The following is a 42,679-nucleotide window of genomic DNA, read 5'->3' as shown; positions in this document are numbered from 1 at the left end:
CTCCCAAACAACTCGGTCAGTCCCCTCTCCCTCCGGGAGAGGGTTAGGGTGAGGGGGGATTCTGAGTCCGCACAAAGATGCGTCAAATCACCCCCACCCATCGATTCAGAGGTCGCTCTAAACCTTGGCACTCACCTCACTCCGATTAACCAACCCCTCCAGCGCCGCACTCAAGCTCTGCGCCCGCTCACCCACCAGCAAGTGCCACACGCCATCCTCCAGCGCGCTCACACCCAAACATCCAAGCTCTTTCAATCGGCTTTCCGACAACACCTTGCCATCGGCCAGTTGCAGGCGAATCCGGCTCATGGCGATGCAGTCCAGTTGCAGCACATTGTCGCTGCCGCCCAGGGCGGTCAGCCATTGCTGTGCCAGCGGTGTAGCGACTGCAACCGGTTCGCTGGTTTCGATGATCGCGACAGGTGCAGCCACTTCGGCACGCCCTAACGCCGGCATCGCCAGTCGAATCTCATCAGCAATGCTGTCGGCCATCGGTCCGACAACAACCTGCAAACTACCGCCCTTGCCCGGACGCACAACTGCCATCGCGCCCAGTGCTTTCAGGTCCGCATCGGAAGCCTTGTTGCGATCCACCATTTCCAGTCGCAGCCGCGTGGTGCACGCACCAACAGTGACCAGATTCTCGGCACCACCGAGTGCCTTGATGTAAGCCCCGGCGCGTTCGTTTTCGGTCAGAACCGCTTTGTCGGCGGTGGCAACGTCTTCACGTCCCGGCGTCTTCAGGTTGAAGCGACGGATACAGAAATCGAACACCGCGTAATAGATGACCGCATAGGCCAGGCCCACCGGAATCACCAGCCAGCCATTGGTGGAACGTCCCCAGCCCAGCACCATGTCGATGAAGCCGCCGGAGAAGGTGAAGCCCAGGTGAATGTTCAGCGCATTGGTGATCGCCATCGACAACCCGGTCAGCAGCGCATGCACCAGATACAGCAGCGGTGCGAGGAACATGAAGGCGAATTCGATCGGCTCGGTTACCCCGGTCAAAAACGAGGTCAGTGCCATCGACAGAAAGATCCCGCCCATGACCTTGCGTCGTTCCGGCAGGGCGTTGCGGTACATCGCCAGGCACGCGGCGGGAAGGCCGAAGATCATCATCGGGAACATGCCGGTCATGAACTGGCCGCCCTTCGGATCGCCGGCGAAGTAGCGTGACAGGTCACCGGTGACCAATGCGCCGGTGGTCGGGTCGGTGAAGTTGCCGAACACGAACCACGCCATGTTGTTGAGGATGTGGTGCAGCCCGGTGACGATCAGCAGGCGGTTGAACACGCCGAAGACGAAGGCGCCGAAGCTGCCGCTTTCCATCATCAGGCTGCCGAAGCTGTTGATGCCGTGCTGGATCGGCGGCCAGATGTAGCCGAACACCACGCCCAGGCCCACCGCTGCAAAACCGGTGACGATCGGCACGAAGCGCCGGCCGCCGAAGAACGCCAGGTACTCCGGCAGCTTGATGTCCTTGAAGCGGTTGTACAGCGCGCCGGCCATCAGGCCGCTGACGATCCCGGCGAGCATGCCCATGTTGATGCTCGCATCGAGCACTTTGAGGGTGGAGATCATTACCAGGTAACCGATCACCCCGGCGAGGCCGGCCGTGCCGTTGTTGTCCTTGGCGAAACCGACCGCGATGCCGATGGCGAAGATCATCGCCAGGTTGGCGAAGATCACCTGACCGGCGTCGTGGATGATCGCGATGTTCAGGAGGTCGGTGTCGCCCAGGCGCAGCAGCAGTCCGGCGATCGGCAGGATCGCGATCGGCAGCATCAGTGCCCGGCCGAGGCGTTGCAGGCCTTCGATGAAGAGTTGGTACATGGCGTTTGTCCTTGTTGTTTTTGTTAGCGCAGAGGCCAATGTTGATGACAGGCGTGACGCACCGCGGCGGCGCTGCTCAGCTTGAGCAAGTCCCGGGCGAGACGTTGGCATTCGGCTTCGTGCAACTGGCGCACGCGGTCCTTGATTTCACCGATCTGTACCGGGCTCACCGACAGTTCGGTTATGCCCAGGCCGATCAACACCGGCGTCGCCAGCGGATCGGAAGCCAGGGCGCCGCACACGCCGACCCAACGCTTATGCACCGCCGCGCCTTCGCAAGTCATGGCGATCAGGCGCAGCAGCGCCGGGTGCAAGGCATCGACCCGTGCGGCGAGGCCGGCGTGGTCGCGGTCCATGGCCAGGGTGTATTGCGACAGGTCGTTGGTGCCGATGGACAGGAAGTCGGCGTGTTCGGCCAGTTGTTCGGCCTGCAGCGCGGCGGCCGGGACTTCGATCATCACGCCGATTTCCGGACGTTGATTGATGCCGAGTTCCAGGCACAGGGCATCGACCCGTTGGCGGATGTGCAGCAGTTCGTCGACCTCGGTGACCATCGGCAGCAGAATCCGGCAGCGCTGCAACGGGCTGACTTGCAGCAGGGCGCGCAGTTGCTGATCGAGAATTTCCGGGCGGGCCTGGGCCAGTCGAATACCGCGCAGGCCAAGTACCGGGTTGGCTTCCGCTGGCAGCGGCAGATAGTCGAGTTGCTTGTCGCCGCCGACGTCGATGGTGCGGATGATTACCGACTTGTCGCCCATGGCATCGATCACCGCTTGATAGGCGGCGCGCTGTTCTTCGACGTCCGGCGCGGTGTGTCGATCGACGAACAGAAATTCGGTACGCAACAGGCCGACGCCATCGGCGCCGTTGGCAAACGCAACCGCGGCTTCATGGCTGGAGGCGACATTGGCGACCACTTCGATGGCCACGCCGTTGCGGGTTTCCGCCGGCAGATGGGCTTGGGCTTGCTGGGCTTCGCGACGTTGTTGGCGGTCGATCTGGGCTTGCCGGACTTCGGCCAGTCTTTCGGCATTTGGCGTCAGTTCGAGACGCCCGCCGTCGGCGTCGAGGACCACCGATTGACCTTGCGCCTGATCGAGCAGCGCCGAACCCAGTGCGACTATGCACGGCAGGCCTTTGCCCCGAGCCAGAATCGCCACGTGGGATGTCGCGCCACCTTCGGCCATGCACAACCCGGCGACACCTTGCGCGCTCAGTTGCAGCAAGTCCGAAGGTGTCAGTTCGTGGGCGGCGACGATGGCGCCGGCCGGCACTTCGTAATGCCAGGCCTCGCCGAGCAGGGCGCGGAGCACCCGTTGTTTCAAGTCACGCAGATCGTTGGCACGCTCGGCCAGCAGTGCGCTGCCGGTGTTTTGCAGCACTTCGCATTGCGCGTCGATGGACTGGCTCCAGGCGTGGGTCGCTGCGGTGCCGGTTTCGATCGATTGCTGCGCGGCGTCGAGCAGGGCCGGATCTTCAAGCAGCGCCAAGTGTGCGGCGAAGATTGCTTCTTCATCGGCATTGCGCTGTTTTTTCGCCTGGGCGAGGGTGCCGTTGATTTCGCTGCGAACCTGATTCAGTGCCGCGTCGAGGATTTGCAATTGTTGCTCGGGCTGACGATTGCCAGCGTCCGCCGGCAGGCTGATCGCGTTCAAGCGAAACAGCGGCCCGCCGACCAGACCCGGTGCGGCGCACACTCCGTGCAACACGCCGGCCTCGGCCGGGCGATTGCGTGGGGCTGTGGCAATCGGTGCGGCGGAATGATGATCATCGGGCAGGGCGGTGGCCAGTGCGTTGAGCAAGGCTTGCAGTGCTGCTTGCGCATCGCAACCCTGGCAACTGACTTGCACTTCGTCCTGTTCGCCAATCGCCAGGCCCATCAAGCCGATGAGGCTGTTGCACGGCGCCGACTTGCCGGCGAAATGCAGCTGCGACCGGCTCTTGAAACCTTGCGCAGTCTGGCGGATCAACGCCGCCGGGCGTGCATGCAGCCCGCCGCGATGGGCGACCAGCACGTGGCCGTGAACCTCTGGTCCGCCGGGTTCTTCCGCGTTCGCCGCCGTGCCGTGACGGGCGACGATGTGCAGCAGCGGCTCGCCGACCTTCACCGTTTTCAGGGTGATGGGACGTGCCTGGAAATCCTGGCTGTTGGTCAGGATCAGCAGACTCACCAGGCTTTTGCACTGGCGGCCGACCTTGTCCAGGTCATAGCGCAGCAGCGGCTGGCCACTGCTGACCCGGTTGCCTTCCTTGACCAGCATCGAGAAACCTTCGCCCTGCAACTCGACCGTGTCGAGTCCCAGGTGCAGGAGGATTTCCGCGCCGTTGTCGGCACGCACGGTCAGCGCGTGGCCGGTGCGGGCGACGTGGATCACCACCCCGGCGCAGGGCGAATACAAGGTGTCGTTCAGCGGATCGATGGCAATGCCGTCGCCCATCGCGCCGCTGGCGAACACCGCGTCCGGAACTTTGGCGAGCGTGAGCACCGGGCCGCTGAGCGGGGCGCTTAAAGTCAGCTCTTTATTGTTGTTGTGCATGGCTCGGTCTCATCAGGAAAACGTTCGGTTCGGACTCAGTGCGTACGAGTGACTTTGCTCAGGTGTCGCGGCTGATCCGGGTCCATGCCTCGGGCCACGGCCAGGCCGGCTGCCATCACATAGAAACTCTGGATCGCCAGGATCGGATCGAGCGCCGGATGCTCCGCGCGGCTCAAAGTCAGGTCGCGTTCGCTCACGTCATCCGGGGCGGCCAGCAGCACGCGGGCACCGCGCTGGCGCATCTCGGCCGCCAGACTCAGCAGACCGGCCTGTTCGGCACCGCGTGGGGCGAACACCAGCAGCGGGTAGTGTTCGTCGATCAGTGCCATCGGGCCGTGACGGACTTCGGCGCTGCTGAAGGCTTCGGCCTGGATGGCCGAGGTCTCCTTGAATTTCAGTGCGGCTTCCTGGGCGATGGCGAATCCGGCGCCACGACCGATTACCATCAGGCGTTCGCAATCGCGCAAGGCATCGATGGCCGGGCTCCAGTCCTGTTGCGCCGCTTCGCGCAAACCTTCGGGCAGGGCGTTGTGCGCTTCAAGCAATTCGCTGTCTTCTTTCCAGTGCGCGATCAGACGGGCGCTGGCGCTGAGGGTGGCGATGAAGCTCTTGGTCGCAGCGACACTGCTTTCGGTACCGGCCAGCAGCGGCAGGCTGAATTCGCACGCGGCCTCCAGCGGAGAATCTGCGGCGTTGACCATCGACACGCTCAGGGCGCCGCGTTTGCGCAGCAGGCGCAGGCTGTTGACCAGATCCGGGCTCTGGCCCGACTGGGAAAATGCGAACGCGACCTGACCGCTGACCTTCAAAGGCGCCTGCTGCATGGTCACCACCGACATGGGTAGCGACGCCACCGGAATCCCCAGTTGCTGCATGGTCAGGTAGGCGAAGTAGCTCGCTGCGTGGTCGGAACTGCCGCGGGCGACGGTCATCGCCACTTGCGGCGGCTGACGGCGCAGGCGCCCGGCGATCTCGATCATCGAGCCATCGAGCTGTTGCAGTTGGGCTTGCACGGCCTCGAACGAGGACAGCGCCTCCTCAAGCATTTTTGAAGTCAATGTCTTCTCCTTCGACCATGACGGCGGTCAGTGTGAGTGAGCGATCCAGCCGCACGCAGTCGGCCCAGGCGCCAGGTACAAGGCGCCCGCGTTCGGTGATGCCGAGGTAGTCGGCGGGGAATTGCGAAAGACGTTGCGAGGCCTCGGCAATCGGCAGACCGATCTTCACCAGGTTGCGCAGGGCCTGATCCATGGTCAGGGTGCTGCCGGCGAGGGTGCCGTCTGGCAGGCGCACGCCGCCCAGGCATTTGGTGACGGTGTGGCTGCCCAGCTTGTACTCACCGTCGGGCATGCCGGCGGCGGCGGTCGAATCAGTGACGCAGTAGAGGCACGGGATCGAGCGCAGGGCCACGCGGATGGCGCCGGGATGCACGTGCAGCAAGTCCGGAATCAGCTCGGCGAATTTTGCGTGGGCCAGTGCCGCGCCGACGATGCCCGGCTCGCGGTGATGCAGCGGGCTCATGGCGTTGTACAAGTGTGTGAAGCTGGTGGCGCCGGCCTCAAGGGCGGCGACACCTTCCTCGTAACTGCCGAGGGTGTGGCCGATCTGCATGCGGATGCCACGGCGGCTCAGTTCACGAATCAAACCGTCGTGGCCGGCGATTTCCGGGGCGATAGTGATCACCCGGATCGGCGCCAGTGCCAGATACTCTTCGACTTCGGCCATCAACGCGGTGTGGGCAAAGTTCGGTTGCGCGCCAAGTTTGCCTGGATTGATGTACGGGCCTTCGAGGTGTACGCCGAGTACCCGGGCGGCGCCTTTCGGACGCTGTTCGCAGAACTCTCCGACATCCTTGAGCACGCTGGAAATCTCGGCACTCGGCGCGGTCATGGTGGTGGCCAGCAACGAGGTGGTGCCGAAACGCACGTGGGTTTTGGTGATGGTCTCGAAAGCGCTGGCGCCTTCCATGATGTCCTTGCCTCCACCGCCGTGAACGTGCAGGTCGATGAAACCCGGCAGCAGGTAAGGCAGATCGTTGTCCGCCGGATCGCAAGGCACGCCTTCGATGGACACGACTCTGCCGTGTTCGTGGATCAGCCGGCCGCGAATCCAGCCGTCAGCGGTGAGGATGTTGTCTTCGGACATTTCGCTTCTCTCGTTTGGCTTGGCTGCTGATCAGCGGCGAAGCTCTGCAACAAAGTCGTAGTAGTCGTTGCGGCAATAGGTGTCGGTGACTTCGATCGGCGTGTTGTCTTCCAGGTAGCCGACCCGGGTCATCAGCAGCATCGCGGTGCCGGGGGCGATGCCGACCAGCGCGGCGAACTCGTCCGAGGCGTTGATGGCCTGGATGTGCTGCAAGGCGCGCACGATCGGTTTGCCGATGCTGTCGAGGTGTTCGTAGAGCGAATCGCCCACAACCTGAGGCTTGGGCATGACCGAGGCGGGCAGGGTGCTCATCTCGATGGCCATTACCGTGTCGTCCGCCTTGCGCAGGCGCTTCATGCGCGCGACCTTGTCGTTCGGCGACAGGCCGAGGCGGATCAGTTCTTCGTGGGTTGGCAGGGTGATTTCACGCTCCAGCCATTGCGAGCTGGGCACAAAGCCCTTGAGGCGAAGCATTTCGCTGAAGCCCGACAGGCGCGAAAGCGGTTGTTCAAGGCGTGGGGTGATGAACGTGCCGGAGCCTTGCAGGCGACGGATCAGGCCTTGATCGAGCAAGACCTCCAGCGCTTTGCGGGCGGTGACCCGGGAGATGCCCAGTTGCTCGCTGAGATTGCGCTCGGACGGCATCGCCTGTTCGGCTTTCCACTGGCCGGCATGAATTGCCGATTCCAGATTGCGCGCCAGTTGCAGGTACAGCGGCGTCGGCTGTGAGTCATCTGGACGTAGGGCGTGCAGGTCGTTCATGTTGGTCATTTCCGGCGCGAGTATAGGATTGTTGTGGCTCGCTTGTGGGGCGGAAATTAATACCACTTGAATACCATGTCAACGCGGGGAAATGGCCGCTAGCCCAATGAAGTGGCGGGTTTCTGGAGGGTTGTCTTGAAGTGGTATTAGAGGTGGACTTTGCAAAGCAAAAGATCGCAGCCTGCGTCAACGTCTACGGTTCGCAGTGGTATCACTCCGGTAGGCGCTGACGCAGGCTGCGATCTTTTGATTTATTTTTCGTGAGCGACCAAAGGCAGGTCGTTAAGGGCGGATTTCGACCATCGTGCCGTCCGGCACCATATTCCACACTTCGCGCATGTCGACGTTACGCATGGCGACACAGCCATCGGTCCAGTCCAGCGTGTGGAACAGGTCTTCCGGCGTTTCTTCCGAATCCGGTGTGCCGTGGATCATGATCATCCCGCCAGGTTCGACGCCTTCACGTCGGGCGCGGGCAGAATCGGCGATGTTCGGGTAGGAGATGTGCATCGACAGATTGAATTTGTCGCTGGTTTTGCGCCAGTCGATCCAATAGAAACCTTCCGGTGTGCGTTTATCGCCTTCAATCAGTTTCGGGCCTTTCTTCGCGCCCTTGCCCAGAGAAATACGATAAGTCTTGAGTGGTTTGCCGTCGGCGATCAACTGCAGTTGATGAGCCGATTTGAGCACCAGTACTTTTTCGATCAGAGGCGTGTTGGATGGCGTCACGGTGGTCACGAATGACGCTTGCGTTACCGAAACGAACGACAGGCAGAACAGGGCAAGCAACCAACGCATTGAAACGATTCCCCAGGAATGAAGCCGATACTTTATTTATAGATGTTATGCAGACGCTCTTGCAGCCCGCACCTTGTGTATCGGCCGGGCGGCGACGAGATTAAGTGATGGCTGGCTGCGCGAGCGGTGGAATCGATTCGGAGCGAACCGGGTAGATCTCGGCGCGGCGGTCAGCGAAGAAGCATTCTAAGGTACGGCCCACCGTGCGGAAAGCCAGCTCGTCCCATGGAATCTGCGCTTCGTCGAACAGTTGCACTTCGAGGCTTTCGGGGCCGGCGGAAAAATCCAGATCCGCCAACTCTGCGCGAAAGAACACATGCACCTGACTGATATGCGGCACGTCGATAAGGGTGTAGATGCTCAGGTTGCGTACCCGGGCGCAGGCTTCCTCGGCGGTTTCGCGGATGGCGGCCTGCTCGATGGTCTCGCCGTTTTCCATGAAGCCGGCGGGCAGCGTCCAGTAACCGAGACGCGGCTCGATGGCGCGGCGACAGAGCAGGACTTTACTGCCCCAGGTCGCCACGCAGCCGGCCACGATATTGGGGTTCTGGTAGTGAATGGTCTGACAGCTGTCGCAGACAAATCGCAGCCGCGAGTCGCCTTCGGGAATGCGCTGGGTTACCGGGTTGCCGCACTGGCTGCAAAATTTCATGCTGGGGTTCCTGAATGCTGCGCCTATCTTGGCGTGCAGCGGTGTCAGTCGGCAAGTTGTCGTTTCGCGACATGGTGCCCGTTCGGGGCTTGGGCGGTCGCAATGATTGGTGCATGATGCAGGGTAAGGCACAGATCGAGAACACTTATGCTGGACGAGCTACTGCACCGGGTAAGCAATCACACGCCGCGCACGCTGGAGACCGACACGCGTTTCCCCGAGGCCGCTGTCCTGGTGCCGATTACTCGCAGTGACGAACCCGAGCTTGTCCTTACCTTGCGCGCCAGCGGGCTCTCGACCCACGGTGGCGAAGTCGCCTTTCCCGGCGGACGACGGGATCCGGAAGATCCGGATCTGATCTTCACCGCGCTGCGTGAGGCCGAAGAAGAAATCGGCCTGCCACCCGGCCTGGTCGAAGTGATCGGTCCGCTCAGTCCATTGATTTCCCTGCATGGCATCAAGGTCACACCTTATGTCGGGGTGATTCCCGATTTCGTCGAATACCTGGCCAATGATGCGGAGATTGCTGCGGTGTTCAGCGTGCCGTTGGAGTTCTTCCGCAAGGACCCGCGTGAACACACCCATCGCATCGACTATCAGGGTCGCAGTTGGTACGTGCCGAGTTATCGTTACGGCGAATACAAGATCTGGGGGCTGACGGCGATCATGATCGTCGAGTTGATCAACCTGCTCTATGACGCCAAAATCAGCCTGCACCAGCCGCCGAAAAGCTTCATCAATACCTGAAGCCATTGGTCAAATGGCCAGCCATCGTGAGCCCTGAGGAAAACAAGATGAAATACCGCCTGGGCGACGCCCGCGTCGAAACCCATCCGCAGAGCTGGGTCGCCCCCAGCGCCGTGCTGGTGGGCAAGGTCAAACTGGAAGAGGGCGCCAACGTCTGGTTCAACGCCGTGTTGCGCGGCGACAACGAACTGATCCTGATCGGCAAGAACAGCAACGTGCAGGATGGCACGGTGATGCACACCGATATGGGCTATCCGCTGACCATCGGCACTGGCGTGACCATCGGCCATAACGCCATGCTCCACGGCTGCACGGTCGGCGACTACAGCCTGATCGGTATCAACGCCGTCATCCTCAACGGCGCGAAGATCGGCAAGAACTGCATCATCGGCGCCAATTCGCTGATCGGTGAAGGCAAGGAAATTCCCGACGGTTCGCTGGTGATGGGCTCGCCGGGCAAAGTCGTGCGTGAGTTGACCGAGCAACAGAAAAAAATGCTCGAAGCCAGTGCCGCGCACTATGTGCATAACTCTCAGCGCTATGCGCGCGATCTGGTCGAGCAGGAAGAATGACAACCCCGGAAAGACCTGTCGCCTCGCCGTGCGTGAGCATTTGCGCGCTGGACGAGGATGACATTTGCACCGGTTGCCAGCGCACGGTCGAGGAAATCACCCGCTGGAGCCGGATGACCAACGACGAACGGCGGGTGGTGCTCGGGTTGTGTCATGAGCGGGCGAAGGCCAGTGGGCTGGTCTGGATGTTGCCGCCGAAGTTGTGATCGACTTTGGAGTTGCCCCTCACCCTAACCCTCTCCCGAAGGGAGAGGGGACTGACCGAGGTGTCTTTCGCTATACGCCGACCTGAGCTATCGAGTCGAACTCAAGATTTGAAAAGCCCCCGATCTGCTCCCTTTCCCCCTCGCCCCCTCTGGGGGAGAGGGCTGGGGTGAGGGGGTGGCTCTTGATCTACGGGTCCAGTAATCTGTGCGCCAAATTCAAAGGCCATCTCATGCTCTTCCTCATCGCCTACATCAGCAGTGTCGTGCTGATCAACTTCGCCTTCTCCACCGCACCGCACCTGGACATCATCTGGTCGGCTTGGGGCGGGCTGGTGTTCGTGTTGCGCGACATGGTGCAGATCCGTTTCGGCCACGGCGCGATTGCGGCGATGCTGGCGGCGCTGGTGCTGTCCTATGTCACTTCCGATCCGTCGATTGCGCTGGCCAGCGCCACGGCGTTCGCGGTCTCAGAGTGCATCGACTGGCTGGTGTTTACCGTCACCAAACGCCCGTTGCGTGACCGGTTGTGGATCAGTTCGGCGCTGAGCATTCCCCTCGATACCTTCATCTTCTTCGGCATGATCGACCTGCTGACGCCGCCGGTGATCATCACGGCCCTGGCCTCGAAGTTCGCCGGTGTCACGGCCGTCTGGCTGATCATGACCTGGCGCGAGCGCAAACAGGCTGTCGCCGGCTGAAGCCAAACCCTCAGGTTCATGTAAAATGCCGCGCTTTCTCCCCATGGGAAGTGCGCCTTTGGCCGCGTCCCTCGATGATCCGCTTCTTTGAGGACCTGAGATGACCCGTATCGGAACTCCATTGTCGCCGACCGCGACCCGCGTATTGCTGTGTGGCTGTGGTGAGTTGGGCAAGGAAGTGGTGATCGAGCTGCAGCGCCTGGGCGTTGAAGTGATCGCCGTTGACCGTTATGCCAATGCGCCGGCCATGCAGGTTGCCCATCGCAGCCATGTGATCAACATGCTCGACGGCGCCGCCCTGCGTGCGGTGATCGAAGCCGAAAAGCCGCACTTCATCGTGCCGGAAATCGAAGCCATCGCCACTGCCACCCTGGTGGAGCTGGAAGCCGAAGGCTTCACCGTGATCCCGACCGCTCGCGCCGCTCAACTGACCATGAACCGCGAAGGCATCCGTCGTCTGGCCGCCGAAGAGCTGGATCTGCCGACTTCGCCTTACCACTTCGCCGATACCTTCGAGGACTACAGCAAAGCCGTTGAGGACCTGGGTTTCCCGTGCGTCGTCAAACCAGTGATGAGTTCGTCGGGCAAAGGCCAGAGCCTGCTGCGCAGCACCGATGACGTGCAGAAAGCCTGGGATTACGCGCAAGAAGGCGGTCGTGCCGGCAAAGGTCGGGTGATCATCGAAGGCTTCATCGATTTCGACTACGAAATCACCCTGCTGACCGTGCGTCATATCGGCGGCACCACGTTCTGTGCACCGGTCGGCCATCGTCAGGAAAAGGGCGACTACCAGGAATCCTGGCAGCCTCAGGCCATGAGCCCGATTGCACTGGCTGAATCCGAGCGCGTTGCCAAAGCGGTGACCGAAGCGTTGGGTGGCCGTGGCCTGTTCGGCGTCGAGCTGTTCATCAAGGGTGATCAAGTGTGGTTCAGCGAAGTTTCGCCGCGTCCGCACGACACCGGTCTGGTGACCCTGATTTCCCAGGACCTGTCGCAGTTCGCCCTGCATGCCCGCGCAATCCTTGGCCTGCCGGTGCCGCTGATCCGTCAGTTCGGCCCATCGGCATCAGCGGTGATTCTGGTGGAAGGTCAGTCGACCCAGACCGCATTCGCCAACCTCGGCGCTGCACTGAGCGAGCCGGATACCGCGCTGCGTCTGTTCGGCAAGCCTGAGGTCAATGGTCAGCGTCGCATGGGCGTGGCCCTGGCGCGTGATGAGTCGATCGAGGCCGCTCGTGCCAAAGCGACCCGTGCTTCTCAGGCTGTCGTTGTAGAGCTGTAATCTCGCTATCTGACCGCTCCCGCCCGTGCGGGAGCGGTCATTGCGCCTACGACACCTGATTCAGGTCGTTATGGCGCGTCTCCTTCAGGCACAGCACAGCAATCAAGCTGAGCACCGCGGCCGCCGACACATACCCGCCGACGTAACTCAAACCACCCATCGCCACCAGTTTCTGCGCGAAGAACGGCGCCGCCGAGGCTCCGACAATCCCGCCGAGGTTGTAGGCCGCCGAGGCGCCGGTATAGCGGACGTGCGTCGGAAACAGTTCCGGCAGCAGGGCGCCCATCGGGGCGAATGTCACGCCCATCAGGAACAGCTCGATGCACAGAAACAACGCCACGCCCCAGGTCGAGCCCTGAGTCAGCAACGGCTCCATCAGAAACCCGGAAAGAACTGCCAGCACGCCGCCGACGATCAGTACCGGTTTGCGCCCGTATCGATCGCTGGCCCAGGCCGACAACGGCGTAGCGGCCGCCATGAACAGCACCGCAAAGCACAGCAGCCCGAGGAATGTCTCGCGGCTGTAGCCCAGCGTCGACACGCCGTAGCTCAGGGAAAATACGGTCGAGATGTAGAACAGCGCGTAGCAAACCACCATGGCTGCCGCTCCCAGCAGTGTTGGCGCCCAGTATTGGCTGAACAGCTCGACCAGCGGCACTTTCACTCTCTCCTGACGGGCGATGGCGTTGGCGAATACCGGTGTTTCGTGAAGTTTGAGGCGCACATACAGCCCGACCATCACCAGCACCGCACTGAGCAGGAACGGAATCCGCCAGCCCCAACTGCGGAACTGTTCGTCATTGAGCGTCATGGCCAGGGTCAGGAACAGGCCGTTGGCCGCCAGAAAGCCGATCGAAGGGCCTAGCTGCGGGAACATGCCGAACCATGCCCGTCTGCCTTTCGGGGCGTTTTCGGTGGCCAGCAGCGCTGCGCCGCCCCATTCGCCGCCTAACCCAAGGCCTTGGCCGAAGCGCAGCACACAAAGCAGGATCGGCGCCCACGCACCGATGCTGTCGTAACCCGGCAGCACGCCGATCAGGGTGGTACAGACACCCATCAGCAGCAGTGAAGCCACCAGTGTCGATTTGCGTCCGATACGGTCGCCGAAGTGACCAAACAATGCCGAGCCCAGCGGGCGGGCGAGGAAGGCGATACCGAAGGTGAGGAATGCCGAGAGCATCTGCGCCGTGCCGGACGTCTGCGGAAAGAACACCGGCCCGATCACCAGTGCGGCGGCGGTGGCGTAGACGTAGAAGTCGTAGAACTCGATGGCCGTGCCGATGAAACTCGCCGTGGCCACGCGGGTGGTGGAGTTGGTCGGTTGGGCAGGCGCGGTGTCGCTGTAAGCGGTACTGGTCGTCATGCGGTGATCCCTGACAGTCATGAGCTCCGTTGGAGCGAATTATTATGGTCGAACACCCAGGGATATGGGATTAGGCACGAGCGCTGTTTCGAGTAGGAACAGTCGTCGGTGTGATGCGGAAAGCGGCGATGAACCGGCCGGAACCAGTCGGGTGCGGGGTAAGCACGCGGTTCGGCGGGGCTTGGGTAAGCGCCCCGATTATAGGAAGGTGGCTAACGATTGAACAAGGGGCGAGCTAGCGCACGGGTGTGAGCGCCGGTGCCGAGCTGGTGTGCCAAATGAGCACTTTGCTCACGCGGTTTTCCTCGGTTTCGAGAATTTCCAGGCGATAGCGCCCGATCTTCAGGCAGACCGCGCTTTCCGGAATGGTTTCCAGCGCTTCGGTCACCAGACCGTTGAGAGTCCGGGGGCCATCGCTGGGCAGGTGCCAGCCCAGGCATTTGTTCAGTTCGCGGATCGAGGCGGCGCCGTCGATCACCATGCGACCATCGGCCTGCGGATGAATATGCGGGTTGTCGAGGCTGTGCTCGCTTTCGAATTCGCCGACGATTTCTTCGAGGATGTCCTCCAGAGTCACGATCCCCAGCACTTCGCCGTACTCGTCCACCACCATGCCCAGGCGCCGCTGTTGCTTGTGGAAGTTCAGCAACTGCAGTTGCAGCGGCGTGCTTTCCGGGACGAAATACGGCTCGTAGCTGGCGGCGAGGAGCGCTTCGCGGGTCAGGGCGTGATTGTCCAGCAAGTGGCGGATCTGCCGGGTGTTGAGGACGGCCTCGACCTGGTTGATGTCACTGTGGAAGACCGGCAGGCGGGTGCGCTTGTTGTGGCGCAATTGCTCGATGATCTCTTCGATCGGGTCATCAAGATTGATGCCGTCGACGTCACTGCGAGGCACCAGGATGTCGTTGACCGTGATGTTGTCCAGCGCATGGATGCCGGAAACCGGGTGGGGGCGTGACGGGTGTTCCGCGTCGTCATGGCGATCTGCGGGAGCGTCATCTTCGCTCTGTTGCACGACCTGGGGCTTGCGCACCAGCGGACGCAACAGCAAACCACTGATGCCGCTCAGCAGCCATGCGAACGGGTAGATCACTTTCAGCGGAACAGCCAGCAACGAATTGCCGAATGACAGCACGGCGTCCGGATAACGTTGTGCGAGGGTGCGCGGGAAATAGTCGGCAAACACCAGCAGCAGGGCGCCGGCTCCCAGGCAGGCTGCCCAGGGACCGTTTTCTTCGCAGAGGAAAATCGCCAGCAGCGTGGCAAGCACCACGGCGAGGGCGCGGCACAGGGTGTTGCACAGGATCAGGCTGTCGAGCGGGAAGCTGAGTTTTGCCAGTGGTTTGTCGCTGGCGCGCGAAGCGTTGCGTTGCGCCAGCAGATGCTGCTGCGCCACTTCGATGGCGGTAAACAACCCCGACCAGAGAATCAGCAGGACAAAAACCGCGAGCATCGGCCCTATGGGCAAACCGTCCATTTATGCCGCCCGTCAGATGTGCAGGATGTATTCACGGACCAGTTTGCTGCCGAAATACGCCAACATCAGCAGGCAGAAACCGGCGAGGGTCCAGCGGATCGCTTTGTGACCGCGCCAGCCCAGGCGATTGCGGCCCCACAACAGCACGCTGAACACGACCCAGGCCAGGCAGGCCAGCAGGGTCTTGTGCACCAGGTGCTGGGCAAACAGGTTCTCGACGAACAGCCAGCCGGAAATCAGCGACAGGGACAGCAGCGTCCAGCCGGCCCAGAGGAAACCGAACAGCAGGCTTTCCATGGTTTGCAGTGGTGGGAAGTTCTTGATCAGCCCGGACGGGTGCTTGTTCTTGAGCTGGTGATCCTGCACCAGCAGCAGCAAGGCCTGGAATACCGCGATGGTGAACATGCCGTAGGCGAGGATCGACAGCAGGATATGCGCGAGGATGCCCGGCTCTTCGTCGATGATCTGCACGGTGCCGGTCGGCGCAAACTGCGCCAGCAACACGGTAATCGCACCCAGCGGGAACAACAGGACCAGCAGGTTTTCCACCGGTATCCGCGAGCAGGCCAGCAGGGTCAGGGCGATGACCGCTGCGGCAATCAGGCTCGAAGCGCTGAAGAAGTCCAGGCCCAGACCGATCGGCGTCAGCAGGTGAGTCAGCAGGCTGGCACTGTGGGCCAGCACGGCGAGCACGCCGAGCGAGACCAGCAGGCGCTTGTTGGCCTTGGCGCCAGTGGCCAGGCGGGTGCCCTGATAGAGAGTCGCAGCGGCGTATAGAAGGGCGGCGGCGAGGGTGGTCAGCAAACTCGGTGACAAGGGGAGCATAAATCCTGTTAGGCAAGCCCGAAAGGCGCTGAGTTTGGCATAGAACCGCCATGGCACGAAAGACCGGCAAGCTGACAGCGAGGTGTCCGCCAGACGCAGTCTTCGCTATAATCCGCGACCTGCCCACGCCGCAGGCTCGCCGAGCACATGTTGATTCCGGTCTGGGCCGCCATTATCCCGGTCTACACAGGGCCTGAAAGGATCGCGCAATGTTTGAAAACTTAACCGACCGTCTCTCGCAGACGCTGCGCCATGTCACCGGCAAGGCGAAGCTGACCGAAGACAACATCAAAGACACTCTGCGTGAAGTGCGCATGGCGTTGCTCGAAGCCGACGTCGCCCTGCCGGTGGTCAAGGACTTCGTCAACTCGGTCAAGGAGCGCGCTGTCGGCACCGAGGTGTCGCGCAGCCTGACGCCGGGCCAGGCGTTCGTGAAGATCGTCCAGGCCGAACTCGAAAGCCTGATGGGCGCGGCCAACGAAGATTTGAACCTGAGTGCCGTGCCGCCAGCCGTCGTACTGATGGCCGGCTTGCAGGGTGCCGGTAAAACCACTACCGCCGGCAAGCTGGCGCGCTTCCTTAAAGAGCGCAAGAAGAAGTCGGTCATGGTCGTGTCGGCGGACGTCTATCGTCCCGCTGCTATTAAACAGCTGGAAACCCTGGCCAACGACATTGGTGTGACGTTCTTCCCGTCCGACCTGAGCCAGAAGCCGGTCGACATCGCCAACGCGGCTATTAAAGAAGCAAAACTGAAGTTCATCGACGTGGTCATCGTCGATACCGCCGGTCGTCTGCATATCGACGAAGAGATGATGGGCGAGATCAAGGCGCTGCACGCCGCGATCAACCCGGTTGAAACCCTGTTTGTGGTCGACGCCATGACCGGTCAGGACGCCGCCAACACGGCCAAGGCCTTCGGCGATGCACTGCCGCTGACCGGCGTGATCCTGACCAAGGTCGACGGTGACGCCCGTGGCGGTGCCGCGCTGTCCGTTCGTGCCATCACCGGCAAGCCGATCAAGTTCATCGGTATGGGCGAGAAGACCGAAGCGCTCGAGCCATTCCATCCGGAGCGTATCGCTTCGCGGATCCTCGGCATGGGCGACGTGCTCAGCCTGATCGAACAGGCTGAAGCGACCCTCGACAAGGACAAGGCCGACAAACTGGCCAAGAAGCTGAAGAAGGGCAAGGGCTTCGACCTTGAAGACTTCCGCGATCAGCTGCAACAGATGAAGAACATGGGCGGCCTCGGCGGCCTCATGGACAAGCTGCCGAGCATCGGCGGCGTCAACCTGTCGCAAATGGGCAATGCCCAGAACGCGGCAGAGAAGCAGTTCAAGCAGATGGAAGCCATCATCAACTCCATGACCCCGGCCGAGCGCCGTGACCCTGAGCTGATCAGCGGTTCGCGCAAGCGCCGGATCGCCATGGGTTCCGGCACTCAGGTGCAGGACATCGGTCGCTTGATCAAGCAGCACAAGCAGATGCAGAAGATGATGAAGAAATTCTCCGCCAAGGGCGGAATGGCGAAAATGATGCGCGGCATGGGCGGTATGTTGCCCGGCGGCGGCATGCCAAAAATGTAAGGTGTCCCGTCTCACCCATTCTGCTCACTTATGGCGGCGTCTGATGCCCTCATGCTGCGTTGCCGCTCCTCGCCATAGCGGGCTATGACTCGTCGCGGCGCCTTGCTTGAGGGCATCAGCCACTCGCCAAAAGTGAGCGAAATGGATGAGACGGGACACTAGACTCTCGCCGGTCGTCGCACCGGCGCAGACCCTGCAAGGACGCAGGATCAACAGCAAACCCGCACTCGGCGGGAGCTGACCGGCCGTTTTAAACGACGGCCCTATATGCAAATCTGCACGGCATGCCATAGGCGCCGGAAAAAGTCATTTGCAAAAGTCCGGATATTCCTTAGAATATGCGGCCTTTCGGGCACCCATGCCCGCTGTGCATTTAGATTTGCAGCACCGACTACAGGAACGATGTTCACATGCTAACAATCCGTCTTGCCCTTGGCGGCTCCAAAAAGCGCCCGTTTTACCACCTGACCGTAACCGACTCCCGCAACCCGCGTGACGGTTCCCACAAAGAACAGGTTGGTTTCTTCAACCCTGTTGCACGTGGTCAGGAAGTTCGTCTGTCCGTGAACCAAGAGCGCGTTGCCTACTGGCTGAGCGTTGGTGCACAGCCTTCTGAGCGTGTTGCTCAGTTGCTGAAGGAATCGGCTAAGGCTGCGGCCTGAGCAATATGAACGCGACGCCTGCTGTTGCCGATGATTTGATCGTTATTGGCAAAATTTATTCTGTTCACGGCGTTCGTGGCGAAGTGAAGGTTTATTCCTTTACTGATCCGACTGAAAACCTGTTGCAGTACAAAACCTGGACGCTAAAGCGCGAAGGCAATGTCAAACAGGTCGAGCTGGTCAGTGGACGCGGGAGCGACAAGTTCCTGGTCGCAAAGCTCAAGGGTCTTGATGATCGTGAAGAAGCTCGTCTTCTGGCCGGTTACGAGATCTGCGTGCCGCGCAATCTGTTCGCTGAATTGACCGAAGGCGAGTACTACTGGTACCAGCTGGAAGGTCTGAAGGTCATCGACACCCTTGGGCAATTGCTCGGGAAAATCGATCATCTTCTGGAAACCGGCGCCAATGATGTAATGGTAGTCAAGCCTTGCGCTGGCAGCCTGGATGATCGCGAACGCCTGTTGCCCTATACGGAGCAATGTGTGTTGGCAGTCGACCTCGCAGCAGGCGAGATGAAGGTGGATTGGGACGCGGACTTCTAAGCGTGGCTAACTTGCGCGTAGAAGTGATCAGTTTGTTTCCCGAGATGTTTTCCGCCATCGGCGACTACGGCATCACCAGTCGTGCGGTCAAACAGGGGCTCTTGCAGCTGACCTGTTGGAATCCGCGGGATTACACGACGGATCGGCATCACACTGTGGACGATCGCCCGTTTGGCGGTGGTCCGGGCATGGTGATGAAGATCAAGCCCCTGGAAGATGCTCTGGTTCAGGCCAAGGCAGCAGCCGGGGAGGCGGCGAAGGTGATTTACCTGTCCCCCCAAGGCCGTCAACTGACTCAGTCGGCGGTACGCGAACTGGCTAAATCGGATGCATTGATCCTGATTGCCGGTCGCTATGAAGGCATTGACGAGCGTTTTATTGAAGCTCATGTCGATGAAGAGTGGTCGATTGGGGACTATGTCCTGTCTGGCGGCGAGCTGCCGGCGATGGTCCTGATAGATGCGGTTACACGACTGCTGCCTGGAGCTTTAGGGCATGCGGACTCTGCGGAGGAAGATTCCTTCACGGATGGTTTGCTGGATTGCCCGCACTACACCCGACCGGAGGTGTATGCGGATCAGCGTGTTCCCGACGTATTGCTAAGTGGCAATCACGCACACATCCGGCGTTGGCGTTTACAGCAGTCCCTTGGTCGGACCTATGAACGACGCGCCGATCTTCTGGAAAGCCGCTCGCTTTCTGGAGAAGAGAAGAAGCTGCTCGAGGAATACATCCGCGAGCGGGACGATAGTTAACAACGTATCGATGGTAAGTCCGACGATTTACCTTAGGAGCACAGCATGACCAACAAAATCATCCTTGCACTCGAAGCAGAGCAGATGACCAAAGAAATCCCTACCTTTGCCCCGGGCGACACCATTGTCGTTCAGGTGAAAGTGAAGGAAGGCGATCGTTCCCGTCTGCAAGCGTTCGAAGGCGTTGTAATCGCCAAGCGTAACCGCGGCGTGAACAGTGCGTTCACCGTTCGTAAAATCTCCAACGGTGTTGGCGTAGAACGTACTTTCCAGACCTACTCCCCGCAGATCGACAGCATGGCTGTTAAACGTCGCGGTGACGTACGTAAAGCCAAGCTGTACTACCTGCGCGACCTGTCGGGTAAAGCAGCTCGCATCAAGGAAAAACTGGCTTAAGTCCAGCTTCCGATGCAGAAAAAAGCAGCCTACGGGCTGCTTTTTTGTTGTCCGCAATTTATCCACAGCACTACTGCTTCAGGCCGTATCCATGACATCTCGTGAGCAAGAAATCGAACGCCGCACCGAGCTCTCGGTGACCCGCGTGACCAAAGCGGTCTTCCCGCCGACCACCAACCATCACAACACGCTGTTCGGCGGCACTGCACTGGCCTGGATGGATGAAGTGTCCTTCATCACCGCCACCCGGTTCTGCCGATTGCCTTTGGTGACCGTATCGACCGATCGTATCGACTTCAATCACGCGATACCGGCAGGTTCTATCGTCGAACTGGTCGGGCGAGTGATCAAGGTCGGCAACACCAGTCTCAAGGTCGAGGTGGAAGTGTTCGTTGAGAGCATGAGCTGCGATGGGCGCGAGAAGGCGATCCACGGACAGTTCAGCTTTGTTGCCATTGACGATGACAAGCGGCCAGTGCCAGTGCTGCCGGGCTTCGCCGCCTGACCCGGCACCGAGTCGCGGCATTCGCGGGCAAGCCCGCTCCCACAGGGTTCGTGTCGAACACAACATCAGCGGACAACACAAAATCTGTGGGAGCGGGCTTGCCCGCGATTGGATTTATGCGCCGCCGCTGATCTCAGGCTGAATCAGCGCCAGCAACGTCCACCCCGGCCCCGGTTTCAGTACGGTTTCCGGCGTCACCACATGCACCCAGCCGCTGTCATCGCGCATGAACAGCAGGGTGGCGCGATTACCGTGCAATGCGTTGTAGTCGTCCCAGCCAAAACCGTCGGTCAGCGTGGTGCTGTAGAGGTCCGCGCCCTGGCTCAGTTGGCTCGCCAGTCTGGCGTAAGTCAGCGCCTCGCTTCCCAGTTGATTGCCACGATGTTCAAGGCTCGCGCGATGCTTGTCGCTGCGACGGCTCTCCTGACCGCTGGCCAGCCCGAACAGGCGTTGATGGCCAAAGTCATGACGAAAACGCATGGCTGCCAACGTGTTGAGTTCGCCCGACGGTGAGAGCGCCAGTAAATGCCCCAGTCCGACCAGGTCCAGATGCGCATCGGCATGCTGCGAGGCCGGATTGCCGAAGTAGGTCGGCAAGCCATCCATGCGCGCTGCGCGGATATTTTCCCAGCTTGAATCTGTCAGCAGCACCCGGCTGCCCAGTTGTTGCAATGACTTGCCGAGCAGGCGCGCAGGACTGTTCGCCCCGACGATCAGGAAGCCGCTGGGCGCTGGTTCCGCAACGTTCAACAGGCGCGCCAATGGCCGCGCAGTCGCACTTTGCAGCACGACGGTGCCGATGATCACCGCAAAGGTCAGCGGCACCAGCAACAACGCGCCTTCATGGCCGGCAGCATCCAGGCGAATCGCAAAGATCGCCGAGACCGCCGCCGCGACGATCCCGCGTGGGGCAATCCAGCATAACAGTGCACGCTCACGCCAACTCAGGCTGGAGCCTGCTGTACTCAGTACGACATTCAAGGGGCGGGCAATCAACTGAATCACCAGCAACAGAATCAGCACCAGCGGCCCGAGGCCGATCAGCGCGTTCAGATCCAGTCGCGCCGCCAGCAGAATGAACAGTCCGGAAATCAGCAGCACGCTGAGATTTTCCTTGAAGTGCAGGATGTGCCGCACATCCACACCTTTCATGTTCGCCAGCCACATGCCCATCAGCGTCACCGCCAATAGACCGGACTCGTGCATGGTCTGGTTGGCCGCAATGAATATTCCCAGCACCGCGGCGAGCGATGCCAGGTTGTGCAAATACTCCGGCAACCACTGGCGCCGAATAATCGTACCGAGCAGCCAGCCACCGGCGATGCCGAACGCACTGCCGCAGACAATCACCCCGCCGAACGTCAGCAGGCTCTGCTCCAGGCCGTGACCTTCGGCCCGGGCAATGATGAAGCTGTAGACCACCACCGCGAGCAGCGCGCCGATCGGATCGATCACAATCCCTTCCCAGCGCAGGATGTTGGCGATTGAAGCCTTCGGCCGCACCACGCGCAGCATTGGCACGATCACGGTCGGCCCGGTGACCAGGGTCAGGCTGCCGAACAGGATGGCCAGCAGCCAGTCGAAACCCAACAGCCAGTGGGTCGCGACCGCAATCACTATCCAGGTCGAGAGCGCGCCGAGGGTCACCAGGCGATGCACGACGCTGCCAATCTCGGGCCATTCCGACAGGTGCAGGGTCAGGCTGCCTTCAAACAGAATCAGCGCCACCGCCAGTGACACCAAAGGCATCAGCAGGGGACCGAACATTTCCTGAGGGTCGAGCCAGCCCAGCACGGGGCCGGCCAGAATGCCGGTCAGCAGCAGAAACAGAATCGCCGGCAGTTTCAGGCGCCATGCCAGCCATTGACAGCCCAGCGCGGCAGCGCCGATACCGCCGAAGGCCAACAGAATTTGCTGCTCGTTCATTGAAGCTCCCTGTTCCTTGAAATAGCGGGCTATGAAAGACTAGCGGCCATTTCAACCGTTCACTCTTTATTTGCGCGCAGTGCCAAGCCTGCGTGTCTTGGGCGCCCATGTCTGCCATCGACCACCCGCTGATTGACCAGTTTCTCGACGCCCTATGGCTGGAAAAAGGTCTTTCCGACAACACCCGCGACGCCTATCGCAGTGATCTCGCACTGTTCAACGGCTGGCTGCAGGAGAAAAATCTCGAGCTGATCAACGCGGGTCGTGAATTGATCCTCGATCATCTGGCCTGGCGCCTGGAACAGAATTACAAACCGCGCTCCACAGCGAGATTCCTCTCGGGTGTGCGTGGCTTTTATCGCTATTTGCTGCGGGAAAAACTGATTTCGGTCGATCCGACCTTGCGCGTGGATATGCCGCAACTCGGTCGGCCATTGCCCAAATCCCTGTCGGAAGCCGACGTCGAAGCGCTGCTGAAGGCACCAGACCTGAGCGATGCCATCGGCCAGCGTGATCGCGCCATGCTGGAGGTGTTGTATGCCTGCGGCTTGCGCGTGACCGAGCTGATCAGTCTGACCCTGGAGCAGGTCAATCTGCGTCAGGGCGTGTTGCGGGTGATGGGCAAGGGCAGCAAGGAGCGACTGGTGCCGATGGGTGAGGAAGCAATTGTCTGGGTCGAGCGCTACCTGCGCGATGGTCGCGGCGAGCTGTTGGGCGGGCGCCCCAGCGATGTGCTGTTTCCCAGCCAGCGCGGCGAGCAGATGACTCGGCAGACTTTCTGGCACCGTATCAAGCATCAGGCCAAGGTCGCCGGCATCGGCAAATCGCTGTCGCCGCACACGCTGCGTCACGCCTTTGCCACGCACCTGCTCAACCATGGCGCCGACTTGCGGGTGGTGCAGATGCTGCTGGGGCACAGCGACCTGTCGACCACGCAGATCTACACTCACGTCGCCCGGGCGCGGTTGCAGGATCTGCATGCCAAACATCACCCGCGCGGCTGAGCGCCGTTTGTCTTGCGACAGGCGCATTCGGTCACGCGAACCTTATGTGGTAGGCTTTGCCGGTTTGCACGATGGACGGTTATGACCCGGTGTTCCGGCACGGGCGTTCTGATCGTTCCATTTGCCCGCCTTCAGGAGTTCTCATGCGTCTGACCCAGATTTTCGCCGCCGCAGCCATTGCGTTGGTCAGCACCTTTGCCGTCGCCGATGACGCGGCCGACAAAGCCATTCGTCAAAGCCTGGAAAAACTGGAACTCGAGGTTCCGGTAGAAAGCATCAGCGCCAGCCCGTTGCCGGGCATGTATGAAGTCAAGCTCAAGGGCAGCCGTGTGCTGTACGCCAGCGCCGACGGCCAGTACATCGTTCAGGGTTACCTGTTCCAGCTCAAGGACGGCAAACCGGTCAACCTGACCGAGAAGACCGAACGCCTGGGCATTTCCAAACTGATCAATGCAATCCCAGTCGCCGAGACTGTGGTTTACCCGGCCGTGGGTGAAACCAAGTCGCACATCACCGTTTTCACCGACACTACCTGCCCGTACTGCCACAAGCTGCACGCCGAGGTGCCTGAGCTGAACAAGCGCGGCATCGAAGTGCGCTACGTCGCGTTCCCGCGTCAGGGCCTGGGCTCGCCGGGTGATGAACAGCTGCAAGCAGTGTGGTGCTCCAAAGACAAGAAAGCCGCCATGGACAAAATGGTCGATGGCAAGGAAATCAAGGCCGCCAAGTGCGAAAACCCGGTTTCCAAACAGTTCGCTCTCGGTCAGTCGATCGGCGTGAACGGCACGCCGGCCATCGTTTTGGCTGACGGACAAGTCATTCCGGGCTATCAGCCTGCGCCACAAGTCGCCAAACTGGCGCTGGGCGCGAAGTAATTCGCATCGTCACGCTCAGGCGTTGACGAGCGTGGTCCGGCGGCAACATGGCCGGGCCATCAATAGAGAGCCGCGATTGCGCGGTTGTTTTCACGGCCGGCCTCGGGTCGGCCGTTTTATGGGGAGTTCACAGTGAAACCGGTCAAAGTAGGCATCTGTGGGTTAGGGACCGTCGGTGGCGGAACCTTCAACGTACTTCAGCGCAACGCCGAGGAAATTGCTCGTCGTGCCGGGCGTGGGATCGAAGTGGCACAAATTGCCATGCGCACGCCAAAGCCTCAGTTCCAGACGACCGGTATTGCGATTACCAACGATGTCTTCGAAGTGGCCACGAACCCTGAGATCGACATCGTGATAGAGCTGATGGGCGGCTACACCGTTGCCCGCGAGCTGGTACTCAAGGCCATCGAGAATGGCAAGCATGTGGTCACCGCGAACAAGGCTCTGATTGCCGTTCACGGTAATGAAATTTTCGCCAAGGCACGCGAGAAAGGCGTGATCGTGGCATTCGAAGCGGCGGTAGCCGGCGGCATTCCGGTGATCAAGGCGATCCGTGAAGGCCTGTCCGCCAACCGTATCAACTGGGTCGCCGGGATCATCAATGGCACCGGTAACTTCATCCTCACCGAAATGCGCGAGAAGGGTCGCACCTTCGAAGACGTGCTGGCCGAGGCACAAGCGCTGGGTTACGCCGAAGCCGATCCGACGTTCGACGTCGAAGGCATCGACGCGGCGCACAAGCTGACGATTCTGGCCTCGATCGCGTTCGGCATTCCGTTGCAGTTCGACAAGGCTTACACCGAAGGCATCACCAAGCTGACCACTGCCGACGTGAACTACGCCGAAGCGCTGGGCTACCGTATCAAGCACCTGGGCGTTGCACGCAGCACCGCCACCGGTATCGAGCTGCGCGTACACCCGACGCTGATCCCGGCCGATCGCCTGATCGCCAACGTCAACGGTGTGATGAACGCGGTGATGGTCAACGGTGACGCTGCCGGTTCGACCCTGTTCTACGGCGCCGGTGCCGGTATGGAGCCGACCGCATCGTCGGTGATCGCCGATCTGGTGGACGTGGTTCGCGCCATGACCTCCGACCCGGAAAACCGCGTACCGCACCTGGCCTTCCAGCCGGACTCGCTGTCGGCCCACCCGATCCTGCCGATCGAAGCCTGTGAAAGCGCCTACTACCTGCGCATCCAGGCCAAGGACCATCCGGGCGTACTCGCTCAGGTGGCGAGCATCCTCTCGGAGCGCGGTATCAATATCGAGTCGATCATGCAGAAGGAAGTCGAGGAACACGACGGCCTGGTGCCAATGATCCTGCTGACCCATCGCGTGCTGGAGCAGCACATCAACGATGCGATCGCCGCCCTTGAAGCCCTGGCGGGCGTGGTGGGTCCGGTCGTGCGGATCCGTGTCGAGCACTTGAACTAAACAGAAACAGCTGCAAGCTTCGAGCTGCAAGCGACAAGAGAAAAGCAGTCCGGCTTTTACTTGAGGCTTGTAACTCGTAGCTTGGAGCTCAAACCGAAGGTTTGCCCCTATGCGTTACATCAGTACCCGCGGCCAGGCACCGGCCCTGAATTTCGAAGACGTCCTGCTGGCCGGTCTCGCCACCGACGGCGGTCTGTACGTCCCGGAAAACCTGCCACGTTTCACTCAGGAAGAAATCGCTTCCTGGGCCGGCCTGCCTTATCACGAGCTGGCCTTCCGCGTCATGCGCCCGTTCGTGACCGGCAGCATTCCGGACGCCGATTTCAAAAAGATTCTCGAAGAAACCTACGGTGTGTTCTCGCACAACGCCGTTGCGCCGCTGCGTCAGCTGAATGGTAACGAGTGGGTGCTGGAGCTGTTCCACGGCCCGACCCTGGCGTTCAAGGACTTCGCCCTTCAACTGCTAGGCCGTCTGCTCGACTACGTGCTGGAAAAGCGCGGCGAGCGTGTGGTGATCGTCGGCGCCACCTCCGGTGACACCGGTTCGGCCGCCATCGAAGGCTGCAAGCACTGCGAAAACGTCGACATCTTCATCCTGCACCCGCACAACCGTGTGTCCGAAGTGCAGCGTCGGCAGATGACCACCATCCTCGGTGAGAACATCCACAACATCGCCATCGAAGGCAACTTCGACGATTGCCAGGAGATGGTCAAGGCCAGCTTCGCCGACCAGAGCTTCCTGAAGGGCACGCGTCTGGTCGCAGTGAACTCGATCAACTGGGCGCGGATCATGGCCCAGATCGTTTACTACTTCCACGCAGCCCTGCAGTTGGGCGGCCCGGCGCGCTCGGTGTCGTTCTCGGTGCCAACCGGCAACTTCGGCGATATCTTCGCCGGCTACCTGGCGCGCAACATGGGGCTGCCGATCAACCAGTTGATCGTCGCCACCAACCGCAACGACATCCTGCACCGCTTCATGAGTGGCAACCAGTACGTCAAGGAAACCCTGCACGCCACCCTGTCGCCATCGATGGACATCATGGTCTCGTCGAACTTCGAACGCCTGCTGTTCGACCTGCACGGTCGCAACGGCGCTGCGATTGCCGGTCTGATGGATTCGTTCAAGCAGGGTGGCGGTTTCAGCGTCGAGCAGGAGCGCTGGACCGAAGCGCGCAAACTGTTCGACTCTCTGGCCGTGGATGATGCGCAAACCTGCGAAACCATCGCCGAAGTCTACGAACAGACTGGCGAAGTGCTCGATCCGCACACGGCCATCGGTGTGAAAGCCGCACGCGAATGCCGTCGCAGCCTGGATATCCCGATGGTGATCCTGGGCACGGCGCATCCGGTCAAATTCCCGGATGCCGTGGAAAAAGCCGGTGTAGGAAAAGCTCTCGAACTACCTGCACATCTTTCTGATTTGTTTGAGAGAGAAGAGCGCTGCACAGTTCTGGCAAACGAGCTGAAAGCCGTGCAGGCCTTTGTCAGTCAGCATGGCAATCGCGGCAAGCCGCTTTAAGCCCTGAAAGCTGTCACATTTTGAAGCCCGTCTCCTGACGGGCTTTCTTGTTTTTGCATGCCACACTGCTCGGGTTTCGCCCACGAAGGACGGGCGAGTCGATGACGAAGGATGTGGCAATGCGGTTTTATTCAGGATTGAGGCCAGCGCTGAGCTGGTTGTTTTTGTTGGGGCTGTCGGGGTTTCTGCAATTGACCGAGGCGGCCCATCTGACGATGCATTCAGACGGGGTGGAGTTGAACATCCAGCCCATCGAGCTGGACGCGCAAGAGCGACAGTGGATTCGTGAAAACCCCAGGGTGACGGTCGCCTCGGTGCAGTATCCCCGGTATCTGTTTCAGGACGAACACGGTCAGTGGAGTGGCTTGAACAACGATGTGCTCAAGCACATCAGCGCCATGACCGGTTTGCAGTTCGTGCATCAGGAATCGTTCTCCACCAACCACATGCTGGAACGCCTGGAAAGCGGCGTCGCTGACATCAGTACGACGCTGGCAATGAACGAGGAGCGCAGGCAGTTCCTCGATTTCAGCCATGCGTTCGGCGGGGCGGGCTGGGTGTTCGTCGGACGTGCAGGTGCGCCGGCGGTGCAGTCGCTTGAGGAGCTGGACAAACGGGTGCTGGTGTTGCCGGCCAGGCATGCGCTGGAGGACAGTATCCGACGGGAACACCCTTTGATCGAGATACGCTCGGTCAAGACCTACGCCGAGGCCCGGGCGCTGGTGGAGAGTGGCGAGGCTTACGCCACGATTGAAAACGAGATCGGGGCGCAGTTGTTTCCCTCAGGCTTGCTCAAGGTTGGTGGCCTGGTGGAGGGCAAGTGGGAGGCGGATCATCTGGCGGTACGCAAAGGCTTGCCTGAGTTGCTGAGCATCCTCAACAAAGCCTTGGGCGCTTTCTCGGCCGCCGAGTTGCGGGCCATGCGCGTGAAATGGCTGAACGGAGTTTCACCTGTGCCGGCCCGTTCATTAGGGGCGCGGATGATCGAATGGGGATGCTGGGGGATGGGGGTGCTTGGAGTGTTCGGCCTCCTCTCGCTGCTATGGAATCGCCGGCTCGCCACCGAAATAAAGCATCGCCGGGAGGCCGAAAAGGGCCTGGGCGATCAACTGGCTTTTCAGCATGCCTTGGTCGATGCGATGCCAGACCCCGTATTCGTACGTGATCTGCAGGGACGGCTGGTCATGTGCAACCGCAGTTATGAAGAGGCGCTTGGCGTGCGTCTCGAACAGGTACATGGGCGGACGCTGCATGAGTTCGATGCACTGCCGCAGGCGACTGCCATGATGCTGCATGACGAGTTCATGGTGCAGTTGCGTACACGCAAGACGCGCTTCAGCAAGCGGCAGCTGTTGTTCAAGAGTGGCTCCCGGCACATCTATCAATGGACAGTGCCCTTTTACGGTGCCGATGGGAAGTTGCGCGGCTTGTTGGGTGGATGGACTGATATCACCCAGCGGCGGACCGAGAGCGGGTGTCGATGTCCGCAGTGAGGTTGGGAAATTTCCTATAAAACCTGGCTACTTTTCTGATGGGAGGCTTAGGACGACTGCCCTAGAGTGACAAACCACTGCGGCGAGAAACCGCGATTGTCGTTCAAGAGGTCGTCCAATGCGCTCGCTCAAAATCCTGCTTCTCGAACCCGACCCGTTTCAGTTGATGGCGTTGCACCAGATGCTCAACGCCATCGGTATCTATGACGTGTTGACCGCGCCGTCGCTGAGTGCGGCAAAGCGTTCGCTGGTACGCCGTGGGGCTGTCGACATCGCCATCTGCAATCCGCAGCTTAAGGGCGGCGACGGGTTGGCGCTCATCAGGCATCTGGTAGCCCGGCAAGAGGCACGAGCGCTGATTCTGTTGGGGGGGGTGGCGCCCAGCTTACTGACCGATCTGAAACCGTTGCTCGGCGAAGGCGGGATGAAACTCCTGGGACGACTGCACACACCGGTCTCGGCGGTGTTGATGCGCAATCTGCTCGACAGTTATCTGTCGTTGCCCCGACGTCCGGTCACTGCCTGAAGCCTTTGGTTATTTTTCTGTCATCTTCACCCTGCATTCTCCTTCAGGTAGGTGACGCTCCGGGAGAGGCCGCCGACATGCAGAACTTTCTTCTCGGGCCGGTGGTCATTTACTGTGGACACGCCCCAGACACTGTGTTTTCGGACTATTGAGTGGAGATCGAGATGGAAAGTATCAGTCTATTGCTCGGTGAGGCTCTGAGCCCGTATCAGGTAACGCTGACCCCTAGCGGTCTTCAGGGTGAATGCCTGGTGACACTGAAGAACGGCAGTGGCGCCATCATGGTGGAGCGCGAATTCAATCAGGCACAATTGAACGACAAGCGCCAACTGACGGATGTGGTCGACGGTTTGCATCGCGATATCCTGATCGCCGAAGGTCGGCTGGAGCCTTGTGTGATCGCTGCGTTACGCAATGCGGCCCGTGACAAGCATCCAGGCCTCTGAAACTGATTTGTCTTTTGTGGGAACCTTCCTGCATCCAGGTCAGTCAGACCCCATAGCAGCAGGAGCAAGCATTGTGCTCCGGTGCTTGTCGCTTGCTGCTACGGGTCTTTGATACAGACCACGTTTAACCCCGAGTCGTCTCCCCACTTCTCGGGGTTTCTTTTTGCCCGGGATTCACTCCGAGGCCTGCTGTTGAAAGAAAATCCGCGCCTGCTCCAGATAGTCAGGACGCATTTCAGGGTCGAGCCAGTCGGCGTACAACTGGTTCAAATGGTCATGGGGCAACGTGCGCAGCAACTGGTTGATCTCGGTGATCGCCTGTCTGCCCTGATTCGTGTCGGAGCAGCCTACGTAACCTGACAGATATTTGCCGGTACCGCGGATCGGGAAGAAGACCAGTTCATCCTCGGCAATCTGCGCCTGGTGAGCCTGATAGCGGATTTCCGGCCAGTAGCCCAACACGACCTGGAGACGGCCGAGGCGCTGCATCTGCAACAGACTGCTCAACGCGTCATTGCCGTAATGCGAGGTCAGCGCTTCGGTCGGTGCATCGCGCAGCAAATGGTCGAGAAACTCGCCGTAGCTTCGCTCCGCCACGACTCCCACCTTGCTCTCGCCACTGGCCAGCAGTGCAGCCAGATCAACTTCACCGTCGGCCAGAAACGGCATCAGTATCTCGCGATCCTTTTGACGCACCACGAGGCCATTGCTTACCGCTCGAAATGCTGGAATGGAAAACGCGATCCACTGCGCTCGCTCTTTGCTCCAGATCAGCGAGGGATCACAGGTAAAAGACGCTTCGTGCAGCATCTGGATGCCGCGGGCGCGGTTGACCCGCATCAAGGTGTGTTCGTATTGCGGCATGCCGGCAATCAGCATCGGCATCAATTGATCGATAACGCCCTGGCCCTTTTTCGGGCCTTCGAAAATGGTCAGCGGCGGCAGGTCGCGCAGCAGCCAGATCAGTGTCGGCTTCGCCTGCGCCCACGCCGGGAGCACCAGCAGAAAAAGCAGGCCGAACAGCCGCCACGTCCACCAATGGTGGGCGCGGTTGGAGGCTGAGGCCGGTCGGCGCTTCAGCTCAGATGGCTCCGTCTTCGCGCAGCCGGGCGATCTGCTTCTCGTCGTAGCCAAGATCGTGGAGTACCTGCGCATTGTGTTCACCGAGCTGCGGTCCGACCCATTCGGACGTGCCGGGTGTATCAGAGAGTTTCGGCACGATGCCCGGCATCTTGAAGGGTTTGCCGTCCGGCAGTTTGGCCTGCAGGAACATTTCCCGGGCCAGGTACTGCGGATCGTTGAACATGTCTTCGGCGCTGAAGATCCGGCTGGCCGGGACTTCGGCCTGGTTCAGCAGGTCCAGCACGGTTTGCAGCGGCAGCGAATTGACCCAGCGATCGATCACGCCATACAGCTCGTCACGGCGAGTGTCGCGCCCGTCATTGCTGGCCAGTGTCGGGTCATTGGCCAGATCCTCTCGGCCGATGATCAGCATGAAGCGCTTGAAGATCGCATCGCCGTTGGCACCGATCTGTACGTGCTTGCCGTCGGCAGTGGTGTGGATCGACGACGGCGTGATGCCCGGCATGATGTTGCCCGTGCGCTCACGAATGAACCCGAACACATCGAACTCCGGCACCATGCTTTCCATCATCGCGAAGATCGCTTCGTACAGCGCCACATCGACTACCTGGCCGAGGCCGCCGTTGACCTCGCGATGACGCAAAGCCATCAGCGCGCCGATCACGCCCCACAGCGCTGCAATCGAATCGCCGATGGAAATCCCGGTACGCACGGGCGGGCGGTCTTCGAAACCGGTGATGTAGCGCAGGCCGCCCATGGATTCGCCGACCGCACCGAAACCTGGTTGATCCTTCATCGGCCCGGTCTGGCCGAAACCGGACAGGCGCACCATCACCAGTTTCGGGTTCAGCGCGTGCAGGGTTTCCCAGCTCAGGCCGAGTTTTTCGAGTACGCCGGGGCGAAAGTTTTCGATCAGGATATCGGCTTCACCCAGCAGCTTTTTCAGGATCGCCAGGCCATCAGGATGTTTCAGGTTGAGCGTCAGCGACTTCTTGTTGCGCGCCTGGACAAACCACCAAAGCGAGGTGCCTTCGTACAGCTTGCGCCACTTGCGCAGCGGATCACCGCCGTCCGGCGATTCGATCTTGATCACTTCAGCACCGAACTCGCCGCAAATGCGCGAAGCAAACGGCCCGGCAATCAATGTACCCAATTCGATGACTTTCAGACCGCTGAGCGGTTTGTTGGCGAACGGCATGCGAGATCCTGTAGGACAAGGCTGAACGGATACAGCGTTTTAACATAGCCGGCTGTCAGTCGCGCAAGGTTGATCGCCATCAATTCGTGGATTGCCTACAGCATCGGTTAGACTTGCCGACTTTCCTCGTATCAAGAAGCCCGTTCATGGCCCAGCCGTCCACCACCTACAAATTCGAACTGAACCTCACCGATCTCGACCGCAGCGTCTACGAGAACGTGAAGCAGACCATCGCCCGCCACCCTTCGGAAACCGAAGAACGCATGACCGTGCGCTTGTTGGCCTACGCGCTCTGGTACAACGAGCAACTGTCGTTTGGTCGTGGTCTGTCGGACGTGGATGAACCAGCGTTGTGGGAAAAGAGCCTGGATGACCGCGTCCTGCACTGGATCGAAGTCGGCCAGCCGGACGCGGATCGCCTGACCTGGTGCTCCCGTCGCACCGAACGCACCAGCCTGCTGGCCTACGGCAGCCTGCGCGTCTGGGAAGGCAAGGTGATCCCGGCGATCAAAAACCTGAAGAACGTCAACATTGCGGCTGTCCCTCAGGAAGTGCTGGAGACCCTGGCCAAGGACATGCCACGCGTCATCAAGTGGGACGTGATGATCAGCGAAGGCACGATCTTCGTCACCGACGATCGCGGTCAGCACGAAGTCCAGCTCACCTGGCTGCAAGGCGAGCGCGGTTAATCCCGCACCGCATCTGATTTATCCCACGTAACCAAGAGAAGTTCCTGTCACCCCATGCGTATCGATCCTCGCCCGTTGCCCGCCACGCTGCCGTTTCTCGGTGATCTGCCACCGCTGCTCACCCGCCTGTACGCGGCGCGGGGCATGCAGTCCGAGGCGGAGCTGGACAAGAGCCTGGCGCGGCTGATCCCGTTCCAGCAGCTCAAAGGGATCGATGCGGCGGTGGACCTGCTGGTGACGGCGCTGGAGCAGCGTCAGCGGATCCTGATCGTTGGCGACTTCGACGCCGACGGTGCGACGGCCAGCACCGTGGGTGTGCTCGGTTTGCGCCTGCTGGGCGCGGCGCACGTCGATTATCTGGTGCCCAACCGCTTCGAATACGGCTACGGCCTGACCCCGGAAATCGTCGAGGTCGCGATGACCCGCGAGCCGCAGCTGTTGATTACCGTCGACAACGGTATTTCCAGCGTTGAAGGCGTTGCAGCAGCGAAACGGCATGGTTTGAAGGTTTTGATCACCGACCACCACTTGCCCGGCGATGAACTGCCGCAAGCCGATGCACTGGTCAATCCGAATCAGCCAGGCTGCGAGTTCCCGAGCAAGGCTCTGGCCGGAGTCGGGGTGATTTTCTACGTATTGATGGCTTTGCGCGCACGCCTGCGCAGCCTCGGCTGGTACGAGAGCAAGCCACAACCGAACATCGGCGAACTGCTGGATCTGGTGGCGCTGGGCAGCGTTGCCGACGTGGTGCCGCTGGATGCCAACAACCGGATTCTGGTGCACCAGGGGCTGGAGCGGATTCGCGCCGGGCGTGCGCGGCCGGGGATCAAGGCGATCCTGGAAGTGGCCAAGCGTGAGGCTTCGCGCATTACCTCTACCGACCTCGGTTTTATCGTCGGCCCGCGTCTGAACGCGGCGGGGCGTCTGGACGACATGAGCCTCGGGATCGAGTGCCTGCTGACCCAGAATGCAGAGCTGGCCCGGGAAATGGCTGCGCAACTGGACGGCATGAACCAGGATCGAAAATCCATCGAGCAAGGCATGCAGCGTGAAGCGCTGGCCCAGCTCAAGGACTTGCCGGTCGAGTCGATGCCGTTCGGTCTTTGCCTGTTCGATCCGGAATGGCACCAGGGTGTCATCGGTATTCTGGCTTCGCGGATGAAGGAGCGGTATTTCCGCCCGACCATCGCCTTTGCCGATGCCGGTGATGGCCTGCTCAAGGGCTCCGGGCGCTCGGTCCAGGGCTTCCATATTCGCGATGCGTTGAGCGTGGTGGCAGCGCAGCATCCGGACCTGATCAGCAAGTACGGCGGCCACGCGATGGCGGCTGGCCTGACCTTGCCGCAGGAGAATTTTCCGTTGTTCGCCGAGGCATTCGACGCCGAAGTGCGTAGGCAACTTCGCGAAGAGGATCTGACCGGACGCCTGCTGTCGGACGGCACGCTGGCGGTCGAAGAGTTTCATCTGGAACTTGCTCGCGCCCTGCGTCACGCCGGGCCGTGGGGCCAGCATTTCCCGGAGCCGCTGTTCCACGGCGTGTTCCAGTTGGTCGAGCAGCGCGTGGTCGGCGAGCGGCACCTGAAAGTGGTGCTGAAAACCGAATGCGGTTCGGTGAAGCTCGATGGCATCGCCTTCGGCATTGATCGCGATATCTGGCCGAACCCGACGATCAAATGGGTTGAACTGGCCTACAAGCTCGATCTCAACGAGTTTCGCGGTAATGAAACCGTGCAACTGATGATTGCCCACATCGAACCGCGCTAAGGGCTTCGCGCCCCTTTATAGAAGGGGCGCGGGAGTCTTCAATTGTGCTGTTTCATTTCTGAACCCTCCCTCATCCCCGGATGTCGACTAGGCTCTAAGCACTGCTTGATTGGCCTTGTGACGTCTTGTCGAATTTTTTGCCCGCGGGGGCGGGTGCTGTACCTTTTTCCTGTCACTCGTCGACTTTTCAAACAGAACCCTGGAGCCTGCCCACTGATTTGAGAGGTGCCCCATGAGTCTGCTGCTTGAACCCTTTACCCTTCGCCAACTGACCCTGCCCAACCGCATTGCCGTGTCGCCAATGTGCCAGTACTCGAGTGTCGATGGCTTGGCCAACGACTGGCATCTGGTGCACCTCGGCAGCCGTGCAGTGGGGGGTGCGGGCCTGGTATTCACTGAAGCCACGGCGATCACGGCTGACGGGCGGATCACCGCCGAAGACCTGGGCCTGTGGAGCGACGAACAGATCGCACCGCTGCAACGCATCACCCGTTTCATCAACGCGCAGGGCGCAGTGGCCGGCATTCAACTGGCCCATGCCGGGCGCAAGGCCAGCACCCATCGGCCGTGGATCGGCAAGCACGGCAGCGTCAAACCGGACGATGGCGGCTGGACGCCGGTCGGGCCTTCGCCGATTGCCTTCGACCCGCAACACACCCAACCCAAACAACTCGATGAGAGCCAGATCGCCCAAGTCATTCAGGACTTCGTGGCAGCGGCCAAACGTGCGTTGGCAGCCGGTTTCAGTGTGGTAGAGGTGCATGCGGCGCACGGTTATCTGTTGCACCAGTTTCTTTCGCCGCTCAGCAACCAGCGCCGCGATCAGTACGGCGGTTCGTTCGAAAACCGCATTCGACTGGTGCTGCAAGTGACCGAGGCGGTACGCGCCGTATGGCCGGAAGAGTTGCCCGTGTTTGTGCGCCTGTCGGCTACCGATTGGGTGGAAGACGGCTGGAACCCCGATGAAACCGTAGAGCTGGCACGACGCCTGAAATCGCTGGGGGCTGACTTGATCGATGTGTCATCGGGCGGCACGGCGGTCAACGCTGAAATCCCCGTGGGGCCGGGTTATCAGACGCGCTTCGCCGAACGGGTGCGCAAGGAGTCAGGCATCGCCACCGGCACCGTGGGAATGATTACCGAGCCGGCCCAGGCCGAGCACATTCTGCGGACCTGTCAGGCTGACATCATCTTCCTTGCCCGTGAACTGCTGCGTGATCCGTACTGGCCGCTGCATGCCGACGATGATCTGGGTGGGCGCAAAGCGGTGTGGCCGGCGCAGTATCAACGTGCGACCCATCGGGATCAGCCGATTCACGAGTCTGACCTGCGGGATTGATTCCAACCTCTCGCAAAGCCTATAAAACCCGCCATTGATCCGGCGGGTTTTTTCTTGTCTGCCGTTTGGAATTGCAAAGGAATGGACCGCAATGTTGATCGAACGTGAGCTGACTGAATCGGACTTGCCGCTGCTGGCGCTGATCGACCGCAGTGAATTGGTCGAGGAGTGTTATTGCGTGGAAAACGGCGAGCTGATTCTGTATCCGGCGCGTTTCGACATGCGCGGATGGCCCGAGGGGGAGGCAGAGGAGAATGCGCGGGTATTGGATAAGTGCTGGCGAAACGGCGGGTGGCTACACGGGTTTTTTGATGGCGAGACACTGGTGGCGGCAGTGGTTGTGGATAACCGGGTTATTCACAATCAGGGCCTGAAGATGCGGCAGTTGAAGTTTCTGCACATCAGCCGTGCCTGGCGCGGGCAGGGATTGGGCGGGCGGTTGTTTGCGCAGGCCTGCGAGCATGGCCGGGAGGTCGGTGCCGAGGCGTTGTATGTCTCGGCGACCGAGTCGCGCAATACCGTGGAGTTCTATCAGCGTCAGGGTTGCCGGTTGCTGGCGCAACCGGATCCCGAGCTGTTTGCACTCGAACCTCACGATATCCACTTTTACTGTCGCCTGGAGTGAAGCCATCGCGAGCAAGCTCGCTCCCACAGGTTTTCGGTTGTACACAAGCTCTGTGATCAATCGATATCCATGTGGGAGCTGGCTTGCCAGCGATGAGGCCCTATCCGACGCCAGAGAATCATCAAGGATACTTGCGCTTGTCCGGCGCCGGCGGGAAGTACTGGTACAACCAGGTCTCGCTCAGCGTGCGGTCGTTGGTGCGGATGAACAGACGCAGCTCAACTGGCTCAACGCTGTCATTGGTCGGGTACCAATCGAACAGGATCCGATAACCCTTGATGTCATCCAGCACCAGCACGCTGAAATCCTGCACCTTGCCGTTGGAGCAAGTGACCACCGGTTCGATCCCGGTGCCCTGCGGCAGGCGATCCAGACCGCCACCGGTGAAGTCCACGGCGAAACGGCGGGCCCAGACCGGCGGGTAATGCTCGCCCGGTGCCCAGCCTTCGACGAATCCACCCATGCCCGAACGGGTCGCATGCACCCGAGCCAGCGGGGTGCCGACTGGGGGCAGGGCGCTCCAGTAGAGCTTGTAGCCGTAATTCAGCGAGTCGCCGGCGGCTACCGGTTTCTTTGGCGTCCAGAACGCAACGATGTTGTCGAGGGTTTCACCGGTTGTAGGAATTTCCAGCAGATCGATGGAGCCTTCGCCCCACGCGGTTGTAGGTTCCACCCACAGGCTCGGACGTTTGCTGTACCAGTCGACGGTGTCCTGATAGTTGGCGAATTCGTGGTCGGTCTGCACCAGACCGAAACCTTTCGGATCGGTGTCGGCGAAGGCGTTGAATTGCAGGGTCGCCGGGTTGTTCAGCGGGCGGCAGATCCACTCGCCATTGCCGCGCCACATGGCCAGACGATCCGAGTCGTGGATTTGCGGGTGGATGGTGTCGCACATCCGGCGCTCGTGGGTGCCGCAACTGAACATGCTGGTCATCGGCGCGATGCCCAGTTGTTCGATGGCGGTGCGGGCATTGATGTGGGCGTCGACTTCCATTACCACGCGCTCGGCCTGGCAATCGATGTCGAAGCGATAGGCACCGGTCGCGCTCGGCGAGTCGAGCAGGGCGTAGACCACGAAGCGGGTCGCATTTTGATCCGGGGTCTCGAACCAGAACTTGGTGAAGTCGGGGAATTCTTCGCGTTTCTTGGCGTAGGTGTCGACGGCCAGACCACGGGCGGAGAGGCCATATTGGCCAGTGGCATCCACCGCGCGGAAGTAGCTGGCGCCGAGGAATGACACCACGTCATGCCGATCCAGCTCCGGTGCCTTGAACAGCTTGAAGCCGGCAAACCCCAGGTCGCCCTTGAGCTGCTGGGTGTCGACCGAGGTGTTTTCGTAGTTGAACAGTTGAGGGCGGAAATGCACCTCGCGGGCCGTGCGGGTCTTGGGATCGACGCTGTACATGCGCACCGGTTGACGGAACCCCATGCCGACATGGAAAAACTGCACATCGAGCTGACCCTTGTTCTCCTTCCACAGCGAATGATCACCGTCGTAACGGATCGCGTTGAAGTTCTGCGGAGTCATGGTCGCCAGGGTCGGCGGCAGCACCTGTTTGGTGTCCTGATAAGCACTGCCGGCCAGTTGCTTGGCCTGGCGCTTCAGCGTATCGAAGTCGAAGGCCTGGGCTTCACCGTCGGCGGCACCGCCAGAGGCGGCCCAGGCGCGTGCGGCGAGCAGGCCCGAGGCGGAAAGGCCGGTGTAGGCCGCAATGGCCATGGACGCTTTGAGCAAATTCCTGCGGTGCATAGATACAACCTGTCGTGGACAATCCCGCGCCGTTCCTGGCACGTACTGGATCAGAAATTACGGTTCGGACAAGCCTTCGGCCAAACGCTACGGACTAGTAACAGATGCCGGCTAGCTTAATCGGTTCGCCGATTTTGCAAAATTCATTGATAGCACGGCGACAGCGTCTCAATGAAACAAGACGTTACGGTTACTTATCCCACAGCCTTTTCTGATTTATAGGGCATATCTGCTTTTTTCGACTAATTACTCTAAAAACCGCTTTTCAGCGCCGATTTAATTTCTATTCTATGGGCATGGCCGGTCTCGACCTATCAGACCGGCAGGGCTCAAATCGCTGCTTAAAGGAGCAGGGCGATGCGGTTTTCGAGAAATTTCTGACGTACTGGAAAAGGACATCGTCCATGGCAAAAGGACAAGGCATCACCGAAATGTTGGGCATCTTTCCCTGCCTCACCAACGTCCGGCGAAGACGCCGGCTCAGTCCCGATGAACTGAAACTGGTGGAGCGTTATCGGGAGTTATCGGAGAGCGACCGGATTGCGATGCGGTATCTGGTGGATGCGATGAGGAGTGTTTCGCGCTTTTGAAGTGAAAAACCAACGGGGCGGACTGGGAAGTTCGCCCCTTTTTCGTTGTTGAGACTTATCGGGGATGCTGCGGTTGCATCAACCTCTTGGACAAGTTGGGTGGCGAACCGAGTGGCGTTCGAAGTCGGGATACTTCCCGTCAACACGGCAAAACCGGAAGGCCCGCGCCACGCGGCCCGCCATAACGCAGAACTGAGGTTCGGAAAAACCACGGTTCAATGAAGGGCAAACACCGTGTTGACAGATTTCCGGCTTCGACCTCAGTTACTAATTGGGCTGCTACGGGACAAAGCCTATCGGTCAGGCGCTAGCGGTGCCAGGTCTACTCTGACGACGCTGGTTGTAGGAATTGAAGATCCTTCTCGTAAGCAGCGTCTGTAGGAATTTCCTGTTTTTGCCTGTCCTGCAGAGAGGCAGCCCCTAAGCCGCAGTTTTTCCTTTATTTATTCGAATTCCAGGAATGAACTGCAGGTTTTCTACATGCTGATCGAATTTTCGGTTTCCAATTACCGCTCGTTTCGGGACAGGCAAACACTGTCCATGGCGGCCACTCCTCGTCTGAGCAAATCGCGTAATACCTTCAAGCCTCCCATCACTGCTGAAAGACTCCCTGATTTATTGAAGGTCGCGGCAATCTATGGCCCGAACGCTTCGGGCAAATCTTCATTGATTCGCGCAATGGGGATAGTGGGACGCTTGATGGCGGTGCCTTCGGGATCAAATGACGATGCACTGCCGGTTTCACCTTTCCGGTTTGATCGGGCTTTGAATGATGTGCCCAGCCTTTTTGAGTACGACTTTATACAAGCCGGGCTGCGCTATCGGTTCGCGCTCGGACTCACTGCCCAGAGAGTTGTTCAGGAGCAATTGCTCGTCTACCCCAAAGGAAAGGAAACCCTGCTCTATCGCCGCCAGTTTGATGCGGAGGGCGAGCACTATGTGTTTGGTAAAAACCTTGAGGGTGGCAAGGAAGTACACAATGCCTGGCGTCGTTTAACCAGTCCGAAGATGATGTTTATCGCGCAAGCCGTTGCCAATAGCAGCGAAGAGTTGAGCCAGTTGCGCTTACCGTTCAGTTGGTTTCAAACCGGGTTGTTGGTGGTAGAGCAGAACAACATGCTCGGCTTGTCCACAGCGTCGATTCGATTCCTGAAAATGGTCAAGAACCATACGAGTGACCTTCGCGACTTTCTCAAGGCTCTGGATATTCCCGTATCGGCCATTCAACTCAACGCGGACGAAGACATAGCGACCTCGGGCAATGGAAAACTCAATTTGAAAGAATTCTTCGCGGCGGCGCAAAAGGACAAGCTGACCCTCACGCATTCCAGTATTTCAGGTGATGCCGACTTCGACTTTTCCGAAGAATCGTGTGGCACAAAGAATCTGATCGGCTTCTGGCTACCCTGGTTCATGATCAATCAGGCCGGGGGTAGCGGGGTCTTGTGTGTCGATGAACTGAACAGCAGCCTTCATCCTGAAATCGTGGCTGACTTGATTGGCAAGCACTTGAGCAGTGGTCTGAACACTCAGCTCATCTTTACCACTCACGACACGCACCTGATGAATGAAAAGGTTCTTAGGCGGGATCAGTTCTGGATCACCGAACGCGATTCCCACGGCGCTACCAGCCTGTTTTCCGTGCACGATTTTGAGGGACGGGAAAGTGAGGATGTCGAGAAACGCTATTTCGAAGGCCGCTATCGCGGATTGCCGCTGTTAAGGCGGGATTGAGAATGGTGGGTTCGAACAGGTCGTTTGATCGAAAGGGTTCACGTTTCAAGGCGCAGCCGAAAGTGTTGGTCTTGTGTGAGGACAGTAAGTCAGGGAAGCGTTATCTGGAGGAGGCCGCATTTTATTTTCGGGCCAAGGCACAAGTTGAAATCGTCCATTGCGGAATTACGCATCCGAGCGGGATAGTCGAGCGCGCGGTTGTGCGACAAAAGCAGTTCGACAAAGTGTTCTGTGTGTTGGATCGTGATACTCACTTGTGCTTCGAGCGGGCACTGAATGTTGCGAGGTCTCATCCCAGGATCACAGTCATCGCCTCGTATCCATGTTTTGAGTTTTGGCTTCTGCTGCACTTTGGTTTCAATCGAAAGCCTTTCAGGGCGGTCGGGAAAAACTCTCCGGGTGATCTGGTTACCAAAAGCCTGAGAGCGAAGCCCGGCATGTTTAGATATGAAAAGGGAAAGGACATCAGCTATTTCACTCAACTGCTTGGAGAACCATTCAATGTGGCAAGAACGCTGGCACCGAAAATTCTTGAGGATGTTTCTGTCAGTGGTGAGCCCAACCCAAGTACAGAAATCCATTTACTGATGGATGAGTTTGAAACCCTCTCCAAACCCCAATTGATCTAGTCATGCGAACCATGCCCGCATCCCTGCGGGCAGGTTGTGTTCTGTTAGCGACCCACCTTCCAGGCATCCCCAGCCGGCGCCTTCCCATGGTCATACGGCTTGCCAATCCACATATAAACCAGCCCCAGACCAATCACGATCGCCGTGCTCAGCACCATCGCGTAGTTGATGTACCACGCCGCATCCGGCGTGCGGGGCCAGGCCATGTTGATGATTGCGCCGACGCCGTACACCAGCGCGCCGATGTTCACTGGCCAGCCCCAGGCGCCGAGGGTAAATTTGCCGCTGGGTTTCCAGCCTTTGCTGCGGGCGTACAGGGCGGCGAGGACGATCATCTGGAACGCGAGGTAGATGCCGATGGCGGCGAAGCTGACGATGGTGGCCACGGCGTCTTGCAGGAAGAAGCCGAGGGCGATTATCAGGCCGGGCAGGACGCCGGACACGAACAGCGCGGCAACTGGCACCTGGGTCGTAGGAGAAATCTTTTTCAGCAGTCGGCTGCCGATGACCATTTCATCGCGAGCATAGGAGTACAGCAGACGACTTGCCGCCGCTTGCAGGCTGATGACGCAGGAGATGAAGGAAATCATCACCACGCCCATCACCACTTTCGAACCGACGGGGCCGAAGGCGTTGTTGAGGATGGTGGTGACCGGGTCCTTGTCGGTGCCGTTGATCACCGCTTGCATGTCCGGCACAGCGAGGATCAGCGCGAGGCAAGCGAACATCGCCGCGATGCCGCCGATGTAGATGGTCATGCGCATGGCCACCGGGATTTTTGCGCTCGGGTTCGGGGTTTCTTCGGCCACGTCGCCGCAGGCTTCGAAGCCGTAGTAGAGGAACATCCCCGCCAGCGACGCGGTGAGGAAGGCCGGCAGGTAGGAGCCGTCGACGCTGATGTCGAAGGTGTTGAACAGCACGCTGATCGGCTGGTGACGCTCGAAAATCAGCAGGTACACGCCGACGATCACCGCGCCCACCAGTTCGCAGAGGAAGCCGAACATGGCGATCCGTGCCAGCACTTTGGTGCCGCTGAGGTTGACCAAGGTGGCGAACAGCGTCAGCACCAGGGCGATGACGATGTTGGTGTTGTTGCTCGGCTCAAAACCCAGCATGGCCGCGAGGTACGGGCCGGCGCCAACTGCAACGGCGGCAATGGTTACGCACAGGGCGATGGAGTAGATCCAACCGACCATCCACGCCCATTTCTTGCCCACCAGCCGTCGCGCCCACGGGTAGACACCGCCGGAAATCGGGAACTGCGACACCACTTCACCGAAGATCAGGCACACCAGCAATTGCCCGCAGCCGACCAGCAAATAGGCCCAGAACATCGGTGGCCCGCCGGCCGCCAGGCACAGGCCGAACAGGGTATAAACCCCTACGACCGGTGACAGATAAGTGAAGCCCAGCGCGAAGTTTTCCCACAGGCTCATGCTGCGGTTGAAGTTGGAGGTGTAGCCCAGTTGGCGCAGTTGTTCGGCATCGCTGTCGGCAACGGCGGCTGAGAGATCGGGTGATGCACTCATGTGTGTTTGCTCCGTGAAATCGGCAGATTTCGGATGGCCGAAGCCGTGGCGGGGCTTGGTGAGCGCCGCCCGGATCGGTAGTTATTGTTTTGAATGCCTGGTGATGCGTAATGCCGGTTTCCTTCCTGAAACCGGGGTGACGCCTTCGCGAGCAAGCCCGCTCCCACATTTGGAATGCAT

The 42,679-nt window shown here is 60.1% G+C and carries 40 protein-coding genes; 25 read left to right on the top strand and 15 right to left on the bottom strand.

Going from position 1 to position 42,679, the window contains the following annotated elements; genetic code table 11:
• Nucleotides 1–117: 117 nt before the first annotated feature.
• The 7 genes from nagE to ACW9HX_RS23605 form a co-directional block, all read right to left on the bottom strand.
• A complete protein-coding gene (nagE, locus tag ACW9HX_RS23635; protein WP_457382453.1) occupies nt 118–1,833 on the bottom strand; it encodes an N-acetylglucosamine-specific PTS transporter subunit IIBC in 1,716 nt (571 codons plus the stop codon).
• A gap of 23 nt (nt 1,834–1,856) precedes the next feature.
• On the bottom strand, nt 1,857–4,370 hold the full coding sequence (gene ptsP / locus ACW9HX_RS23630; protein ID WP_457382452.1) for a phosphoenolpyruvate--protein phosphotransferase: 2,514 nt from the start codon (nt 4,368–4,370) through the stop codon (nt 1,857–1,859).
• Between the two features lie 35 nt (nt 4,371–4,405).
• Nucleotides 4,406–5,428, bottom strand: a complete 1,023-nt coding sequence (locus tag ACW9HX_RS23625; RefSeq protein WP_457382451.1) for an SIS domain-containing protein — start codon at nt 5,426–5,428, stop codon at nt 4,406–4,408.
• Nucleotides 5,409–6,515: an N-acetylglucosamine-6-phosphate deacetylase gene (gene nagA / locus ACW9HX_RS23620; RefSeq protein ID WP_457382450.1), complete on the bottom strand. Its 1,107-nt coding sequence runs from the start codon at nt 6,513–6,515 to the stop codon at nt 5,409–5,411. The genes ACW9HX_RS23625 and nagA overlap by 20 nt, the downstream gene beginning before the upstream one ends.
• A 30-nt stretch (nt 6,516–6,545) precedes the next feature.
• Complete coding sequence (locus ACW9HX_RS23615) at nt 6,546–7,277, bottom strand: GntR family transcriptional regulator (protein WP_457382449.1); 732 nt, start codon at nt 7,275–7,277, stop codon at nt 6,546–6,548.
• Between the two features lie 282 nt (nt 7,278–7,559).
• Nucleotides 7,560–8,075 carry a L,D-transpeptidase family protein gene (locus ACW9HX_RS23610; protein WP_457382448.1) on the bottom strand — a complete coding sequence of 172 codons (516 nt, stop codon included), beginning with the start codon at nt 8,073–8,075 and terminating at the stop codon, nt 7,560–7,562.
• A 100-nt stretch (nt 8,076–8,175) separates the two neighbouring features.
• The gene (locus ACW9HX_RS23605; RefSeq protein WP_457382447.1) at nt 8,176–8,727 is read right to left on the bottom strand and encodes an NUDIX hydrolase; all 552 of its coding nucleotides are present in this window, start codon (nt 8,725–8,727) and stop codon (nt 8,176–8,178) included.
• 147 nt (nt 8,728–8,874) lie between these two features.
• Between ACW9HX_RS23605 and ACW9HX_RS23600 the strand changes: the two genes are divergently transcribed.
• The 5 genes from ACW9HX_RS23600 (at nt 8,875) to purT (ending at nt 12,232) form a co-directional block, all read left to right on the top strand.
• Nucleotides 8,875–9,474 carry a CoA pyrophosphatase gene (locus tag ACW9HX_RS23600; protein WP_457382446.1) on the top strand — a complete coding sequence of 200 codons (600 nt, stop codon included), beginning with the start codon at nt 8,875–8,877 and terminating at the stop codon, nt 9,472–9,474.
• Between the two features lie 47 nt (nt 9,475–9,521).
• Nucleotides 9,522–10,046: a gamma carbonic anhydrase family protein gene (locus ACW9HX_RS23595; protein WP_457382445.1), complete on the top strand. Its 525-nt coding sequence runs from the start codon at nt 9,522–9,524 to the stop codon at nt 10,044–10,046.
• On the top strand, nt 10,043–10,252 hold the full coding sequence (locus ACW9HX_RS23590) for a DUF1289 domain-containing protein (protein ID WP_457382444.1): 210 nt from the start codon (nt 10,043–10,045) through the stop codon (nt 10,250–10,252). Before ACW9HX_RS23595 ends, ACW9HX_RS23590 begins: the two co-directional genes overlap by 4 nt.
• A gap of 230 nt (nt 10,253–10,482) precedes the next feature.
• Entirely contained in the window at nt 10,483–10,950 is a 468-nt protein-coding gene (locus ACW9HX_RS23585; protein ID WP_457382443.1) for a preQ0 transporter, read from the top strand.
• A gap of 100 nt (nt 10,951–11,050) precedes the next feature.
• Nucleotides 11,051–12,232 (top strand): formate-dependent phosphoribosylglycinamide formyltransferase, encoded by a 1,182-nt coding sequence (gene purT, locus ACW9HX_RS23580; protein WP_457382442.1) that lies wholly within the window; start codon nt 11,051–11,053, stop codon nt 12,230–12,232.
• Between the two features lie 46 nt (nt 12,233–12,278).
• Here purT and ACW9HX_RS23575 read toward each other — a convergent pair whose 3' ends face one another.
• The 3 genes from ACW9HX_RS23575 to ACW9HX_RS23565 all read right to left on the bottom strand — a co-directional run bounded on the left by ACW9HX_RS23575 (nt 12,279) and on the right by ACW9HX_RS23565 (nt 15,897).
• Nucleotides 12,279–13,595 (bottom strand): MFS transporter, encoded by a 1,317-nt coding sequence (locus ACW9HX_RS23575; RefSeq protein ID WP_457382441.1) that lies wholly within the window; start codon nt 13,593–13,595, stop codon nt 12,279–12,281.
• Nucleotides 13,596–13,830: 235 nt separating this feature from the next.
• Nucleotides 13,831–15,072, bottom strand: coding sequence for a transporter associated domain-containing protein (locus ACW9HX_RS23570; RefSeq protein WP_457382440.1), 1,242 nt, complete (start codon nt 15,070–15,072; stop codon nt 13,831–13,833).
• Between the two features lie 12 nt (nt 15,073–15,084).
• Nucleotides 15,085–15,897: a cytochrome C assembly family protein gene (locus ACW9HX_RS23565; RefSeq protein WP_457382439.1), complete on the bottom strand. Its 813-nt coding sequence runs from the start codon at nt 15,895–15,897 to the stop codon at nt 15,085–15,087.
• A gap of 209 nt (nt 15,898–16,106) precedes the next feature.
• Between ACW9HX_RS23565 and ffh the strand changes: the two genes are divergently transcribed.
• From ffh to ACW9HX_RS23535, 6 genes are all read left to right on the top strand, one after another.
• On the top strand, nt 16,107–17,483 hold the full coding sequence (gene ffh / locus ACW9HX_RS23560; protein WP_096819246.1) for a signal recognition particle protein: 1,377 nt from the start codon (nt 16,107–16,109) through the stop codon (nt 17,481–17,483).
• Nucleotides 17,484–17,893: 410 nt separating this feature from the next.
• Nucleotides 17,894–18,145: a 30S ribosomal protein S16 gene (gene rpsP / locus ACW9HX_RS23555; RefSeq protein ID WP_003198088.1), complete on the top strand. Its 252-nt coding sequence runs from the start codon at nt 17,894–17,896 to the stop codon at nt 18,143–18,145.
• A gap of 5 nt (nt 18,146–18,150) precedes the next feature.
• Complete coding sequence (gene rimM / locus ACW9HX_RS23550) at nt 18,151–18,687, top strand: ribosome maturation factor RimM (RefSeq protein ID WP_085688896.1); 537 nt, start codon at nt 18,151–18,153, stop codon at nt 18,685–18,687.
• A gap of 2 nt (nt 18,688–18,689) precedes the next feature.
• Nucleotides 18,690–19,442 carry a tRNA (guanosine(37)-N1)-methyltransferase TrmD gene (trmD, locus tag ACW9HX_RS23545; protein WP_096819250.1) on the top strand — a complete coding sequence of 251 codons (753 nt, stop codon included), beginning with the start codon at nt 18,690–18,692 and terminating at the stop codon, nt 19,440–19,442.
• Nucleotides 19,443–19,487: 45 nt separating this feature from the next.
• Entirely contained in the window at nt 19,488–19,838 is a 351-nt protein-coding gene (gene rplS, locus ACW9HX_RS23540; RefSeq protein ID WP_003175895.1) for a 50S ribosomal protein L19, read from the top strand.
• A gap of 91 nt (nt 19,839–19,929) precedes the next feature.
• On the top strand, nt 19,930–20,343 hold the full coding sequence (locus ACW9HX_RS23535) for an acyl-CoA thioesterase (protein WP_114881518.1): 414 nt from the start codon (nt 19,930–19,932) through the stop codon (nt 20,341–20,343).
• Nucleotides 20,344–20,457: 114 nt separating this feature from the next.
• Here the strand turns inward: ACW9HX_RS23535 and ACW9HX_RS23530 are convergent, their stop codons facing one another.
• Nucleotides 20,458–22,269 (bottom strand): cation:proton antiporter, encoded by a 1,812-nt coding sequence (locus ACW9HX_RS23530; RefSeq protein WP_457382438.1) that lies wholly within the window; start codon nt 22,267–22,269, stop codon nt 20,458–20,460.
• Between the two features lie 107 nt (nt 22,270–22,376).
• Here ACW9HX_RS23530 and xerD point away from each other — a divergent pair, with 107 nt between their 5' ends.
• The 7 genes from xerD to ACW9HX_RS23495 all read left to right on the top strand — a co-directional run bounded on the left by xerD (nt 22,377) and on the right by ACW9HX_RS23495 (nt 29,569).
• On the top strand, nt 22,377–23,273 hold the full coding sequence (gene xerD, locus ACW9HX_RS23525; protein ID WP_457382437.1) for a site-specific tyrosine recombinase XerD: 897 nt from the start codon (nt 22,377–22,379) through the stop codon (nt 23,271–23,273).
• A 143-nt stretch (nt 23,274–23,416) separates the two neighbouring features.
• Nucleotides 23,417–24,148, top strand: coding sequence for a bifunctional protein-disulfide isomerase/oxidoreductase DsbC (dsbC, locus tag ACW9HX_RS23520; RefSeq protein ID WP_166221095.1), 732 nt, complete (start codon nt 23,417–23,419; stop codon nt 24,146–24,148).
• Between the two features lie 132 nt (nt 24,149–24,280).
• A complete protein-coding gene (locus tag ACW9HX_RS23515; RefSeq protein ID WP_249485295.1) occupies nt 24,281–25,585 on the top strand; it encodes a homoserine dehydrogenase in 1,305 nt (434 codons plus the stop codon).
• Nucleotides 25,586–25,694: 109 nt separating this feature from the next.
• Nucleotides 25,695–27,104, top strand: a complete 1,410-nt coding sequence (gene thrC / locus ACW9HX_RS23510) for a threonine synthase (protein WP_457382436.1) — start codon at nt 25,695–25,697, stop codon at nt 27,102–27,104.
• 119 nt (nt 27,105–27,223) lie between these two features.
• The gene (locus ACW9HX_RS23505; RefSeq protein WP_457382454.1) at nt 27,224–28,597 is read left to right on the top strand and encodes a transporter substrate-binding domain-containing protein; all 1,374 of its coding nucleotides are present in this window, start codon (nt 27,224–27,226) and stop codon (nt 28,595–28,597) included.
• A 118-nt stretch (nt 28,598–28,715) separates the two neighbouring features.
• Complete coding sequence (locus ACW9HX_RS23500) at nt 28,716–29,123, top strand: response regulator (protein WP_457382435.1); 408 nt, start codon at nt 28,716–28,718, stop codon at nt 29,121–29,123.
• A gap of 164 nt (nt 29,124–29,287) precedes the next feature.
• Nucleotides 29,288–29,569, top strand: a complete 282-nt coding sequence (locus tag ACW9HX_RS23495; protein ID WP_457382434.1) for a DUF3509 domain-containing protein — start codon at nt 29,288–29,290, stop codon at nt 29,567–29,569.
• A gap of 174 nt (nt 29,570–29,743) precedes the next feature.
• Here the strand turns inward: ACW9HX_RS23495 and ACW9HX_RS23490 are convergent, their stop codons facing one another.
• Nucleotides 29,744–30,724 carry a TIGR02285 family protein gene (locus tag ACW9HX_RS23490; RefSeq protein WP_457382433.1) on the bottom strand — a complete coding sequence of 327 codons (981 nt, stop codon included), beginning with the start codon at nt 30,722–30,724 and terminating at the stop codon, nt 29,744–29,746.
• Nucleotides 30,651–31,850 carry a CaiB/BaiF CoA transferase family protein gene (locus ACW9HX_RS23485; RefSeq protein ID WP_457382432.1) on the bottom strand — a complete coding sequence of 400 codons (1,200 nt, stop codon included), beginning with the start codon at nt 31,848–31,850 and terminating at the stop codon, nt 30,651–30,653. Before ACW9HX_RS23485 ends, ACW9HX_RS23490 begins: the two co-directional genes overlap by 74 nt.
• A gap of 146 nt (nt 31,851–31,996) precedes the next feature.
• On the opposite strand from ACW9HX_RS23485, the gene ACW9HX_RS23480 reads away from it, so the two are divergent.
• The 4 genes from ACW9HX_RS23480 (at nt 31,997) to ACW9HX_RS23465 (ending at nt 36,267) form a co-directional block, all read left to right on the top strand.
• Nucleotides 31,997–32,539: a YaeQ family protein gene (locus tag ACW9HX_RS23480; RefSeq protein WP_011332624.1), complete on the top strand. Its 543-nt coding sequence runs from the start codon at nt 31,997–31,999 to the stop codon at nt 32,537–32,539.
• Between the two features lie 54 nt (nt 32,540–32,593).
• Complete coding sequence (gene recJ / locus ACW9HX_RS23475) at nt 32,594–34,303, top strand: single-stranded-DNA-specific exonuclease RecJ (RefSeq protein ID WP_457382431.1); 1,710 nt, start codon at nt 32,594–32,596, stop codon at nt 34,301–34,303.
• A gap of 232 nt (nt 34,304–34,535) precedes the next feature.
• Nucleotides 34,536–35,642, top strand: coding sequence for an NADH:flavin oxidoreductase/NADH oxidase (locus ACW9HX_RS23470; RefSeq protein WP_457382430.1), 1,107 nt, complete (start codon nt 34,536–34,538; stop codon nt 35,640–35,642).
• Nucleotides 35,643–35,733: 91 nt separating this feature from the next.
• A complete protein-coding gene (locus ACW9HX_RS23465; RefSeq protein ID WP_457382429.1) occupies nt 35,734–36,267 on the top strand; it encodes a GNAT family N-acetyltransferase in 534 nt (177 codons plus the stop codon).
• A 121-nt stretch (nt 36,268–36,388) separates the two neighbouring features.
• On the opposite strand, the gene ACW9HX_RS23460 is transcribed toward ACW9HX_RS23465, so the two are convergent.
• Entirely contained in the window at nt 36,389–38,017 is a 1,629-nt protein-coding gene (locus tag ACW9HX_RS23460; protein WP_457382428.1) for a glucan biosynthesis protein D, read from the bottom strand.
• A 404-nt stretch (nt 38,018–38,421) separates the two neighbouring features.
• On the opposite strand from ACW9HX_RS23460, the gene ACW9HX_RS23455 reads away from it, so the two are divergent.
• The 3 genes from ACW9HX_RS23455 to ACW9HX_RS23445 all read left to right on the top strand — a co-directional run bounded on the left by ACW9HX_RS23455 (nt 38,422) and on the right by ACW9HX_RS23445 (nt 40,970).
• Nucleotides 38,422–38,607: a hypothetical protein gene (locus tag ACW9HX_RS23455; RefSeq protein WP_039769577.1), complete on the top strand. Its 186-nt coding sequence runs from the start codon at nt 38,422–38,424 to the stop codon at nt 38,605–38,607.
• Nucleotides 38,608–39,087: 480 nt separating this feature from the next.
• The gene (locus tag ACW9HX_RS23450; protein ID WP_457382427.1) at nt 39,088–40,341 is read left to right on the top strand and encodes an AAA family ATPase; all 1,254 of its coding nucleotides are present in this window, start codon (nt 39,088–39,090) and stop codon (nt 40,339–40,341) included.
• Nucleotides 40,342–40,343: 2 nt separating this feature from the next.
• The gene (locus ACW9HX_RS23445; protein ID WP_457382426.1) at nt 40,344–40,970 is read left to right on the top strand and encodes an RloB family protein; all 627 of its coding nucleotides are present in this window, start codon (nt 40,344–40,346) and stop codon (nt 40,968–40,970) included.
• Between the two features lie 44 nt (nt 40,971–41,014).
• Here the strand turns inward: ACW9HX_RS23445 and ACW9HX_RS23440 are convergent, their stop codons facing one another.
• A complete protein-coding gene (locus tag ACW9HX_RS23440; protein ID WP_457382425.1) occupies nt 41,015–42,499 on the bottom strand; it encodes an APC family permease in 1,485 nt (494 codons plus the stop codon).
• Nucleotides 42,500–42,679: the final 180 nt, after the last annotated feature.

The sequence above is a fragment of the Pseudomonas sp. SDO52101_S400 genome (genome assembly GCF_054071635.1).
The sequence above is the reverse complement of the archived record's forward strand: the minus strand, read 5'-3'. Positions and strand labels throughout refer to the sequence as shown.

What these genes read in the sequence shown, in the direction of transcription:
- nagE (WP_457382453.1), bottom strand. Translation starts at nt 1,833, where the DNA reads ATGTACCAACTCTTCATCGAAGGCCTGCAACGCCTCGGCCGGGCACTG.
- ptsP (WP_457382452.1), bottom strand. Translation starts at nt 4,370, where the DNA reads ATGCACAACAACAATAAAGAGCTGACTTTAAGCGCCCCGCTCAGCGGC.
- nagA (WP_457382450.1), bottom strand. Translation starts at nt 6,515, where the DNA reads ATGTCCGAAGACAACATCCTCACCGCTGACGGCTGGATTCGCGGCCGG.
- ACW9HX_RS23615 (WP_457382449.1), bottom strand. Translation starts at nt 7,277, where the DNA reads ATGAACGACCTGCACGCCCTACGTCCAGATGACTCACAGCCGACGCCG.
- ACW9HX_RS23610 (WP_457382448.1), bottom strand. Translation starts at nt 8,075, where the DNA reads ATGCGTTGGTTGCTTGCCCTGTTCTGCCTGTCGTTCGTTTCGGTAACG.
- ACW9HX_RS23605 (WP_457382447.1), bottom strand. Translation starts at nt 8,727, where the DNA reads ATGAAATTTTGCAGCCAGTGCGGCAACCCGGTAACCCAGCGCATTCCC.
- ACW9HX_RS23600 (WP_457382446.1), top strand. Translation starts at nt 8,875, where the DNA reads ATGCTGGACGAGCTACTGCACCGGGTAAGCAATCACACGCCGCGCACG.
- ACW9HX_RS23595 (WP_457382445.1), top strand. Translation starts at nt 9,522, where the DNA reads ATGAAATACCGCCTGGGCGACGCCCGCGTCGAAACCCATCCGCAGAGC.
- ACW9HX_RS23590 (WP_457382444.1), top strand. Translation starts at nt 10,043, where the DNA reads ATGACAACCCCGGAAAGACCTGTCGCCTCGCCGTGCGTGAGCATTTGC.
- ACW9HX_RS23585 (WP_457382443.1), top strand. Translation starts at nt 10,483, where the DNA reads ATGCTCTTCCTCATCGCCTACATCAGCAGTGTCGTGCTGATCAACTTC.
- purT (WP_457382442.1), top strand. Translation starts at nt 11,051, where the DNA reads ATGACCCGTATCGGAACTCCATTGTCGCCGACCGCGACCCGCGTATTG.
- ACW9HX_RS23575 (WP_457382441.1), bottom strand. Translation starts at nt 13,595, where the DNA reads ATGACGACCAGTACCGCTTACAGCGACACCGCGCCTGCCCAACCGACC.
- ACW9HX_RS23570 (WP_457382440.1), bottom strand. Translation starts at nt 15,072, where the DNA reads ATGGACGGTTTGCCCATAGGGCCGATGCTCGCGGTTTTTGTCCTGCTG.
- ACW9HX_RS23565 (WP_457382439.1), bottom strand. Translation starts at nt 15,897, where the DNA reads ATGCTCCCCTTGTCACCGAGTTTGCTGACCACCCTCGCCGCCGCCCTT.
- ffh (WP_096819246.1), top strand. Translation starts at nt 16,107, where the DNA reads ATGTTTGAAAACTTAACCGACCGTCTCTCGCAGACGCTGCGCCATGTC.
- rpsP (WP_003198088.1), top strand. Translation starts at nt 17,894, where the DNA reads ATGCTAACAATCCGTCTTGCCCTTGGCGGCTCCAAAAAGCGCCCGTTT.
- rimM (WP_085688896.1), top strand. Translation starts at nt 18,151, where the DNA reads ATGAACGCGACGCCTGCTGTTGCCGATGATTTGATCGTTATTGGCAAA.
- rplS (WP_003175895.1), top strand. Translation starts at nt 19,488, where the DNA reads ATGACCAACAAAATCATCCTTGCACTCGAAGCAGAGCAGATGACCAAA.
- ACW9HX_RS23535 (WP_114881518.1), top strand. Translation starts at nt 19,930, where the DNA reads ATGACATCTCGTGAGCAAGAAATCGAACGCCGCACCGAGCTCTCGGTG.
- ACW9HX_RS23530 (WP_457382438.1), bottom strand. Translation starts at nt 22,269, where the DNA reads ATGAACGAGCAGCAAATTCTGTTGGCCTTCGGCGGTATCGGCGCTGCC.
- xerD (WP_457382437.1), top strand. Translation starts at nt 22,377, where the DNA reads ATGTCTGCCATCGACCACCCGCTGATTGACCAGTTTCTCGACGCCCTA.
- dsbC (WP_166221095.1), top strand. Translation starts at nt 23,417, where the DNA reads ATGCGTCTGACCCAGATTTTCGCCGCCGCAGCCATTGCGTTGGTCAGC.
- thrC (WP_457382436.1), top strand. Translation starts at nt 25,695, where the DNA reads ATGCGTTACATCAGTACCCGCGGCCAGGCACCGGCCCTGAATTTCGAA.
- ACW9HX_RS23505 (WP_457382454.1), top strand. Translation starts at nt 27,224, where the DNA reads ATGCGGTTTTATTCAGGATTGAGGCCAGCGCTGAGCTGGTTGTTTTTG.
- ACW9HX_RS23500 (WP_457382435.1), top strand. Translation starts at nt 28,716, where the DNA reads ATGCGCTCGCTCAAAATCCTGCTTCTCGAACCCGACCCGTTTCAGTTG.
- ACW9HX_RS23495 (WP_457382434.1), top strand. Translation starts at nt 29,288, where the DNA reads ATGGAAAGTATCAGTCTATTGCTCGGTGAGGCTCTGAGCCCGTATCAG.
- ACW9HX_RS23490 (WP_457382433.1), bottom strand. Translation starts at nt 30,724, where the DNA reads ATGCGCAGGTACTCCACGATCTTGGCTACGACGAGAAGCAGATCGCCC.
- ACW9HX_RS23485 (WP_457382432.1), bottom strand. Translation starts at nt 31,850, where the DNA reads ATGCCGTTCGCCAACAAACCGCTCAGCGGTCTGAAAGTCATCGAATTG.
- ACW9HX_RS23480 (WP_011332624.1), top strand. Translation starts at nt 31,997, where the DNA reads ATGGCCCAGCCGTCCACCACCTACAAATTCGAACTGAACCTCACCGAT.
- recJ (WP_457382431.1), top strand. Translation starts at nt 32,594, where the DNA reads ATGCGTATCGATCCTCGCCCGTTGCCCGCCACGCTGCCGTTTCTCGGT.
- ACW9HX_RS23470 (WP_457382430.1), top strand. Translation starts at nt 34,536, where the DNA reads ATGAGTCTGCTGCTTGAACCCTTTACCCTTCGCCAACTGACCCTGCCC.
- ACW9HX_RS23465 (WP_457382429.1), top strand. Translation starts at nt 35,734, where the DNA reads ATGTTGATCGAACGTGAGCTGACTGAATCGGACTTGCCGCTGCTGGCG.
- ACW9HX_RS23460 (WP_457382428.1), bottom strand. Translation starts at nt 38,017, where the DNA reads ATGCACCGCAGGAATTTGCTCAAAGCGTCCATGGCCATTGCGGCCTAC.
- ACW9HX_RS23455 (WP_039769577.1), top strand. Translation starts at nt 38,422, where the DNA reads ATGGCAAAAGGACAAGGCATCACCGAAATGTTGGGCATCTTTCCCTGC.
- ACW9HX_RS23450 (WP_457382427.1), top strand. Translation starts at nt 39,088, where the DNA reads ATGCTGATCGAATTTTCGGTTTCCAATTACCGCTCGTTTCGGGACAGG.
- ACW9HX_RS23445 (WP_457382426.1), top strand. Translation starts at nt 40,344, where the DNA reads ATGGTGGGTTCGAACAGGTCGTTTGATCGAAAGGGTTCACGTTTCAAG.
- ACW9HX_RS23440 (WP_457382425.1), bottom strand. Translation starts at nt 42,499, where the DNA reads ATGAGTGCATCACCCGATCTCTCAGCCGCCGTTGCCGACAGCGATGCC.